The organism is Rhodococcus sp. IEGM 27 (genome assembly GCF_033142305.1).
GTDB classification, from domain to species: domain Bacteria; phylum Actinomycetota; class Actinomycetes; order Mycobacteriales; family Mycobacteriaceae; genus Rhodococcus_F; species Rhodococcus_F oxybenzonivorans.
This window is the reverse complement of sequence record NZ_JAWLSG010000012.1, coordinates 1-57,671: the sequence shown is the minus strand read 5'-3', so window position 1 is coordinate 57,671 and position 57,671 is coordinate 1. Positions and strand designations below refer to the sequence as shown.

Sequence of the window (57,671 nt, the reverse complement as noted above, 5' to 3'; positions counted from 1 at the left end):
AGTTGCGGCGACTCCTGTTCGCACGTTCGGCAGCAGACACCCCATCGATAGTAGTTGCCTTCCCGGCGTCTCCCTGATTGCCGCACCCAACCGAGACGCTTCGTGACGGTCCTGTGGTGATCGAAACTTCGAGGTGACGCCCTCGCATGCATACCCCGCTATTTGCGCACCTCGGTAAGCTTCCTGGACGTGACTGTCCCTTCTCTCGACGACGAGCGCCGTACGCGACTGCTTGCCGGCGCCGCGGTGACGCTGCGCGAGCTGTCCGAAGTCCTGACGCCGCTCGGAGAGAGGTTCGCTGCGGCGGGCCACGAGCTGTACCTGGTGGGCGGGAGTGTCCGGGACGCGATTCTCGGACGCCTCGGCACCGACCTCGACTTCACCACCGATGCCCGGCCCGAGCAGGTGCAGAAATTGCTGTCGGGCTGGGCCGACAACCAGTGGGACACAGGTATCGACTTCGGGACGATCAGCGCCGCGAAGGCGGGGCAGCAGATCGAGATCACCACCTACCGGGCCGACGCGTACGACCGGGTGTCGCGCAACCCCGTCGTCTCGTTCGGGTCGAAGCTCGAGGACGATTTGGTGCGGCGAGACTTCACGGTCAACGCGATGGCGGTGAAGATCGGTGCGGACGGCTCGCAGGACTTCGTCGATCCGCTCGGCGGGATGGATGCGCTTCTGGCGGGTGTGCTGGACACCCCGTCGGCTCCCGAGAATTCCTTCGACGACGACCCGCTGCGCATGCTGCGGGCCGCCCGCTTCGTGTCGCAGCTGGGTTTCACCCTCCACGAGCGCGTACATCGGGCGATCACGGACATGGCACCGCAGATCGAACGCATCACGGCCGAACGGGTGCGCGCCGAACTGGACAAACTGATTCTGGGCGAGTTCCCCAATGACGGCATCAACGTGATGTGTGAGACCGGGCTGGCCGACCACGTGCTGCCCGAGGTGCCGCAGATGAAGCTCGAGATCGACGAACATCATCAGCACAAGGATGTGTACTGGCATTCGTTGACCGTGCTCGCGCAGGCCATCGACCTCGAGGACGGCGACCCCGACCTCGTGTTGCGGTGGGCTGCGTTGCTGCACGACATCGGTAAGCCGGACACCAAGCGCAACGAGCCGGGCGGCGGCGTGAGCTTCCACCACCACGAGGTGGTGGGGGCCAAGTTGGTGCGTAAGCGGATGCGCGCTCTCAAGTACTCCAAGCAGATGGTGGACGACGTCTCTCAGCTGGTGTTCCTTCACCTGCGTTTTCACGGCTACGGCAAGGGTCAGTGGACGGATTCGGCGGTACGTCGCTATGTCACCGACGCCGGACCGCTGCTGCCGCGGTTGCACAAGCTGGTCCGCGCCGACTGCACCACGCGTAACAAGCGGCGGGCGGCGGCGTTGCAGGCCACCTACGACGACATCGAGGAGCGGATCGCGAGGCTGGCGGAGCAGGAGGATCTCGCCCGGGTGCGCCCCGACCTCGACGGCAACGCGATCATGGAACTGCTGGGCATTCCCGCGGGTCCCGACGTGGGAAAGGCATGGCAGTACCTGAAGGAGCTGCGACTCGATCGTGGTCCCCTCACCCGCGACGAAGCGGAGGCCGAACTGCTGTCGTGGTGGGCGTCGCAGCAGGGCTGACCCGCGGCGACGGGTGAGAATTGCTTACCCGACCGGCTCACCTGCGGTGACGCCCGTCACAGGTATTGCTGCCATACCCCTCTCGACTCACCACCCCGCTGCTTCTCGGGTGCGACAGACGTCATCGAACGCTCACGGGGGTTAATCCCGACGAAACACACCAATCGGCACTCTTGATAGGGGCCGAGAACCAGGTGGACATGTCGCGGCCGTGCAGGTGAAGGAGCAGTCGATGCAGCAGCAGAAAGCCGGTACTTCCACAGTGAAGACCGCCTGCTCGTACTGCGGTGTCGGCTGCGGCATGGTCCTCGAAGTCGAAACGAACCCTGAGACGGGTGCGCGCCGCGTTCTGAAGGCGTCCGGCGACAAGGAGCATCCGACCAATTTCGGCCGGTTGTGCACCAAGGGCGCGACGAGCGCCGAGATGCTGGTGGCCGGTGGCCGGATGGAGACCGGCTACCTTCGCGACGAGCGCGGCGAGGCACCGACGGCTGTGCACGTCGACGCCGCGATCAGCGAGACGGCACGCCGGCTGAAGGAGCAGATCGACAAGCACGGACCGGACGCGGTCGCCTTCTACGTCTCCGGCCAGATGTCCATCGAAGCGCAGTACCTCGTGACCAAGCTGGCCAAGGGGTTCGTCGGCACCAACCAGATCGAGTCCAACTCACGCCTCTGTATGGCCAGTGCCGCCACCGGGTACAAGCAGTCGCTGGGCGCCGACGGCCCCCCCGGGTCGTACCAGGACTTCGACAAGGCCGACGTGTTCTTCGTGATCGGCGCCAACATGGCGGACTGCCACCCAATCCTGTTCCTGCGCCTCCTCGAGCGCGTGAAGGCGGGAGCGAAGCTGATCGTCGTGGACCCGCGGCGCAATACGACGGCCGACAAGGCCGATCTCTTTCTGCAGATCACGCCCGGTACCGACCTCGCATTGCTCAACGGCCTCCTGCACCTGCTGGTGAAGAATGGGCACACCGACCCCGCATTCATCGCCGAGTTCACCGAGGGTTGGGAGGTGATGCCGGAATTCCTCGAGGAGTACACGCCCGACAAGGTCGCGGACATCACCGGCATCCCCGAAGCCGACATCCGACAGGCGGCCCAGTGGATCGGCGAGGCCGCCGAATGGATGACGTGCTGGACGATGGGCCTCAACCAGAGCACCCACGGCACCTGGAACACCAACGCGATCTGCAATCTCCACCTCGCCACCGGTGCGATCTGCCGTCCCGGCAGCGGACCGTTCTCTCTCACCGGTCAGCCCAATGCCATGGGTGGCCGCGAAATGGGATACATGGGCCCGGGTCTGCCCGGTCAACGGTCGATCCTCGCGGCCGACGACCGCGCGTTCGTCGAGGACCTGTGGGACCTGCCCGAGGGCACCATCCGCACCGAGGTCGGCACGGGCACCGTCGACATGTTCGAGCAGATGGTCGCGGGCCGGATCAAGGCCTGCTGGATCATCTGCACCAACCCTGTCGCCACCGTGTCGAATCGGCGAACGGTCATCGAGGGACTCGAGGCAGCCGAGCTCGTTATCACACAGGACGTGTTCCTCGACACCGAGACCAACGGTTACGCCGACATTCTGCTGCCGGGCGCGCTGTGGGCCGAGTCGGACTCGGTGATGATCAATTCCGAGCGCAACCTGACGTTGCTGCAGCAGGCCGTCGACCCGGTGGGTCAGGCGTTGCCCGACTGGAAGATCATCGCGCGGGTGGCCTGCGAGATGGGATACGCGGACGCCTTCACCTACGAGACGTCCGAGGACGTGTTCGAAGAGATCAAGCGCACGTGGAACCCGAAGACGGGTTACGACCTTCGCGGCATCACCTACGAGCGGCTCCGTCAGACGCCGGTGCAATGGCCGAGCCCGCCCGGTGACCGCACCGCCCGCAACCCCATCCGTTACGTCAATGACGGGGTGAGTCAGAGGCTGCTGTCGGCTCCCGACGGCTCGCTCCCCCGGCTCGCCTTCGCCACCCCGAGCGGGAAGGCAGCCTTCTTCCCGCGACCGCACATGCTGCCGGCCGAGCTGCCGGACGACGACTACCCGTTCGTCCTCAATACGGGTCGGTTGCAGCACCAGTGGCACACCATGACGAAGACGGGCAAGGTGGCCAAGCTCAACAAGCTGAACTCGGGACCCTTCGTCGAGATCAACCCCGCGGATGCGCGGCGGCTGTCGATCTCCGACGGTGACAAGGTCGAGGTGGCGTCGAGGCGTGGCCGCGCGGTGCTTCCCGCGGTCGTCAGTGACCGGGTGCTTCCCGGTGGCTGTTTCGCGCCTTTCCACTGGAACGACTCGTTCGGCGAGTACCTCAGCATCAACGCCGTCACCAACGATGCCGTCGACCCGATGTCGTTCCAGCCGGAGTTCAAGGCCTGCGCAGTGTCACTGACTCGCGTGGCACCGGTGTCGCAGCCGGCGGTTCCGGAGACCGGCGGATCCCAGCTGCAGCTCGCGAGCGCAGCCGATGAACTGACCCAGCTTCTCGGACTGGATGATTCGGCTCCCCCGAAGTTCGACGAACACGAACGCACTTATCTTTCGGGGCTGTTGTCGGGACTGCGGTCCACCGAGGTCCGTGGCGTGCCGGTCCTTCCCCGGGACGCCCCGATCTCGGGTTCCAAGCGGGTGTGGCTCGACGGGATGCTCGCCGGTCTGTTCTCACGTTCGGGCGACACAGCCGGGGTCGCCGCGCAGAATGGCGGCGCGGCAGGTACTGAATCGGTCCAGCAGCCTGTCGTGGTGGTGTGGGCCTCGCAGACCGGCAACGCCGAGGAGTTCGCCGCCGAATGTGCCGCGCAACTGCAGGCGGCCGGGCACGGAACACATCTGATCAGCATGGATGACTACGACGTCGGAAGCCTGCGCGGTGTCCGTGACCTCCTCATCATCACCAGCACGTTCGGTGACGGAGACGCGCCCGACAACGGCAGCAGCTTCTGGTCGGCGCTCAGCAGTGACGAGGCACCCACACTGACCGAAACCCGATATGCGGTATTGGCTTTCGGCGACTCCAGCTACGACGACTTCTGCGGCCACGGTAAGCGGCTCGATGCTCGGCTCGAGCAGTTGCAGGCGAAGCGTCTCACCGCCCGCGTCGACTGTGAACCCGACTACGAGGAACAAGCACGCGAGTGGCTGGCGCAGGTGCAGAAGCTGGTTCGCGACAGGGAGGCAGTCGAAGGTGTGGCAGTCGCTTCCGTCGCGCCCGCACCCGCGCCGAAGAAGGCAGCGGCCTTCTCGCGTAAGTCACCGTTCGTCACCCGCCTCACGAAGAACGTGCGCCTCAGCGCGGCGGGATCGTCGAAGGACGTGCGACAGTTCGGTTTCGAGGTGAGTGATCCGGAGTTCGTCTACGAGGCGGGTGACGCGCTCGGCGTCTGGCCGACCAACAGCGACGCCGTCGTCGACGAGTGGCTGAAGGTGACGGGGCTGAAGCCCGATGTCCCGGTGACCGTGGCCGACCTGCCGGAGATGCCGCTGCACGAGGCGCTGCGGACCAAATTCGAGATCACCAAGGTGACGCCCGAGCTGCTCCGGTTCGTCCAGAGTCGTACGCAGGACACCGAGCTGGCCCGATTGATGCGACCGCAGAACAAAATTGCCCTTCAGCAGTGGTTGTGGGGCCGGCAGTCGATGGACGTGCTCGGGCAGTACGGCGTTCACGCCGAGGTCGAGGAGTGGCTCGGCGTTCTCAAGCGGCTCCAGCCGCGACTGTATTCCATCTCGTCCAGCCCCAAGATCGATCCCGGCGAGGTGCAGCTGACCGTCTCGGCCGTGCGGTACAACCACGAGGGCAAGGACCGGTCCGGCGTCTGCTCCACGTTCCTCGCGGATCACTGCGACGAGGCCGAGGTGCCGATCTTCGTGCAGAAGTCGGCGCATTTCCGACCGCCGGCGTCGGCGGATGCGCCCATGATCATGGTGGGCCCCGGCACGGGAATCGCCCCGTTCCGCGGATTCCTGCACGAGCGGCGCGAACTCGGGCACACGGGCAAGAACTGGATGTTCTTCGGTGAGCAGCACGAAGCGACTGACTTCTACTACCGCGAGGAGATGGAAGCTATGCACCGCGACGGATTTCTCACCCACCTCGATGCAGCATTCTCCCGCGATCAGCGGCAGAAGATCTATGTGCAGGACCGCATCCGCGAACACGGAGCGAAGTTGTGGAACTGGATGCAGGAGGGCGCGTACCTGTACGTGTGCGGGGATGCCAGCCGGATGGCGAAGGACGTCGACGAGACGATCCGAGAAGTGGTCCGCACGCACGGCAGGCTCGACGAAGAGGACACCGAGCTTTACATGAAGCAGTTGTCCACTGACAAACGGTACGTACGCGACGTGTACTGATCCGCTTCTGCGGGTCGTATCGCTTGATCATTCCGCAAACGCGCGCATACGATGAGCGTTATGACGCATCCGCGGAGTCACGCCTAGATGACGCGCATCCGGGTCCGCCAGGCCGCCGAACTGCTCGGCGTCAGCGACGACACCGTCCGGCGGTGGATCGACAACGGCAGCCTCCTCGCCGAGAAGGACGACTCCGGGCGCATGGCCGTCGACGGCGCGGCACTCGCCGAGTTCGCCCGCGCCCACGCGTCCGCGTCGCCGGATCTCCTCGGATCGGGGTCCTCGGCGCGGAATCGGTTCACCGGGATCGTGACGGCCATCGTCTCCGACACGGTGATGTCGCAGGTGGAGCTGCAATGCGGGCCGTTCCGGGTGGTGTCCCTGATGAGCAGCGAAGCGGTGCGCGACCTCGGGCTCGAACCCGGGACGATCGCGGTGGCCGTCGTGAAGTCCACCACGGTCATTGTCGAAACTCCCGTCGAGACCTCATGAAACGGAACTCGAGCCGAGCAGCCGCCGGCATCGCCCTGGCCGTGCTCATCCTCGGAACTCTGTCCGGGTGTGGCTCCGACGACACCGACTCGGGTGAACGGATCACGGTGTTCGCGGCGGCCTCCCTGAAGTCCACCTTCACCGAACTCGCGGAAAGATTCGAGGCAGAGCATCAGGGATCTCGGGTGGAGTTCAGCTTCGCCGGTTCTTCCGATCTGGCAGCCCAGCTGGATCAGGGTGCTCGCGCCGACGTATTCGCGTCCGCAGACCAGCGCAACATGGCCAAGGTGGTCGATGCGGGACTCACTGCGGGTAGTCCTGTCGACTTCGCCACGAACAGCCTGACCGTCGTCACCGCGCCCGGAAACCCGAAAGGGATTACCACATTCGCCGACCTGGCCCGTCCGGGAACCTTGGTGGTCACCTGCGCGCCGCAGGTGCCGTGCGGCTCCGCGACGCAGATGGTCGAATCGTCGACGGGCGTCGATCTCGCACCGGTCAGCGAAGAGTCGTCGGTGACGGATGTCCTGAACAAGGTGATCGCCGGGCAGGCGGACGCCGGGCTGGTGTACGTCACGGACGCGACCGGAGCGGGTGACGCTGTGACGGCGGTGGCCGTACCCGAGGCCGCGCAGGCGGTGAACACCTATCCCATAGTTACTCTTGCTGATTCAGGCGCGCAGGAAACGGCCCGAGAATTCGTCGAGTTCGTCACCGGACCCGACGGCCGGGCAGTTCTTGCCGATGCAGGATTCGGTGAGCCGTGACCCGTCCGGCGCGTACGGTGGTTCCCTCCGGGCTGCCGCGCTGGCTCTTCGTCCCGGCGGCTGTCGGGGGGTTGTTCGTCGTCCTTCCGTTGACGGCGATGCTGGCAAGCGTCGACTGGCCCCGATTCGTCGAGTTGGTCACCTCCGAGTCCTCGCTCGCCGCGCTGGAGCTGAGTCTGCGTACTGCTGCCGCCAGCACGGTGCTGTGCATCCTCCTCGGTGTACCGATGTCGGCAGTATTGGCGCGCAGTAGCTTTCGGGGTCTTCCCGTGCTGCGGTCGCTGGTGCTGCTGCCGTTGGTGCTCCCACCCGTCGTGGGCGGAATCGCATTGCTCTACACGTTCGGCCGGAAGGGTCTCATCGGACAGCATCTGGAAGTGGCGGGAATTTCCGTCGCGTTCACCACCACGGCGGTCGTGCTCGCACAGACCTTCGTGGCATTGCCGTTCCTGGTAGTCAGTCTCGAAGGGTCGCTCCGTACCGCGGGCAGGCGGTACGAGTCCGCCGCGGCCACACTCGGAGCCGGCCCCACTACGGTCTTCCGCCGCGTGACTCTTCCACTTGTGTTGCCGGGATTGGTATCCGGAGCCGTGTTGTCGTTTGCGCGGGCACTCGGTGAATTCGGCGCCACCCTGACGTTCGCCGGCAGCCTCGAGGGGGTCACTCGCACCCTTCCGCTGGAAATCTATCTCCAGCGGGAAACGGATGCCGATGCGGCAGTGGCGTTATCGCTGGTTCTGGTGATCGTCGCGGTGGTCATCGTCGTGGGGTCGCGTGGCTGGGCGTCGAGAGCGGTGCCGTGAGCGGGCTGAGCCTCGATGCGCGGATACAGGCCCGCGACATCGAGATGGCCGTCGACGTCGCGGAGGGTGAGGTTCTGGCCGTCCTCGGCCCGAACGGCGCCGGCAAGTCGACACTTCTGTCCGTCGCCGCCGGACTGATACGGCCCGACGCCGGCCGGGTCGAATTGAACGGCCGGGTACTCACCGACACCGACGCCGGGATCGCCGTTCCACCGCATCGCCGGGGAATGGCGCTACTCGCGCAGGAGGCGTTGCTGTTTCCGCATCTCACTGTCGCCGCCAACGTGGCCTTCGCCCCCCGCAGCGCCGGACGGAGTCGCAGGGAAGCACGGACCATCGCCCGGCATTGGATGGACGCCGTCGACGCGACGCAGTTCGCCGACCGCAGACCCCACCAGTTGTCGGGTGGGCAGGCTCAACGTGTCGCGGTCGCGCGGGCTCTGGCGGCGGATCCTCAGGCGCTCCTGCTCGACGAACCGATGGCGGCTCTGGATGTGGCTGCGGCTCCCGCGTTGCGGGTTCTGCTCCGAAAAGTCCTGCGCGAGGAGCATCGGACCGCCGTCGTCGTCACTCACGACGTCCTCGACGCACTGGCGCTGGCCGACCGCGTGATCGTGGTGGACGGCGGAAGAATCGTCGAGTCGGGGTCTGTGCGCGATGTGCTTTCCCGGCCCCGCAGCTCGTTCGCGGCGCGGATCGCAGGACTCAACCTCGTGGCCGTCTTCGCTACCCCGTCCGGGTTCGAGACGGAGAACGGTGTCCGGATGCACGGCCTGCCCGACGACGACGTGGGAGGCACCGCTCCGGCCGTCGCAGTGTTCGCGCCGCATTCGGTGGCGGTCCACCGGCGCTCACCGGAAGGCAGTCCGCGCAACGTCTTCGGCGTGACCGTGACCGAAATCGAGGTGCGCGGCCCTATCGTGCGGGTGCGGGCGGTGACTGCCCGTGGTCGGCTGGAACTGAGCGCCGATGTGACAGCAGAATCCGTCGCCGAGCTCGATCTGGTACCCGGACTCGACGTGTTCTTCGTCGTCAAGGCCACCGAGGTGGCAATCCACGCCGTGAGTACTTATTGACATCCCGTGGTTAACAAGTACTCACGGGTGCGTCAGCGCAGGGACGCGTGCATCAGGTAGACGTTGTAGCTGTCCCACTCCGACATCGTGAAGTACAGGTCCTTGTCGGTGGACCACGGATGGATGAAGCCGCCGTACGCCTTCGGGTAGTCGGCCGTGTCGACGAGGGTGGCTCCGCCGGACCAGACGCCCTGGGGGGACGAGGATTGGCGGAGGATTATCCGCCCGCCGATGGGCTCGAGGTAGCTCATCAGCCACGTGCCGGTGCCGGTGTCGTAGCGAACCGACAGCTCGCTGGCCACCCCACCGACGATCGGGGTCGCGAGATGTTCGGAGACCGGCGTCCATGTTCCGTTCGACCAGTACTGGTACGACGTGGTGTTGAGTACCTGATCGACCGGTACCCGGGCCAGGCCGATGGTGCCGATACGCCCGTTCGGAGTGCCGAACATGTACACGTAGTCGCCGTGGGGGACCATGGCCGACACCTGAAACCGGGCGCCGAAAATGTTGTGCCACTTGGCATGCTGATCCTTGGTCCACGTCTGACCGTTGTCGTCCGAGTACGCGATGCCGCCGTAGTTCGTGTACCACATGCCGGGCACCACACTCCACCGTTTCACCGACATGTAGCTCAGGAACTGCCGGTTGCCGATCGTGAACCCCGACGTGGGGATGGTCGTCGTCTCGAAGTTGGGAATGTGCCGGCTGTCGATGATCTCGGCGGCGTGGCAGCGACTGTCCTGCACCATGCTGTCGATGGTCATGCCGTCGGACAGGTCGGTGTCCGTGCTGTGCCCGAGAACGTTGCTGCGCCAGTCTTCCCCGAAGGCGCCGGGCGGATTCCAGTCCTTACCGAAGGTGTCACCGAAGGCGATGGCCACCTCCCCGGGCTTCGTCTCCCAGATAATGCCGAGGTCCGTGCCGTCCACCTGCCAGCGCTTATCGGTCCGATTTTCCGAACCGTGGCCCGTCAGCTGCGACACCAGGCGCACGTCACCGACCGCCGGGGTGCCGAGTGCTTCGGTGAGGGAGCCGCGTTCGGCCGGGTTGATCTGCACCGGGGGTGCGGGCTGCGGCGCGGGACCCGGGCCGCCGGGGACGGGGATCGGAATGGTTTCCGGTCGTGGGTCGATTTCGATCTTCGGAATGTGCAACGCGCTCGACCCGGAGGATCCCGACGAGCCGACCTCCGGCTCGGGTTCCTCGATCTCGTCGGTGAGGTCCGGGCACGGGTCCGCGCACGGGTCGGCGGGTAGGTCTTGTGGCACGCGAGTCTGATTGACGGTAGGGCCGGGGACCGGCACCGGCACGAAGTCGGGGTACGGAATCGGGATGGCGATGGTCGGCGGTATCGGCGGTAGCAGCGGACCACCGGGAGTCGGGGGCTCCTTGGCCGGGTTGAACCCGGTCTCGCCACAGATGTTGACCGGCAACCACGAATTGATCTCCGCCGCAGCGGGACCTGCCGAGAACCCGATCGTTGCCGCGACGACGGCGGCGACGCACAACGGTGCTCCGGCAACAGACCAGGACTTCTCGACCACGGGACCCCTCCAGATCGGTGGTCGGAGTCAGGATGGACCGACCTGCACGTTCAGGGCAAAAGGTAGCACCCGGTGGCGGCGTTCTCGGGTTCGGTGCCCGGCGTGCCCGGTCGCAGTCCGGTCACAGTACGGTGTCACGGTCGCATAGCATTTCGCTGATCGGGGCACCCGGGATGTGGCGAAGCCCCGGATTTTCCGGCTCCAGCGGAACCGGATGCGGTTGCGCTGCGTCGAATCCTTACATGGACCCTCTCGAGTATTCGTTCGGAACCGGCGCAGAAGCCCCCGCGACCTGGAACTCCCCAGCCGACCTCGATCTGGGTCCGCTCGGCGGAATGGACGCGGTGCGGCTCGACTTCGACGGTGACGGGCTTCTCGACGACGCTATGTGGGACGACAACGGCGACGGGACGGCCGACCACTCGGTGCTCGACTACGACGCCGGGGACGAAGCCCGCTACTTCACCGACCCCAGCGGCAGCGGGACGTGGGACCGCGAGGTGCGGGTGGCCGGCGACCACATCGAACCCGCGTACGACCTGCGTCGCCATCCGGATCCGGTGCCCGATCGACGGAATGACGAACCGTCCGACCCGAGCGTGCGCACGGTGGCTTCCGATCGGATTCCCGATGCCGTGACGGTCGGTGCACTTTCTCTCTGGCGGTCGGAGGCGGTACTCGGCCACGGCGGCAGCATTGACGTGGCCCCTGAGATCGGGGAGGGTAAGTTGTGATTTCAAACCCAGTACGGATCAACAAGGAGAATGGACCATGACCGACCTGACCACGTCCGCGGCGAGCGCTTTCGTCGCCGCTGCCGGCCTGGAACTCGATGAGGTATCGGGCACGAAAGTCGTCGGCCACATCGATCTGTCCGCCGAGCACCACACGCCGTGGGGTGTCGTGCACGGTGGCGTCTACACGACGGCAGTCGAGAGCGCCGCGAGTATCGGCGCGAGCACGGCAGTAGCAGACCGCGGCCAGTTCGCGGTCGGTGTGCACAACGGCACCGACTTCATCCGGTCCCGCACCGAAGGTCGCGTCGACGTGGTGGCCTTACCGATTCAGCAGGGCCGTATCCAGCAGTTGTGGTCGGTGGTCATCACCGCGTCCGACACCGGCAAAGAGGTGGCCCGTGGACAGGTCCGTCTGCAGAATGTGCCGCTGCCCGGTTCCGGATAGGAGGAGCGTCCAGGACCGCTCAGGGTCGGGCGCGACGTGTGTTGAGTAGGGCCGCGACGAGTCCCAGGGCGTAAAGGGCCGAACCGGCCAGAACCAGTCCGAGTGATCGGCCGTCGGGGGCGATCACGAGGGCTGCGGCGGCGATCGACGCGATGAACGCCACGTTGAACACCGTGTCCTGGAGCGCGAACACCTGCCCTCGGCGGTCGTCTTCGATGTCGATCTGCATGGCGGCGTCGCCGCTCAGCTTGATCGACTGCCCGGCGAATCCGAGGACCAGTGCACCCCACAGGAGGGAGGCCTGGGTGAGGGTCGCCACGAGCGTCGTCTGCGCCGCAAGGGCGAGGATCAACGCGGTGGTGATGGTGCGGGAGCGACCGATCCGCGGAATGGTGAACGGTGTGGAGATCGCGGCGAGCAGCATTCCCGCCGCGGTCGCGCCGACCGCGACACCGAACCCGGCCAGTCCTCCCGGTAGGGAACCGGCCCTGGACGTGTCTCGCAGCACGAGGACCATGATCAGCGTGTTGGCGCCGAACACGATCCGATGCGTGCCGATGCCGATCATGGCGGTGGTGACGCCCGGGGACTGCCACACGGCCACGGCTCCGTTGCGCAGTCCCGATGCGACGGCACGGATCACCCCGTAATCCGCTCTTTCGTCCGCGTGTGGACCGAGAAGCCGACGATGGAATCGGGACGCCGCGAGAGCGGCGATCGCGGAACCGACCGCGGCGGCGGCGACGGCGATACCGGATCCGCGGTCGCCTGCGCCAGCGACACCGATGATGGCGACGGATGTTGTGGCTCCGAGAGCGGATACGACCGAACCGGTGGTGGTGAGCACGGAGTTGGTGGCGACCAGCCACGATTTGTGGACCACGCGCGGTAGCGCGGCGGAGACGCCGGCGAGTACGAACCTACTGACACCGATGGCGGCGAGGGCGAGGAGAAGGATCGGGAACTCACCGGCCCCGGACCCCAGAAGGGCGGCGGTCACCAGAATCAATACTCCGCGTATGACATTGGCCCACAGCAGCACCGTCCGACGATCCCAGCGGTCGAGGAGTGCCCCCGCGTAGGGTCCGATGACCGAGTAGGGAAGCAGTAATACCGCGAAGCCGGCAGCGATCGCCAGCGGGTCGGTCTCGCGCTCGGGATTGAAAAGGATGGCGCCACCCAGCGCCGCTTGGAACATTCCGTCGCCGAACTGGCTGGCGAATCGCACCGTGGCGAGCCGGGCCAGTCCGGGCGACCGGCGCAGGGTGTGTGCGGTACGGCGCCACGCCTCCCCGCTTCGTCGTCCTCGGGGGTTCCCGAGCTGTTCCGCCATTCACGGGACCTTATCCGGCCTGTGCGAGGGACCTTTCCCGCCACCACTGGACGGTCTGCTCTGCGGCCTCGGGCAGTGGCGTCGGCTTCAGCCCGAGTCGCTGCTCGCTGGCGGTCGAATCCATGACGAACGGGTTTTCGAACTGGTACATCATTTCCGCCAGCTCGCGGGAACCCTCGTGGAGGCGGCCTGCCGCTCGGAAAACCCATCCCGGGAGAGCGCTCACCTTCGGTGCCGGCACCCCCGCTGCGTCGGCGTAAGCCTGGACCATCTGCCGCTGGGTGACCGCGGGGGCCGTCGGCGCGTGCAGCACGGAGTTCCACAGGTCGCGGTCGTGTGCGGCGACGATCATCGCCGCCGCGAGGTCGGGGACGAAGGTGAAGGAATGGGGCGTGTCGGCAGAGCCCAGGACACGCATTGTCTTGCCGGCGAGCACAACCGGGACCATGCGCTCACCGGCGTGAGCGCTGAGCACCTGCGGACCGAAGAAGTCGGAGGCGACGACACTGACGGTGGGGGTCGAGGAGGCGGCGCGAGCGTCGAGCAGCCGGGCACGGATTCCGCGCTTTCCCGTCGTGGCGGACCGCCGCGTGGTCTCGGTCATGGGCTGCTGTTCGGTGTCGTAGGAGTAGAGACTTTCCGGAAACACGACCACCGCACCGACCTCTCCTGCCGCCTCCAGAACGGTGTGCTCGGCCGCGGGGAGGGTGCGCTCCCACGCCTCGGCGGTATAGGCGGCGTGAATGCAGTGGTAGACGGCGGTGGCACCCTCGAAAGCTGCACGTACGGCCGAGGGGTCGGATACGTCGACCGCCCTTCGCTCGATCAGCGGGTGTTCCGGACCGCTTCCGGAGCGGGTGAGCACGCGGACGCGTCGCCCCTGTTCTGCGAGCTGCTGTGCCACTGTCGCGCCGACGGGTCCCGCGCCGGTGACGATTTCGATGTTCGACATTTCCGCTCCTGGTGTGTGGTGTCCAAAGAGAGCACTGCTCTCTGTTTGAAGAATGCGCCCGTATGAGCGCAAAGTCAAGAGCACTGCTCTCGTTTGTTGACACCGCTCTCCGCGATCGGCACCCTGGACCCCATGCCGGCAACACCACGGGAACGTGCCCGAGAGCAGACGTTGCAGGACATCACCCGAATAGGCCGCGAACAGCTGGCGGCCGTCGGCGCCGCGGCGCTGTCGTTGCGAGCGGTGGCCCGGGACCTCGGAGTGGTCTCGTCCGCCGTGTATCGGTATGTGAAGAGCCGTGACGAACTGCTGACCCTGCTCGTCGTCGACGGATATAGCGAGCTCGGGGACGAGGTGGACGCCGCAGTCGCGGCCGCGCAGCATCCGCGGCAGCAGTTCCTGGCCCTCGGCCGCGCGGTGCGGGCGTGGGCTCTGCGTGAGCCGGCGCGCTACGGACTACTGTTCGGCAGCCCGGTTCCCGGCTACGACGCCCCCGGCGAACAGACCACGACGCCCGGGACCCGGGTCATCTACGCGCTGGTCCGCATCTTCGACGGTGCCTACCGCTCGGGCCTCCTCGACGCCGACGCATCCGCCCCCGTCGACGCCGGTCTCGCCGCCGACCTCGACCGGATTCGCGCGGAGCTCGGCCTCACCACTCCCGATCACCTGCTCGCCCGCGGGGTGCTGGTGTGGTCCAGCCTGTTCGGTGCGGTGAACTTCGAGGTCTTCGGTCAATACGGCGCGGATACGTTCACCGATCCGGCTGCCCTGTTCGAACACCATCTCACCGTGCTCGCCGACACTGCCGGGCTCCCGCCCGCCTGAATTCGTGCGAACCGGACGCAGCTCGCGTCCTGGGACACATCACTCTCGCCGCGGTGGGATGATGTTCGGGTGGCGCACGCAGAAGAACCCGAGGATCGAATGGCGTCGACGGAACCGGTGGTCCGCCCGGGGAGCTTGTTGGTCTCGTCCACCGATCTGGTCGAGCCCGCATTCCGTCGTACCGTGATTTATGTGATCGAACACAACGAGGCCGGGAGCCTCGGCGTGGTCATCAACCGCCCCAGCGAGACCTCGGTGCAGGAGGTGCTGCCACAGTGGGCACCGCTCGCCGCCAGCCCCGCCGCGCTCTATGTCGGTGGTCCCGTCAAGCGTGACGCCGCGCTGTGCCTGGCCACCCTGCGGACCGGTGCGCTCATCGACGGGGTCGCGGGACTGCGCCGGGTGCACGGCCGCGTCGTGATGGTCGATCTCGACTCCGACCCCGAGGTCATCGCACCCCTGGTGGAAGGTGTTCGCATCTTCGCCGGTTACTCGGGCTGGACGTTCGGGCAGCTCGACTCGGAGCTGCAGCGTGACGACTGGATGGTGGTGTCCGCGCTGCCGTCGGACGTCGTGGCGCCGGCGCGCATCGACGTCTGGGCCCAGGTCCTGCGACGTCAGCCTCTTCCTCTCGCCCTGTTGGCCACTCACCCGATCGACGTCGAGCGCAACTGAGCCGACACACCTCGAGTACGTCCCGGGGTCTGTCGGAGACGGGTGGTATCAACAGAGCAGGACGAAGTAAGGAGGCAGCAGACGTGAACAGACCATGCGGACGTTGCGAGACGGCACTCGACCACTGCCACGGAACGTTGATCGTGCACAGCCGGCGCGGCATCGAGTGCACCGACGAGTCGTGCGTCGAGCTGTCCGAGGTTCGCCATACGCTGATCATCGACTGCGAGGAACTCGGCGACGGATGCTTCTGCACCGCGGAGTTCACTGCCGAACTGCGTCACGCCTCCTGAGGGATCGGCCCCAGATCCACGCCCACCTCGCGCAGGCGACGGCGTAACCGGGAAAGGTGGCTGCCCGGCCAGTACAGGTGGCCGCAGTTCCGACACCGACTGAAGTCGCGCTCCCGTTCCGCCACTCCGGGCGGCACCTCGTGGCGTGCCTCGTCCCAGGACACCGTGGTCAAGGTCCCATTGCAGCCCGCGCATCGGGTGAACGGCGCGATCCGTGCGTGGAGATCGAAGCGGTCCAGTACTTCCCGTAGCTGGCGGCGTGGATCGGTCTCGTGCAGGAAGGCGCCGTGGGTCACTGCCGCACGCTTGAGGAGGCCGGTGTCGCGGGTGAGGACGATCCGGTGCTCGGACACCGAAATCTCGACCAGTTCGGTGTCGTCGAAGTCGTTGCGGTACCGGGTGTCGAAGCCGAGTAACCGGAGATAGCCGGCGAGCCGGCCGAGATGCACGTCGAGGACGAACGAGGATTCGCGTAACGGTCGCGGTCGCAGTCGAGTGAGACCCGTGATGTCGACGCGTTCGAACACGGGATACACCGTGACCCGTTCGCCCCCGACGAGGCGGTGCGCGAAGTCGACCGAGATCTGGTCGACGAGCACGAGGTCCACTTCGGTGTGCGGCACGCCCAGCGCTTCGATGCGGTCCTTCACCGAGGGTGTGCCGATGAAGTAATGCGCGAATGTGCGCTTCCGCGACTCCGGCGCGAGGAAGTCGTTCAGCTCCTCGTAGAAGCGGAACTCGCACTGGCGAAGCGGTTCAGGCATCAGCATTCACTTCCTGAGGCCACAGTACTGGGCGACTCCTCGCGATCGCGCGTGTGCCGTCACCCTGCAGGCGGTGGACGACGACTGTCGACCCGGGCGCTCACCCCCGCCGTCGGTCGGCGAATGCGTTGAGGACCCCGGCCATGTCCTCGGCTTCCGCGGTGGTGACGGTCAATCGGTCACCGCACGCGGTGGTGACGATCACCGCGGGCCCTGTGCGGGTGACGACGCCGTAGTTTCGCGGCCCCTTCACTTTCAACCCCCACCCACCGAAGTCGTCGAAGGGCTTGACCACGTCGACGCGCGCACCCTCGATCTCGTCGATGCCGTAGTCGAGGGCGGTCATGCCCATGTTGATCACTCGGATGCCGTCCTCGTCCACGATGACACGGAAGCGCAGGAGGCTGACGATCAACAGCCCGACGGGAACGAATACGGCGAGCGGCCACCAGCCGCCGGAAATGCGGCAGACGACGAGGGCGGGGACGACGCCGAGCAGAAGAAGCAGGATTCCGGACCCCGCTGTCCCGAAACCCACGGAGGCTGCCACTGCCGCAGGTGCGGCGGCCCGGGGCAGGGTGACGTCGGGTCGACGCGTGGCCGAGACCCGGCGACGGTAGTCCCGCAGACACGCCGCGCCGATCATTCCGACACCGGCGCCGAGTACGGTCCCGGCGCCGAGGGACCACAGCGGAAGCTCGGTATCGGCCGGATCGGTGACGTCGAGTTGGACGGCAAGTATCACCACGTGCACGGTGCTGACCATGCCGACCACAGACAACCCGACGACGAGCATGGCGCGGCGCATCATGAGCAAGGCCGGCGCGAGGGCGGCAACGCCGGCGCAGCCACCGCCGAAGAGGACCGTCACGAGAGCGAACGTCCAGGCACTGGACATCGGGGTGGCGAAACCGTCCGCCGAGGTGGTGGTCCAATGCGTGGCGATTTCCGCGGGTAGCCGGGGTTCCCACAGCTTGGTCAGGAGCACGCCGGACAACGCGGCTACCACGGGCAGGATCACACCGAAGACGGCTCCGGCGGGGTCGACGATTTTCGAACTGGGCACCGGGTGGGCCGTCTGCAGCCGATCAGGACGGCTGGCAGGCGTCCTTCAGCGAGCAGGCTCCACAGGAGTTGCCGCAGGCACCGGTGTCGGCGGCGGGGACGGCTGCCGCGGCACGGGCACCGAGTGATCCGCCCGTACCCGCGGTGAGCGCGGCAGCGACGACGCTGACCAGGAGGGCGCCGATCCCGATGACTCCACCGACCAGAATTCCGGCGACACCACCGATGATCAGCAGCCCGGCCGCGGCGAGAAGCGTGGGGCCCGCGACCTTGTTCGCCAGGGCGAAGGCGTCGTCGTCGCGCAGTGTCTCGGCGGTCCGGACACCCGCCCACCGGTTGCGCGGCAGACGTTCGGTGAGGCCGGCCAGGGCGACGCCGGCAACGGCGACGGCGAGGACGAACAGCACGACGGAGGCAATCAACACGACACCAGGATACGGCGCACCCGGATGCGCAGGTGAGTCCGGGTGGGGTGAGGCTCTACCCTGGTTGACGGTATTCCTCTCCATCCACGAATGTCAGCCAAGTAGATAGCGACCACAGTGACCGAGCACGCGCAGCCCGCCAACCCGTCCGACGCGACCCCGCAGCACCGCTACACCGCGGAACTCGCCGGCCAGATCGAGCAGCGCTGGCAGGACCGATGGAGCGCGGAGGGCACCTTCGACGCGCCCAACCCGGTCGGCCCGCTGGCAGGCCCGGTTCCCGCCGACAAGCTTTTCGTGCAGGACATGTTCCCGTACCCGTCGGGGACGGGTCTGCATGTGGGGCACCCCCTCGGTTACATCGCCACCGACGTGTTCGCCCGCTACCACCGGATGCAGGGCCACAACGTGCTGCACACGCTCGGGTACGACGCTTTCGGTCTGCCGGCGGAGCAGTACGCGGTGCAGACGGGCACGCATCCGCGGGCCACCACCGAGGCGAACATCATCAACATGAAGCGCCAGCTGCGGCGTCTCGGCCTCGGGCACGACGAGCGGCGCACGTTCGCGACCACCGACGTCGACTTCTACCACTGGACGCAGTGGATCTTCCTGCAGATCCATGACGCCTGGTTCGACAAGAAGGCAGGAAAGGCCCGGCGCATTTCCGAGCTCGAGGCGGAGTTCGCCTCGGGTGAGCGCAGCGTGGAGGACGGGCGGGACTGGCAGTCGTTGTCGGTCTCCGAGAAGGAAGCCGTCCTCGACTCCTACCGGCTCGTGTACCACTCGGATTCGATGGTCAACTGGTGCCCGGGTCTGGGCACTGTCCTGGCCAACGAGGAGGTGACAGCGGACGGCCGCAGCGACCGCGGCAACTTCCCCGTGTTCCGGAAGCACCTGCAGCAGTGGATGATGCGGATCACCGCCTACGCCGACCGTCTCGTCGACGACCTCGAGTACCTGGATTGGCCCGAGAAGGTCAAGGCCATGCAGCGCAACTGGATCGGACGCTCGCACGGTGCGCAGGTGAAGTTCCAGGCCAACAGTCACAAGATCGAGGTGTTCACGACTCGACCGGACACGCTGTTCGGTGCCACCTACGTGACGCTGGCGCCGGAGCACGACCTCGTCGACGAGCTCGTCGCCGCCGAGTGGCCCGAGGGCGTCGATCCGCGATGGACCGGCGCTGCGGCCAATCCGGCCGAAGCCGTTGCGGCGTACCGGAAGTCGATCGCGGCCAAGTCGGATCTGGAACGTCAGGAATACAAGGAGAAGACGGGTGTCTTCCTCGGCACCTACGCGGTGAACCCCGTCAACGGGCGCGAGCTGCCGGTGTTCATCGCCGACTACGTCCTCACCGGATACGGCACGGGCGCCATCATGGCGGTCCCCGGCCATGATCATCGTGACTACGAGTTCGCGACCGAGTTCGGTCTCGACATCGTCGAGGTGATCTCCGGTGGCGACCTCACGAAGGACGCGTACACCGGCGACGGCACCATCGTGAACTCGGACTTCCTGAACGGAATGACCGTCGCCGACGCCAAGAGGGTCATCACCGAGCGTCTCGAGGCGGACGGCACCGGTAAGGGCACCATCCAGTACAAACTGCGCGACTGGCTGTTCGCCCGTCAGCGGTACTGGGGCGAGCCCTTCCCGATCGTGTACGACGCCGACGGCAATGCGCACGCACTGCCGGATTCCATGCTGCCGGTGGAACTTCCGGAGGTCGAGGACTACGCTCCCGTGTCCTTCGATCCCGACGACGCCTCCTCGGAGCCCTCTCCCCCGCTGGCGAAGGCTGTCGACTGGGTCAATGTCGAACTCGATCTCGGGGACGGGCTGCAGACGTACCGCCGCGACACCAACGTGATGCCACAGTGGGCGGGCAGTTCGTGGTACCAGCTGCGCTACATCGACCCGACCAACCAGGACACGTTCTGCGACAAGGAGAACGAGCAGTACTGGACGGGTCCGCGGCCGGAGATCCACGGGCCGAACGATCCCGGCGGCGTCGACCTGTACGTCGGCGGTGTGGAGCACGCTGTGCTGCACCTGCTGTACTCGCGGTTCTGGCACAAGGTGCTGTTCGACCTCGGCTACGTCAGCTCGAGCGAGCCGTACCGCCGCCTGTACAACCAGGGCTACATCCAGGCCTACGCCTACACCGATGCGCGCGGGGTGTACGTGCCGGCCGACGAGGTGGAGGAGAAGGACGGCAAGTTCTTCTATCAGGGCGCGGAGGTCAACCGCGAGTACGGCAAGATGGGGAAGAGCCTCAAGAACTCCGTGTCGCCGGACGAGATCTGTGAGGAGTACGGGGCCGACACCCTCCGGGTGTACGAGATGTCGATGGGCCCGCTGGATACGTCGCGTCCGTGGGCGACCAAGGACGTCGTCGGCGCTCAGCGTTTCCTGCAGCGCGCCTGGCGTGTGGTGGTCGACGAGGAGTCCGGCGCCGTGCGGGTCACGGACGACGCCCCCTCCGAAGACACCCTGCGTGCGCTGAACAAGGCGATCGCCGGGGTGAGCGACGACTACACGGCGCTGCGGGACAACACCGCGGCGGCCAAGCTGATCGAGTACACCAACCATCTCACCAAGGCCTACCCCGGTGGTGCCCCGCGCTCCGCGGTGGAGCCCCTGGTGCTCATGCTCGCGCCGCTGGCCCCGCATCTCGCGGAGGAGCTGTGGTCGCGGCTCGGCCACGAGAAGTCGCTGGCCCACGGTCCCTTCCCGGTGGCCGAGGAGAAGTGGCTGGTGGAGGACACCGTCGAGTACCCGATTCAGGTGAACGGCAAGGTCCGCAGCCGAGTGACGGTGGCGGCCGACGCGTCACGCGAGGAGATCGAGAAGATCGCGCTCGCCGACGAGAAGATCGTGGCACTGCTGGGAGGCAAGGACCCGCGCAAGGTGATCGTCGTACCGGGGAAGATGGTCAATATCGTCCTCTGACGTGCTCCGCACCCGTGAGCACTTCTTAACACTCCGTGGTTGAGAAGTGCTCACGGGTGTCGTGTTTGCGCTACTGTCTCGAATAGAACACGTTCTAGTCGACTTCAGGAGTATTCGCCATGGCACCGTCCGCAGAAGACATCCGCAAGACCGTCGAGAGGTACGTCGAGGTGGTGGCCACGGGCACCGTCGACGACGTGCTGGCGCTCTATGCCGACGGTGCGATCGTGGAAGATCCGGTGGGGACCGACCCGCGGACCACGGTGGAGTCGATTCGCGAGTTCTACGGGGTGATCGAGCCGCTGCAGCAGACCAGCGAACTGCACACGCTGAGGATCGCCGGAAACACAGCGGCCTTCCACTTCTCGCTGGTCACCGAACTGGGCGAGCAGAAACTCGAGGTAGCGCCGATCGATGTGATGACCTTCGACGACGACGGCAAGATCACGACCATGAAGGCGTACTGGTCGCAGGAGGACATGGTTACGCGCTGACACGCGCACGACCACAGCGGGATTACCGCCCGGTCGAGCGGAAACTGTGCTTACGATGTCGGTGTGGCCACCGACGACGCCGGGCCGGCCGCAAGGGGTGCCCGACGCAGAGCAGTCGCACGTGCAGGTACGCGCTTTCGGCGCGCACCGCGTCACTGGCTGGTCGTAGCGGGCGCCGTCGCAGCCGCGGTGATGGTGGCCTGCTCCTCCGGGTCGGAGGTCAGGACCGTCTCCGTCGAGCTCAACGGCGCCATGGACGACGGGTATCCCTGGACGCAGGTGCTGCTGCCGCCGCAGACGCCCACCACCGTTCCGTACGGTCCTGCCGGCACCGAGCTGCCCACCGAGGGCGGCACCGGCGGCATCCGAGTGGTGGGTGACCGCACGGGTCTCTACGGGGGAAGCCCGGACCGGTTGCTGTGCGACCGCCAGAAGCTCGTCGACGACCTCGAACGGGACCCCGCCCGAATGACGGCGTGGTCCGGCGTATTCGACGTCGACGATGTTCGGAGTTACGTACGGACGCTGACGCCGGTTTTGCTTCGCGCGGATACCCGGGTCACCGACCACGGGTTCGAGGGGGGCCGGGCGCAGCCGGTCCAATCGGTTCTCGAGGCCGGGACGATCGTTCTGGTCGACGACCACGGCGTGCCGCGGGTTCGGTGTGTACAAGGCAGCCCTCTCCTGGCCCCCATCCTCGGCGAGAATTCGGAAATGCAGGGTGACCCGTGGCCGAATTTTCAGGAGGATCGGCTCTTGGTAGTGCAGCCGTCGAACCTCGCAATGAACGACATCGCCGTCGTGGACTTGATGACCGGAGGCCTTACTCCCGTTCCGGTCGGTGCGGGACCGGGGCAGCCGGCGGAGCGTCCGAGGCCGCCGGCGCCGGTGATCTCCGAAGCCCCTGTCGTCGATTCGCCGCCGATCGCGGTGCAGCAGGCTGCGCCACGTCCTGCCCCGGCTACGGTTGCGCCGCCGCCACCGCCTCCTCCCCCGCCGCCACCGCCGCCCCCACCCCCGCCGCAGGTCGAATTGCCACCGCCTCCTGCCCCCGCGCCGTTGCCGCAGCCGCAGATCCGGGTGCAGATTCCCGGCATGCCTCTCCTGGTCATTCCCATTCCCTAGGGATCGGAAGTGACGCCACCCTTGATCTATGGTGGAACGTGTTCTAGTTTTGGTACTTCACGTACCGATAGGGAGCCGTATGACCACATCAGGGGACAACCACGCCATCCTCCCCGCGAAGGAATCGGTGGACCAGAGCTTCGACGTGGTCGTGGTCGGATCGGGCGCTGCCGGAATGAGTGCGGCGATCACCGTGGCCGCGCGCGGACTGAAAGTAGTGATCGTCGAGAAGTCGCCGTATTGGGGCGGCTCCACGTCCCGATCCGGTGGCGGAGTATGGATTCCGGGAAACACGGTGCTCCAACGTGACGCTCCCCCCGACGATCTCGAGGCTGCCCGCACGTACGTGCGCAGCATCGTCGGACCGGTCGTCGATCCCGAGCGGATCGACACCTACATCGACAGAGGGCCGGAAGCACTCCAGTTCCTGATCGACCACAGTCCGCTGAAGTTGGAATGGGTGAAGAACTACTCCGACTACTACCCGGAGGCACCGGGTGGGCTGGCCACCGGGCGCTCGTGTGAGCCCGTGCCGTTCGATGCGCGCGCACTCGGCGACGACCTCGACACCCTGCATCCGCCGTACAGCAAGACCCCGCTGAACGTCGTCGTGAAGCAGTCGGATTATCGCTGGCTGAGTACGGGATTCCGGACCTGGCGCGGACCGGTTCGGATGGTGCGGGTCGGACTGCGCAGTATGGTCGCGAAGGCGCGGCGACAGCACCTGATCGGCATGGGTGCGGCCCTGATGGCGGAACTCCTGCTCGGGGTCCGCCAAGCGGGGATCCCCCTGCGGCTGAACACCGAGCTGACCGATCTGGTCACCGAGAACGGCCGCGTGGTCGGGGTGGTCGTGAAGTCGAACGAGCAGACCACGACGTTGCGCGCGGGGCTCGGTGTCGTCCTGGCGTGCGGTGGATTCGACAACAATGCGGAGATGCGACGGAAGTACCAGCGCGAGCCGATCGGTTCCGACTGGACCACCGGGGCACCGTCGAATACGGGCGACGGGATCAATGCGGCGCTGAAACTCGGTGCCGGGGTGAGCTTCATGAGCGACGCGTGGTGGGGTCCGAGCATTCCGCTGCCCAAGGGACCGTGGTTCGCCCTGGCCGAGCGGTCGCTGCCGCGCAGCATCATGGTCAACGACCGCGGCGAGCGTTTCATGAACGAGTCGCTGCCGTATGTCGAGGCGGTACACCGCATGTATGGCGGTGAGTACGGGCAGGGCGACGGCCCGGGCGAGAACATCCCCGCCTGGTTGATCTTCGACCAGACCTACCGGGACCGGTACCTCTTCGCCAGTGTCACGGCGCGTGCCCCACTTCCCAGGAAATGGCTCGACAGCGGGGCGATCGTCAAGGCGTCCACTCTCGAGGGCCTTGCCGAGAAGATCGGCGTTCCCGCGGACCGCTTCACCGCTACTGTCGAACGGTTCAACGGGTTCGCCCGCCGGGGTGTGGATGAGGACTTCCACCGTGGTGAGAGCAAATACGACCACTACTACGGCGACATCAGCAACAAACCCAACCCGAGCCTGGGCGAGTTGACCAAGGGCCCGTTCTACGCGGCCAAGATGGTCCCGGGCGATCTGGGTACGAAGGGCGGCATCAACACCGACACGGCGGGGCGAGCACTTCGCGAAGACGGAACCGTCATCGAGGGACTCTATGCGGCGGGAAACACCAGCGCGCCGGTCATGGGACACACCTACGCGGGACCGGGAGCCACGATCGGGCCTGCGCTGGTCTTCGGCTATCTCGCGGCACTCGACATCGTGGAGAGGGCGCGGTCGATGGCCGGCACGTCCGGAGAGTGATGTCCGAACGCGAGGTCATGGTCGACGGATTCCGTTGGAATATCAGCGATCTGGGCGCAGGACCGCCGGTGGTGATGTGCCACGGATTCCCGGGACTCGGGTTCAGTTATCGCCATCAGAGTCGCGCGCTCGCCGAGTCCGGCTTCCGGGCCCTCGCACCGGACATGCCCGGGTACGGTCGCACGGACACCCCCGTCACCATCGGCGATTACACGAACGATCGCGTGGCCGACCAACTCGTCGGCCTCCTCGACACACTCGGTGAGGATCGAGCGGTATTCGTCGGCCACGACTTCGGCGCCCCGGTCGCGTGGACGCTCGCTCTCCGCCACCCCGAGCGGGTGTCGGGGCTGGTGCTCCTGGCGGTGCCCTATGCGCCCGACCGCTTTCCCGCCCGACCGTCCGAGTTGTATGCGGCGGTGGCGCGCAAGCACTTTCTGCACATCCACTACTTTCAGGAACCCGGTGTCGCGGATCGGGAGCTCGACGCCGACCCTCGCCGATTCCTGCACAGGCTGTTCTACGCGCTCTCGGGCGACTATCACTACCTCGACATCTGGCAGCACCCGTCCGAGGGCAACGGCTACCTCGACGTGTTGCCGCTCGCGCCGCCGTTGCCGTGGTCGTGGTTGTCGCAGGCCGAGTTCGACCATTACGTCGAGGTATTCAGCGCTACCGGGTTCACCGGTGGCCTCGACTGGTATCGGGCGTATGACGCGAACTGGGAACGCAGCGTGGACCTCGATGGCGCCCCCATCGAGGTCCCGACGCTGTTCATCACCGGCGCCCGTGATCCCGTCCTCGCGATGAGCGGTTCGGCGGCATTCGACCGCATGCGGGAAGCCGTTCCCGACCTGCGGGGCGTGCACTTACTGGAGGGCGCCGGGCATTTCGTTCAGCAGGAGCGGCCCACCGAGGTGAACACGCTCCTGCTGCATTTCGTGACCGACCTGGACGTCACCGGGTCGGCAGGCCACTAGTTGCCGGCGGCCTTCTCGTTCTTGCGGTTGGCGGCCTCGGACTCGGCCAAATTCTCCACGCGGTCAGCCCGCGCCCGCTTGTCTGCTGCCTCGCTCTGCTTGTCGGCGGCTTCCTGCAGTTGCTCCTTGGCAGGTGCTGCGGCCTTCTCCTCGGCGGCCTTGATCTTCTCCCGCTCGTTGCGTGCGGCGGCCTCCGCGGCCTGTTTACGCTGAGCCGCCTGCTCGTCGGCCTGCTTCGCCGCGGCTTGCTTGCGCTGTTCGGCCTCCTGAGCGGCGGTACGCTTGCGTTCTTCTTCACGCTTACGGGCTTGCTCGACCTCGCGCTGCTTTGCCTCCTGCGCTTCAACTTGCTGCTCGTTGGCGCGCTGTCGCTCGGCTTCCAACTCGGCGTCTGCCTCCGCCTCTTTGCGACTCGCTTCGGCATCGAGTTCAGCTGCCCGCAGTAGCGCGTCGCTGCGTTTGGTGAGCGCCGCGCCGCGCTGCTCGACCTCCTGATCGCCCAGAACACTGCCGACGGCGCCGTCGAGGACGCCGAGAGTGCGTTCGTACATCACCCGCGCCGGGGCCTCGGTACCCAGCCGGGACATGAACTGGTCCTCGATCAGTTGCAACGGGAACCGCACGATCTTGTATTGCAGGCGTAGGACCGCTATCGGCACACTGACGATATTCATCGAATCTCCCTCGATACGTGGGTGGTGATCAGGACTGTTCGGCGTCGTCGCGCAGGGCCTCGGCTTCGCGACGTGCACGCTCGGCTTCGGCCCGCGCGGCGTCCGCTTCGCGTATCGACTGGCGATGCTCCTCGACGGCCTCTCCGGCGCTCTCCGCCGCGGCAGCGACCTCGGTGCGCGCATTCTCTTCGGCCCGACTGGTTTCGATCCGGGCGTCGACTCCGGCCCGGGCCTGCTCCGTGACCACCTCACGGTGCTGCGCCTCTTCAGCCGCTCGGCGCTGTGCTCGGCGCTGCTCTTCGGCGGCTTGCCGTGCAACATCCGCCTCGTCCCGGACCTCGGCGCGTTCTGCGGCCCCTTCGGCACGCACTTCCTGGAGTTCCTCGGCCGCCTGCTCGGTCTCCGCCCGGGCGATGGCTTCGGCGGTGTTCGCTTCTTTGCGCTGCTGCGCCTCGGCTTGCTGCAATTGTCCCTCGGCGGTCAGCGAGTCGTTCCCGGTCACCGCTCCGGCGACCTCTTTCGCCTTGCCCTTGACGGAGTCCAGCAAACCTTCGCGGGCTTCCCCGGACGTGTCGCGATCACTCATGGATGGTTCTCCTACTGTCGTGGGCTGAACGGGCTGTCGTGTGCTGAAAAGGCCAGGCTTTGCCGTCCCGAACCGACGAGTAACCAGAATGGGCGATCGCGAATCGCCGGATTCTGCCGCAGTCGTCAATTCCGTGGGTTCGCCGGTGTGATCACTTAGCATCGGGGCCATGACCGCGCCGCACACCGATCAGTCGTATACCGCACTGCTCGACGAGGTGGCCGCGTCGCAGCGGGCGCTCGAGTCGACGCTCGAGACCTTGACCGACCAGCAGGCCCGTGAACCCTCCCGGTTACCGGGATGGAGTCGTGGTCATGTGGTGACGCATCTGGCGAGGAACGCGGATGCTCTCAATCGGTTCGCCGTCGGCGTGATTACGGGGGAACCCGCTCCGGAGATGTATCCCGGCGGGCCTGCTGCCCGGGCAGCCGCGATAGAGGAGGGGGCGGGCCGGCCTGTCGAGCTCCTCGCCGCCGACTTCCGATTCGCCGGCCGCCGCGTGATCGATTCGCTTCGGGAGATCACCGCGGACCGGTACGAGACGCCGGTCAACTGGCGTAAGCCGGTGACGGCCTGGGATGTGCCGGTACTGCGGTGGCGTGAACTCGAGATCCATCACGTCGACCTCGGCCTGGACCATGCGGTCGGTGACTGGCCGGAGGCCTTCGTCGACCACACGTTGGCGACTGAGCTACCCGAGTTGAAGGCACTCCATCCCGACGTCACCATTCCGGAACTGCCGCGTCACGAGCTGCTCGCGTGGTTGATCGGGCGTCCCACCCGTACCGGGCTGCCGTCGGTTCCCGCCTGGCCCTTCTGACCGTCAGGCGTATTCGGCGGTGTCGAACGAGCTGGCCTCGTCGAGGCCGGCCCAGATGATGTTGCAGCGCTTGCGGGTCATTTCGTCGGCGTCGGTGAGCAGGGCGTCGAGCAGGGAGCGGGGGGTCTTCTGCCACGACTGCTGCAGGGCTTCCACAGCGTGGGGCGGGAACAGCCCCGAGCGGGCGGCCGCGAGGGTCCACTCGCCGAACTCGCCATCATGGATCCGCTCGACGGCGTCGTAGTCCACGTCGCCGTCGCCGAGATCGAGGGAGAACATCGAAGCGAAGAGATCGCCGCTCACGTCGATGACGGAATCGTTCGGCTTGCGCTGTTCGGTGTTCATCGTGGCGTTACCTCCTGAGCCGACGTGAAAGACCCGACTCGTGCTGGCGAACTGTGCTGACGTGAAGAACTGTAGGGCGGTTGATTGTGAGCAGCTTAAGGGTTTTCTGAAGGACCAAACAGTGATGTATCTCACGCCGGTTTTTTGCCGGGACGCCGCGAAAGTCTCGCTGTCACCGGACGCGCAGGACGACTTCGGTGGGATGTGCGTCGGCCGGCGTCTCGACGGCTTGACGTACGGCAGCGGCGACCGTCGAGGCTCGGAGGTACTTCTCGGGACGGTATTCGTTGCCCTCGCCTGCGACGATGGCGCGTTGCATGTCCGTGTCGATCCGTCCGGGGTGAAGGGAGGTGACCCGCAGGTCCGGCTCCTCGAGCCGCAGGGAGTCCGCGAAGGCGCGGAGGGCGAATTTGCTCGCCGCATAGGATCCCCACCCGGCATTTGCCCGGATTCCCGCACCGGAATTGATGAGCACGACGTGTCCTCCGGCGGCGCGTAGGGCAGGTAGGAGGAGGCGCGTCAGCTCGGCCACGGCGATCACGTTCGCTTCGAGGGTGTGACGCCACTGCTCGACGCTGGACTCGGCGACGGTCGACAGGTCGGCGACCCCGGCGTTGTGTACCAGCACGTCGAGGTGCTCGATCGGCGCGCAGGCCTCGGCCACGGCGTCGTAGTCGGTGAGTTCGACGGGCCAGGGAGTCGCGGCGGGGAGTTCGCCGAGGATGGCGGTCAGCGACGCTGCTGTGCGGGCTCCGAGAAGGAGGTCGTGACTTGGTGCGAGTTCGCGGGCGATGGCGGCTCCGAGGCCGCGGCTGGCTCCGGTGATCAGGGCTGTGGGCACGGACCCGAGGCTAGCGCCCGTGAGCACTTCTCAACGCTCCGGTGTTAAGAAGTACTCACGGCCGACCAGTGATGCCAGCGCAGGGAGCGGACGGTGATCACCGGTCCCTGCGGACGGCGCGCGGCGTACTGCGGGTATTTGGCAGCGAGAGCGTCGATGGCGGCGGTTCCCTCCGCCGTGGTCGCGTCGAGTACCTCGGCCACGCCGTCGACCCGCACCCACCACAGTTGGTCCCAGTCGTCGTCGTAGTGATCGACGAGGATGCTGACGGAGGGATTCGCGGCGATGTTCTTCAGTCGACGTAATGCCGTGGTGCGCTTGGGTTTGAAGTCGACGCACGAGTAGATCGTGTCCTCGGCGAGGGCAAAGACCAACGGTACGAGATGCGGTACTCCGTCGGGTCCAGCGGTAGCCAGCCGGGCGACGCGGGCAGCGGAGAATCGCTGCACGGGATCCATTACGACTCCCTGACGTTCGCGTCCGACAGCAGCTGACTCGATCGCGAGGGCACGCGGCCAAGTATCGGTCGGCCCGGCGAGGCACGTCAACCTCGAATTGACTACGAAACCACCAATGTGATGCCGAGCGTGAGCATCAGGGCGGCGATACCGGCGTCGAGTGCCCGCCAGGCGCCGGGACGGGCGAATACTCGGTGCAGGAATCGGGCGCCGTAGCCGAGGGCGAGGAACCAGCTGACGCTCGCGACGGCCGCTCCGAGGCCGAACAGCCAACGCCCGGGATCTCCTTGATTGTTGGCGACCGATCCGAGCATCAGCACCGTGTCGAGGTAGACGTGCGGATTCAGCCAGGTCAGTGCGAGGCAGGTGAGAATCGCGGTGGCAAGTGTCGCGGACCCGACTTCCTGCGGAGTGTCGAGCGTGCCGGGACGTAGGGCTCGACGGGCCGCGAACGCCGCGTAGGCCAGCAGGAACGCGGCTCCGGCCCACCGGATGACGGTGATTGCGCCAGGCGCGTGGGCGAGGATCGTGGCAATTCCGCTGATCCCGAGTCCGATCAGGATGACGTCGGAGACCGCGCAGAGAGCGACGACGGGAAGGACGTGTCGGCGGACGATGCAATGCCTCAGTACGAAGGCGTTCTGGGCGCCGATCGCGACGATCAGCGACAGACCGGTGCCGAAGCCCGCTGCTGCCGTGAGCACACTGGGTGTGAAGTCCATGGACACCACGCTACGAAGCCGCCACACTTCAGGCCAGCTAATTATCCTTCATTGCCATTAGCATCGCTTCACATGGAGCTGGACCTTGCCGCGCTGCGTACGTTCGCCGCCGTTATCGACGAAGGCACGTTCGAGGCGGCGGCCCGAACCCTGCACATCACACCGTCCGCCGTGAGCCAGCGCATCAAGGCGCTCGAGCAACAGGTGGGACGCGTGCTGGTGCAGCGGGTGAAACCGGCGCGGGCCACGGACTCGGGGCGCGTGGTGCTCACCCTCGCACGGCAAGTGGACCACCTCGAGCAGGAGACGATGTCCTCGCTCAATCCGGATACTGCGCAGACGAGCACGCTGCCCCTCGTCGTGAACGCGGATTCGCTGTCGACGTGGATGATCCCGGCCCTAGCCCGGTTGGCACCGGAACATCGTGTGCTGTTCGACCTGCACCGCGAAGACGAGTACCACTCGACGGCGCTGCTGCGGGAGGGAACGGTGATGGCGGCGGTGACGTCCGTTTCGGAGCCGGTGCAGGGATGCACGGTGGAGACACTCGGATCGATGCGGTACCGCGCGCTGTGCAGCCGTGAGTTCGCCGACCACTGGTTCCCGGACGGGCCGACCGCCGAGGCCCTGGCAGTCGCCCCCATGCTCGACTTCGACCGCAAGGATGAATTGCAGGCCAGATTCCTGCGGGGGTTCACTCGACGGCGAGTGCATCCACCGCGGCACTTCGTTCCGGGCTCCTCGGCATTTTCGGACGCGGTCCACTACGGGCTCGGCTGGGGACTGCTCCCCGAACTGCACACAGGCACCGACCATGGACTGGTCGAGCTCGATCCGGCGCGGCCGATCGATGTGCCGTTGTACTGGCAGCGGTGGAAGTTGGAATCGCCGCTTCTCACGGCTCTCACCAGTGCCGTCCGCGAGGGGGCGCGCGAAGCGTTGCGGTGACGTGGGGTGGGCGCAACACTGGTGGCATGGACGCCGACAGCCCGATGGACCCGGTGCAGGCTCTCCGCGAGACAGCGTTCTGGCTCGAGCGATCCAGGGCGGAGACGCACCGGGTGAAGGCGTATCGGCGCGCCGCGGACGTGGTGGCGGGTTTGTCGGAGGAACAGCGGGACATCCGTCAGCGGACCGACAGCTGGAAGGACCTGCCGGGCATCGGACCGAAGACGGCGACGGTGATCCGTGAGGCACTCGACGGTGTTCCTGCCTACCTCACGGAATTGCGGGAAAAGGCGGAGCCCCTCGGTGGCGGTGCACTCCGCGAAGCGCTGAAGGGTGATCTACACACTCATTCGGACTGGTCCGACGGTGGCAGCCCGATCGACGAGATGATGCGGAGTGCGGCTTCGCTCGGTCACGAATACTGCGCTCTCACAGATCATTCCCCCAGACTGACCGTGGCCAACGGATTGTCCGCCGATCGGCTGCGCGCCCAACTCGAGGTGATCGCCCGCCTCAACGAGGAGCTGGCGCCCTTCCGTATTCTCACCGGCATCGAGGTCGACATTCTCGAAGACGGTTCCCTCGATCAGGATCCGGACCTCCTCGACGAACTCGACATCGTGGTCGCCAGTGTGCATTCGAAGCTTCGGGCCGAGAGTGGTGCGATGACGCGGCGGATGCTGAAAGCCGTGGAGAATCCGCGAGTCGATGTGCTGGGACATTGCACGGGTCGCCTCGTCATGGGAGGCCGCGGCACTCGGCCGGAGTCCACATTCGACGCCGAGAAGGTGTTCACCGCCTGCCGTGACCACGGCACCGCCGTCGAGATCAACAGCCGTCCCGAACGCCGCGACCCCCCGAGCAGGCTGATCGACTTGGCCGTGGACCTCGGGTGTCTGTTCTCGATCGACACCGACGCGCACGCGCCCGGACAGCTTGCGTGGCAGGGGTACGGGTGTGAGCGGGCGATGCGGTGCGGCGTCGAACCCGAACAGGTGATCAATACGTGGCCGGCCGACGACCTGCTGGAGTGGGCAGGTTCCCGGTAAGGGGAGAGGATGCCTGCGCCCAGAAGCGCTTCGGGATACGACCGGCATTTCGTGCGCGGCGTCCGGCTCGAACCGCGTCCGCCATGGCCGCGGCCATGAGCGGCGGATCGAACGAGCGGGTGACGGCGGACGCGAGCAGCACGGCGTCGCACCCCAGTTCCATGGCCAGGGCCGCATCACTAGCGGTGCCAATCCCGGCGTCGAGGATGACCGGGACACCGGCGCGGGCGACGATCATCTCGATGTTGCGGGGGTTGGAGATGCCGAGTCCGGTGCCGATCGGTGAACCGAGTGGCATGACGGCGGCGCAACCGGCGTCCTCGAGCCGCATCGCCAGCACGGGGTCGTCATTGCTGTAGGGCAGCACGACGAAGCCGTCGTCGACGAGTTGCTCTGCTGCCGAGACGAGTTCGACGGCATCGGGAAGAAGGGTCCGCTCGTCCGCCACGACTTCGAGCTTCACCCATTCGGTGCCCAGCGCCTCGCGCGCGAGCCGAGCAGTCAGCACGGCCTCCGCGGCACCTCGGCAACCGGCGGTGTTGGGCAACAGTGCGATGCCGAGTCGGTTCAGCAGTTCGAGCATCCCCGTCTTCCCGGCCGAGTCGACGCGGCGCATCGCGACAGTGGTCAGTTCGGTGCCCGATGCGAGGAGTGACTCCTCGAGAACGGAAAGGTTTGCTGCACCACCGGTTCCCATGATCAGCCGCGAAGAAAATGTGCGGTCTGCGATCGCGAGCGGGTCGACCCGGATCTCCGCCACCCTGCACCTCCTCCGGCCGGAACTTCTTCGTGTACCGCACCCTACGGGCCAGAGAACACGGAGGTGAGAGCCACATGTGCGCTGGGTCATAGGTCCAGATTGGACCCACGGGCGCGCAACTATCTGGATCTTCTGGACCCGTACCAGCCGGCCCAGAATGAGGTGCGAGAGCACACGATGGGAGCCGAGATGACCACGATCACCGGGCACAGGAACCGCACCCGCATACCGAGGGAGGCGGAGTGCCTCGCGGCGGAACTGGAATCCGCCCGTCGCCGCATCATCGAATTGATGGGCCAGCTCGACGAAACCGCGCGCAGCCGGGACGATTTGCGCGACCGGATGCAGGCGATGACGTGGAATGCCCGTTGGGGACGCGAGCAGATCGGGTTCGGCGTGCTGTGATTCGGCTGCGCTACAGCCAGGTGGTCGGGCGGATGAGATTGGCGAGATCCACCAGGGTGTATCGATGCCGACGCTCGGGCGCTTTGCGGGCGAGCGCCCGCAGTGCCGACTCGGCCCCCGTCCGCAGGCCGTGTTCGGTGAACGGGACACCGAGAAGCGTTGCAGTCGCGGGTATTCGACCCGACCGCAACCAGTCCACCGCCACACCGAGCACGAGAACGCGGGTCTGCAGTGCACGTCGTTCGTCGTGGGCGAGGAGCTCGACCCGTTGGGCGGCTTCTAGTAGGTCCCGTTCGCACACGTCCGCGACGGGGCGGTCGTGGACCAGCACGAGCACGCTCGTCAACCGCGCTTCTGCGTAGTGTCGCGAGGTGGGCGGCACCTCGTCGAGTGCCCGGACGGCGCCGTCCCGGTCACCACGGTGATCGAGTTGCCTGGCGAGGCCGAACGCCGCGCTGACGACGCCGTGATCCGTCCGCCACACTGTGCGGTAGAACTTCTCGGCCTCTCGCCGCCACACCTCGCAGTCCTCCCCTTCCCGGTACTCACAGCGCATCTCCGCCGTCGCCGCCAGCGCGAGCTTCGGAGCATCCTCGCCGGGCAGCGCAGTCAACACGGCGTCGAAACGGGCTGGCGCCGCCTCAAAGTCGCCCTCGAGAAGCGCACATATCCCGCTGTACCAGTCGATGCGCCACGCGTCTCCGCGCTCGAGCGGCAGAGAAGACAGGATCTGCCCTGCCTCCCGGGGATGTCCGAGGTCGAGGTGCGCGCGGGCTTCGGCGAGCGGGATCTCGATGCTGGGCCCCGCACCGCCCCCCACCGCTTCCCGCGCCCGGCTCAACGAATCCAGGAGTTCCTTCGGCCTGCTGTGCACCACCGTGAGGTACGGTGCCGCCGGATCATCGGGGTTGACGAGTGGGATAGGAAGCGCCCGAGCAACACCTATCGCACTGACGCGTTCGTTGCGGCGATGCCCGTCCACATACACATCGGTGCGGCTGATGGCGAGGTCCGTGCCGAAGGTGGTGCGCTGCGGGCTGAACAGTCGGGAGAGACCGGGATTCGGACGCCCGGTCTTTTGCGCGACGATCTCCCGGAGCACGCCGTCCAACTGTGTCGACATCTCCTCGGCGGACACGAACCGACGGTCCGGATCGGCATCTGTTGCTCTGAGCAACAGCCGATGGTAGAACTCGTGCTCGGCCAGTAGCGGGGCCTGCTCCGGGGCGGGGAGACCGTCGACGTAGCGTCCCGACTCCGACGGCAGATCGATGGTGAGCGCGGCGAGCGTGCGGCCGACGGTGTAGATGTCCGAAGCCACCGTCGGACCGGTAGTGGCGATCTCCGGCGCCTGATAACCCGGGGTGCCGTAGATGTAGCCGTGGTCGCCGATGCGCGCGACCGCGCCAAGATCGATCAGCTTGAGCTGATCGTGGTCGCCGATCATGATGTTCTCGGGTTTGAGGTCGTTGTACACCAGTCCCATGGAGTGCAGATACGCCATTGCGGGCGTCACCTGGAGGATGTAGCCGATCGCCCGTTCCACCGGAAGCATCGGCCGCGGCGCACCGTCGCGTGTGTCCGCCCCGACCTCCGCCAGTACGTCCCGGAGCGTCTTCCCCCGGATGTACTCCATGACGATGTATCCGATGGGATTGCCGTCCAGCCCCGGGTGTTCGACGAAATTGAAGATCTTGACGATGCTGGGATGCGTGACTTCTGCGAGGAACCGCCGCTCGGCCAGAGCCACCTCCTGCGCCTCAGGATCGCCCGAGTGCAGCAGTCCCTTGAGCACCACCCAGCGATCGTTCACGTTGTGGTCCAGCGCGAGGTAGATCCAGCCCACCCCGCCGTGCGCCAGGCAGCCCAGCACCTCGTACTGCCCGGCGACAAGCTCGCCTGTCTCCAGTTGCGGCGAGAAGGTGAACACGGTGCCGCAGTGCTCGCAGACGCCCTCCGTGGGCCCGGGTTTCCCGCTCGTCGAACGCCCGACCGGGCGACGGCACCGGTCGCAGAACCGTTTGTTCTCCGCCACCACGGGGTTGGTGAGGAGCATCGAAAGTTCCTGTGTTCCAGGTCGGTCCACAGTCGTCGTCGCCGAGTCGGTATCGTCGGCGAACGGGTCGAACCGCACACCGCGTGTGGATTGCGGCTCAACCGGGGGTGTTCGCTGAGTTTCGTCGCTCACGGCCCGACACCTCAATCCCGATAGGTCGGGGCGGGCGGGCCCGGAACGGGGCCGAGTACGGTCAGCCACCTGTCGTAGAGCGCCATCCACGTCCCGTCGGCCCGCATCCGATCGAGGGTGCCGTTCACGAAGCGCACCAGATCCTCATGGCTCTTGTTGACGCCGATGCCGTACGGCTCCGATTCCAATGGGGGGCCGACGATCTCGAGATTCGGATCCTGGGCGGCCAGCCCGGCGAGAATCGAGTCGTCGGTGCTGGCGGCGTCGGCGTGCCGTTGCTGAAGGACCACCAGGCAGTCGTCCCAGTCGGGAACCGCGACAATCGTCGCCTCGGGTTGCACTCGCTGAACGGTGGCGAGCGACGTGGTCTCGGTGGCGGTGCACACTCGCTTGCCCGCAAGGTCCGCCGGTCCCTCGATGCCGGAACCCTTCGGCACCAGCAGTCGCTGGTAGGCCTGGAAGTAGACCGTCGAGAAGGCGACGCGCTCGGCACGTTCACACGTGATCGTGGTGCCCTTGACGACGAGATCCACCTCGTCGTTCTCCAGCGCGTCGAAGCGGCTACCGAAGGTGAGCAGCCGGTACTCGACCTTGGACGGATCGCCGAACAGATCGCGGGCAACCTCCTTCGCGACGTCGACGTCGAATCCCATCAGGGTGCCGGTGGTGGGGTCGCGGAAGCTGAAGAGGTTGGTGTTCTGGTCGAGTCCCACGACCAGGCGTCCACGGGCCAGAATGTCGGCCACCGCAGAATCAGGGGGTCGAGTTCCTGGTGGGACAGCCGGGCCGGGCCGCAGGCTGGCGAGCGCACCACACGTGTCCGGTGTGGGCGGTTCCGCCGGCGCGATGCCCGACGGAGGCAGAATCTGCGCCCCGTCGGACAACGGAAACTCGGCGTAGTCGCCGCCGGGGATCGGCGAGAGCGGTTGCGGGGTGGCGCACCCGGCGAAGAGGACGGTGGCGCACGCGCACACCAGGAGGTGCGGGCGGAAGGCGCGCCGTCTCGTCCGTCTCGGTCGATCCACCGGAATCATCAGTGGTACTCGTTCAGTCTGGGCCAGATCCCCCCACCGACGGCGAACCCGCAGAGGACGCCGATCACTATGCTACCCACCGCAAGCAGCGACAACGACCGATACGCTGCGGCCATTCCGTCCAGTTCCTCGGCGCGAAATCGCTCGATGCCGGTCCGGAGAGATTCGTCCAGGGCGGCGAACCGAGCGGTCGACGCGAGCTCGCCCGAACCGATGGCGAGGGCGCTCGCACCCGAGTAGTCGCCGGCCGCGAGCCTTTGCTGCAGCATGTCGTGGGCGGTCCGCCACCCGTCCAGCGCGGCAAGCGCGTCGGCAACCTCGGGTCGCCCGTCGCTCTGTAACCGTCCGAGGATGTCGGCCACTGCGGAGGAGTGCGCCGCGTAATCGATCTCGGACTGCTCGTCGGAGCCGCGCTGCAACAATGCCAGTGTCTCGTCCGCCCGTGCCTGCTGGGCGAGAATGCGCGATTGTGTGATGGTGGCGAGTGGTTGTGCCCCTTCGCTTCTCGCCCGGTCGATCGCCGATGTGGAGACCAGTGCGGCCGCGGCCAGCCACACCAGGAGGGTTGCGGTGAGAAGTGAGGCAACGACGAGACCGGGGTTGACGCGACGCTTACTCTTGCGCGCCAGGTAGACCTGGGCGAGGACAAGTGCGATCAGCAGTCCCGCGGTGACGACGAATGCGGCCCGCGGCAGCCGGGCACCGTGGGCCTGCGTGTCGGCGACGGACCGCGACTGTTCGATGTACAGACGCTCGGCTGCAGGCAGGATGGTGTCCTGCATCAGCGCGGACGCGTCACCAAGATAGGCGACGCCCACCGGATTGCCCGACCGGTTGTTGGCGCGGGCGGTCGCGACGAGCGTGGTGTACACGGACATGTGCCTCGACACCTCCGACAGCAGGCGCAGCGCCCCGGCGTCCGTCGAAGACACTCCGTTAGACGCAGTCACCAGGGCGTTCGATGCATCGCCGATCGCCTGGTTGTACCGGTTGCGTACCTCGCGGGGTTCGATTCCACCGGAGATGAAGGAGGTCGTGGCTGCGGCGTCGGCGATCGACAGAGAGCTGTACAGAGCTTCCGCGGCGTACGCGAGCGGTTCGGTATGCGTCCGTAGCACGTCGATCCGCTGTTGACGGGCACCGATCGCGGCCGAAGCGATGGCCCCCGTCGCGAGTGCTGCAGTCACCAGTGCGATGCCCAGCACGGAGAGCCGGCCCGGTGTCGAGGCAAGAAATTCGCGCCAGGGCTGCCGTCGGGATTCGGGCTCGACGAGCAGTGACTCGTCCAGCGAGTGCTCTTCGGTGACGGCGTTGTCTCCGCGGTGGAACACGGTGTCCTCCTCCGCCGAGGTGTACTGCCAGTGTGCCCGATTTTCGCCGTATCGTGCCGAAAAGTCGATGTCGGGGGCCGGACACAGAAACGAGGACAGGGACCCGGTTCGGTCCCTGTCCTCGAGTTCGATGCGGGTTCGTCAGAGTTGCTCGCGCGCTGAAACTCCGACGAGTTGCTCCGATTCGGGGTTGGGTGCCGATGCTTCTTCGGCCGCGGGGACGGTGCACTGCGGTTCCGCAGCCGACCGGCTGCGGCGGCGGAATTCGTAACCGATCAGGATGAAGACCAGGGTCACCACACTGAGCCAGAACTGCGAACGGGTGGTGGGCAGAACCGCCATCGCGGCAATCACGGCCCCCATCAAACCGATGGTCGCGTAACTCAGCCACGGGAACAGCCACATCTTCAGGCTGAGGGCCGAGGGGTCCTGCGCTTCGAGCTTCTTCCGCAGGGCGACCTGGGAGAGGGCGATCATGAGGTAGACGAAGAGCGCGACGGCGCCGTAGGAGTTCACCAGGAACGAGAACACCAGGTCCGGGGAGACGAAGGCCGCGACCACGGATGCATACCCGATCACCGTGCCGGCCAGGATCGCGCGCCGTGGCACCCCGCCGCGGGACAGGTGCGTGAACATCCGGGGGGCGTCGCCGTTCCGAGTGAGGGCGAACAGCATTCGGGAGGAGGTGTAGAGCGCCGAGTTCAGGCAGGACAGCACCGCGGTGAGGATGACGATGTTCATGATCGTGGCGACGCCGGGAATGTGCAGGGCCGAGAGGGCTGCTGCATAGGGGCTGACTCCGACGGCCTCGGTGCTCCACGGCACGACCGCGACGACGACGAAGATGGAGCCGACGTAGAACGTGATGATCCGGACCACGATGGAGCGCATCGCCCGGGCGACCGCCTTCTTCGGCTCCGCCGATTCGGCCGCCGCGATGGTCACGATCTCGGCGCCGGTGAAGAAGGCGACACAGGGGACGACCGCCGCCAGCACCGCGCCCCAACCGAGCGGGGCGAACCCGCCGTGGCTGACGAGGTTCGCGACTCCGGGAGTCGAGTCGGGCCACAGTCCGGTGATCCAGAGTGCGCCCAACCCCAGGAAGAGGACGATCGCGATCACCTTGATCGAGGAGAACCAGTACTCGAACTCGCCGAATGAACGCGCAGAGACAAGATTAGTGCAGGTCAGGATGACGAGGAGGCCGAGACTGAGGATCCACAGCGGCGCGGACGGTAGATACAGCTGCAGTATGCGCCCGCCCGCAATGGCCTCGACGGCGACGACGATGACGAAGAAGTACCAGTACATCCACCCGACGGAGAAGCCGGCGCGATTACCGAGCGCTTCCCGGGCGTAGACGTAGAAAGATCCGACGACGGGCTTCGCCACCGCCATTTCCGCGAGCATCCGCATGATCAGGAGGGTGATGACCCCCGCGATCAGGAACGACACGATCGCTGCCGGGCCGGCGTTCTCGATGACGACGCCGCTGCCGACGAACAATCCGGCACCGATCACGCCACCGAGGGCGATGAGGTTCATGTGCCGTTTCTTCAGGCCTTTTCCGAGGCCGGAGTCCTGAGTTCGGACCGGGGGTGGTGTTGAGGTCACGTCTTCCTCCACTGTGCGCTGACCGGGATCGTCAGGTCGCCATCGCGGTCCGGGGCGGACCGTCGGCGGTTCGGAACGGAGAACAGTGCCGGCGGGAGATACGGGAGACGATCTACCGCGAACTGAACTGTTGGTGTGATTCACAACACTGTATGGAGGGTGTGGAGGGGAGCACAGTGCCAGTTCGGGCACACCTCTGAGGTCCAGATCCAGGTGAGGAGGGAAAGGGAGGTACGCGAGAGGGCGGGGACAGTTCGATGCGCCTGCGTGACCAACGCGCAGGCGCATCGAAAGTCCTAGCCTTCGGTGTCACGGGCAGTCGCGCCGCACTCACCGCATGCCTGCATCAGCGCCGCACTGCGCGGGCGCCCGGCACGGGCCGGCAACCGAACCGCGGACCGGAAGCGCGACGCAGGTCGGCCATCGGAGTCGATCGTCGGATGGGTACGGCGACCCGCCCTCCGCGCCGCCGGGAGGAGCGGCGACCAGGGCCAGTGCCGGCCGACGCTGCGCCGCGCCCGCAGGAAGCCGAGGCCGAGTACGAGCCCGAAGATCAGGTGCCCGATCAACGAGAGTGCGAGCGTCGTCGGCGTGAGCGGAAACATGGCTTGCTGCCCGTCCGGCGACAGGGCGACCGTGGCGATGAGGCCGGCCCACACCGGGAACACCGCGAAGGCGACGGAGGTGAGGACGACGGTGCGGCGTGACAAGTGCTGAAGGCCCAAGGCAAGGGCGATGAGGAAGAAACCGATCCCGATTCCGCCTCCGTCACCGATGTAACGCCAGAGATAACCGACGATCGCGCCGGTCCGAGTGTCGGATCCCGCGTGGAGCCAGGTACCCATTTTCGGAATGAAGTCACCCCACAGGTCGAGCAGGTACACGGTATCGAGGCGGAAGATGTCGTAGACCAGACACGCGAACATCCCCCAGCCGAGGCCATGGCCGACGATGCGGTCGATCGGGTGCGGAGCGAATACGCACAACACCGCGAGGGCGGCCGCGAGTGGAATGATCACCAGCGCGCCGGTGGTGTTCATCGGCACGACACCGAACACCTGCGCCGAGATCGCCAGTAGCGGTAAGGCGGCGAGCAGAAGGTACAGGCCTGTCCGGGTAAGGGTCCAGTGGTGGCGGACTCGCTTCGGGCCGGATTCGACGGTGGGCGCGGCGGTTCGCGCCAACTCGTGATCGTGCGCGGCGGGTGCAGTGGTGCCGAGGTTGTGCGACACAGGGGTGAGTTCCTTTCGATGGAGGGAGCTTCTTTCTCTGAGGGTCCCGTTCTGACGTTCTCAGCGTCCGGCAGATGGGCGGGTGTGAACAGTCACCTGAGGGTTAGTAATCGTCACCCTGAACGCCTTTGGATAGCCGAAGTCGTAAAACCGTTTCGACACAGTTGAATACGTCCCGCCTCTCAGAGAACGCCGCATCCATGACTCCGCGGATATTCGAGTCTTGCTCACTGCTCCGGTGTTAACGTGGACGCACAGGGCGACCGGAGAGGTGCTTTCGATGAATGGTTCCATTCGGAGATTGGCCACCGTGGCACTGACACTGGTCGCTGCCGTGTTCATCGTCTCCCCACCGTCGGCGTATGGCTTCGCCGAAGACATCTGCTACGGCCCGGACGGTGCACCGCCACACAACTGCGCGCCTCTTCCGCCCAGCTGTTCGCTCGACGACCCCAACGGCCCGATCTGCGGCCTCGAGGCATTCGCGCGCTACGGGTATACCCTGCGTCAACCGCTCGGTGGACGCAGCCTCGTGCACGCCGACTCCACGTACATCATCGCCCGCACCGTCGGCTTCTCGACGCGCGACGCCTATTGGATCGCGGCATACGACGAAGCGACCGACCTCGGCACCTTCACGCCGCGCGATATCAACGGCCGACTCGTCCCCGACGCGGACGCCTGGACCACCAAGGACATCGGCGGCCTCGTGCGCACCCACTTCGCCACCGGTGGGTTTCTGTTCCACTTTCTGCCGACGATGCGTGGACCGCTCGATCCCGAACCCGACGGCTCGCGACCCGATATCGGTGATCCGCGACACGAGGTCATGCTCACGCACGTGCGGCGCTGGGCCATGGCAGGCCCGGGTAGTAGCACGCCACTGTGCACGGCTGGCTTCACCAATCCGTCCGCGGACGGCGACTATGCCACCGGCACAGGGTGTTACGGAGACGATCGGCCCGCACAGATCAACGGTGTGTACAGCCTCGAGACCCCGGTCGCAATTCCGTTCACCAACGTGACCGGGCAGCAGGTTATTTCGGGGGAAGTCCGATCGTCGCAATTCGATTCCTGGATCGGTAGCGAATCTTCGAACGCGAGAATCGGCATCTACCTGCATGCTCTCGGTGACCGCATTTCGCATCATGTCTGCACCGACGCCGGGACGATCACTGCACCATCGCCGGATCGGCCGGAGTTCCGGATCGATCTGAACAAACCCACGTGTGACCAGGGTCCGCACGCAGTCCGTCACGAGTACGAGACCGGTGTGGATTTCGCCGGGCTCGCGCCCGAGGATCAGACCACAGAGGCGGCGCTGTCGATGGTCTACGACGAACTCGTCGACTTCGCACGAATCCGCGGAACTCTCGATGCCCGGGCCCGGGCACCTGAGACGAAGAATGCACTCCTGCACGACGGCCTTCTGCCTGCGCTGGAAGTCCGGCAGCCGGTCGAGCGTCTGCACGCCGTCACCGAGGTCGGATGCCGATTCGGTGTACCGGCATTCCCCGGAAATCCGGCGTGCCGCGGCTGATCGTTGCGCACTGAGCGGGCCCGCGCAGGAACAGCCTGGATGCTCGTAAAGTTGGTGGTATTCGTGGGTTGGAGGTACGAAAATGGCAACCACCACCGTGCCGACGAGTAGCTCGTTTCTCCCGGTGGGTCCGACTCTGGGGGTGGAGGAGGAGTTCGTCCTCGTCGACCCGAACACCGGACGACCCAGTCTGTACAACACCGAGGTCTGCGAGGCCGGGCACGAGCTGGGCATCGACCTTCAGCGCGAGTTCTGTCGCTGCCAGATCGAAACGTCGACGTCGGTCGGCACCCACATCCGCGATCTGCGCGATCAGTTGTGTGAATCGCGCGCGGTGACCGCCGACGCCGCTGCCCGCACCGGATGCCAGCTGTTGGCAGTCGGAACGCCGATGTACGACCCGCCACCGAATTCGAATTCGATAACCGACACCCCGCGGTATCAGCAGATGGCCGCGCGATTCGGCGCCCTCTCCACGGGCGTGATGTGTGGCTGTCACGTGCACGTCGGCATCGAGGACCGCGAGCAAGCTGTGCAGGTGAGCAACCATCTGCGGCCCTGGTTGCCGGCGCTGCTGGCGCTGACCGCCAATTCCCCCATCGCCGGTGGCCTCGATACCGGTTATGCGAGCTGGCGGTACGTCCTGTTCGGCCGGTGGCCCAGTGCGGGACCGCCACCGTACTTCCAGTCGGCGCAGCATTACGACGACGCGGTGCAGGTGATGCTCGAGACCGGCGCCATCCTCGATACCGGAATGGTCTATTGGGATGTGCGGGTGTCGAATCATCTCCCCACTGTCGAGATCCGGATCAGTGACGTCCCTGCCACCATCAGGGAGACGATGACCCTGACCACCCTGGTGCACGCGTTGGTCATGACCGCGATCCGGGCCATCCACCGCAGTGAGTCGGCGCCAGCCATCGATCAGCAGGTGCTGCGCGGGGCGTGCTGGTTGGCGGCCCGCGACGGGCTCGCCGGGCACGGTCTCGATCCGGTGACCGCGCACCGGATGCCCGCGCACCGCCTGGTGTACCAACTTCTGGCACACGTCAAGCCGGCTCTGGCGGAGCTCGGTGAGTACTGGCAGGTGAATACGTCGCTGGCGTCGGTGCTCGATCAGGGCAACGGGGCTATCCGGCAACGCCAGACCCTTGCCCACCGGGGCAGTGTTGCCGAGGTGATCTCCGAATGCGCACGCCGCACCTTCGAAGGTTGCCTCCCCGAACCGGGCGATGCGCTGCCGCTCTGAAACCGCGGGAGGCCCCCGCGTCCCTGGTCCCTCTCCTTCCCTCAGATCTGGTTCTGGGCGGTCTGTATCTCCGAGTCGTAATGTGAGGTGACTCCCGCAAAGGTGATGTGAGTCACACATACCAGGGCGTTCGATCCGCGCCGCTCACCGGCAGGACAGGCAGGGTGGCGCGGACTTCGCCGCCGCTATTTGGAGGAAACGTGGACAGTACCGTTCCTGAACACACCGACAACTCCGGTTTGGGCAAGGGGCTCAAACGCCGGCACATGAACCTGATCGCCCTCGGTGGCGTGATCGGTGCCGGCCTTTTCGTCGGCAGCGGTGTCGTCATCGGCGGTGCGGGCCCGGCCGCGATCATCTCCTTCCTCATTGCAGGCATCATCACGTTGCTGATCATGCGGATGCTGGCGGAGATGGCGGTAGCCAGGCCGGTGGTCGGGTCGTTCTACGTCTATGCCCGGCAGGCGCTCGGACGTCGCGCCGGGTTCGCGACGGGGTGGATGTACTGGTACTTTTTCGTCATCGTTGTTGCTGTCGAGGCCGTCGCCGGCGGCCGGATCTTGCAGCTCTGGCTGCCGATGATTCCGCTGTGGCTGCTGAGCCTCGGACTGATGCTGCTGCTGACGGCCACCAACATGGTCTCCGCCCGCTCCTACGGTGAGTTCGAATACTGGTTCTCGTCGATCAAGGTCGTAGCGATCGTCCTCTTCCTCGGAATGGGTGCCCTGTGGATCACCGGGCTGTGGCCGGACTCGACGCCGGGGCTGGGCAACCTTGTCGACCATGGTGGGTTCACCCCGCTCGGCTGGGGCGCAGTGCTCGCCGCGGTCGTCCCCTGCGTCGCCTTTTATACCGGCGCCGAGATCGTGACGATTGCGGCTGCGGAGTCGGAGGAGCCGAAGCGGGCAGTGGCCCATGCCATGCGGTCGATCGTAGTGCGCATCGTGACGTTCTACGTCGGCTCCATTCTCGTCGTCGTCGCGATCCAGCCGTGGAACACCGAAAGCGTCGGTGTGAGCCCGTACGCCGCGGTGCTCGAGGTGCTCGGCATTCCCGGCGTCGCCACGATCATGAACTTCATCGTCCTCACCGCGGTACTCTCCTGTCTGAACTCTGCGCTGTACACGACATCCCGAATGTTGTTCGCGCTGACCCGCAACGGCGACGCACCGAAGTTCTTCACCAAGCTCTCCCACAACGGTGTGCCTCGTCGGGCGATCCTGCTCGGCACCACCGTCGGATACGTGTCGGTTGCCTGCACCTACGTGTGGGGTGACATTGTCTTCAGCTTCCTCGTCAACTCGTACGGCGCCGTCGCGCTCTTCGTGTACCTCCTGATCGCCATCTCCCAGGTCGTGCTCCGGCGCAGACTCGAACGCGAAGACCCTGCCGCACTGCAACTCCGGATGTGGTTGTTCCCCTGGCTGAGTTACGCGACGATCGCCCTGATGGCCACCGTCATCCTCGCGATGGCTTTCCTGCCGACAACCCGCTCCCAGTTCCTCATGAGCGGACTGACGCTCATCGCCATCCTGGTCACCTACGAAGTGCGGCGGTGGCTCGGCAAGGGCGGAACCGACGACGACGCGCTGTCCGGTGCTCCCCCTATCGGTTCGCAGGACGAGTCGGTCGCGGAGGCCGAGAAACGCATCGAGGCGATCGAAACGCTGGGCGGCTCGGACCTCGAACTGCTGGCAGCGGCACAACAGGATCCACACACCGATCGTCATCAGAGGAGAGAGTCATGAGCGCATCCACCACCGGCACTGCACGCGTCAAGCGAGGCATGGCCGAGATGCTCAAGGGTGGGGTCATCATGGACGTCGTCACCCCCGATCAGGCGAAGATCGCCGAGGACGCCGGTGCGGTCGCGGTGATGGCGCTCGAGCGGGTTCCCGCGGACATCCGCGCGCAGGGTGGGGTGTCGCGGATGAGTGATCCGGACATGATCGACGGCATCATCTCCGCCGTCTCGATTCCGGTGATGGCCAAGGCCAGGATCGGGCACTTCGTCGAGGCGCAGATCCTGCAGTCCCTGGGGGTCGATTATGTCGACGAGTCCGAGGTTTTGACCCCGGCCGACTACGCGAACCACATCGACAAGTGGAAGTTCACCGTCCCGTTCGTGTGTGGTGCGACCAACCTGGGTGAGGCGTTGCGGCGGATCACCGAGGGTGCGGCGATGATCCGGTCGAAGGGTGAGGCCGGCACCGGCGACGTGTCGAACGCGACGACGCACATGCGGACCATCGGTGGGGAGATTCGCCGGTTGACGTCGCTGAGCGAGGACGAGCTGTATGTGGCGGCGAAGGAGCTGCAGGCGCCGTACGACCTGGTGGTCGAGGTGGCGAAGGCCGGGAAGTTGCCGGTCACCATGTTCACCGCCGGTGGCATCGCGACCCCGGCGGATGCGGCGATGATGATGCAGCTCGGCGCGGAGGGTGTGTTCGTCGGGTCGGGGATCTTCAAGTCGGGTAATCCGGCGGAGCGGGCCGCGGCGATCGTGAAGGCCACCACGTTCTTCGACGACCCGGACGTGCTCGCGAAGGTCTCGCGTGGGCTGGGTGAGGCGATGGTCGGGATCAACGTCGACGACATCCCGGTTCCGCACCGCCTCGCCGAACGCGGCTGGTGACGTACCGAACCCACCGTCGTCGTTCAGCCCAGCAGTCCGGGGATGTCCGCAGCGCTGTCCAGTATGTGCGTGTGGGGCTCCCGGCTCAGCTTCGCCGCGTCGTGCGCGCCCGTCAGGACACCCACAACGTACCGTGCCCCGGCGTTCGTCCCGGCCCGTAGATCATTCGGAGTGTCCCCACCCACCAGCACCTCGTCGACGCTCTGCACTCCGGCGAGTTCCATGGCGTGGAAGATGAGATACGGCGACGGCCTGCTCATCCGCACCTGATCGCTCGTGATCACACCGTCGATGTCCCGGCCGATCTCCCACCCGACCTGCTCCAGTAGTGGTTCCGCGATCTGACGTGAATAGCCGGTCTGGAGAACGACCTTGATGCCGCGCTGCCGCAACGCGCCGAAGGCGTCGTGAACCCCGGGCAGTGCGGTGGGCGGAGTCTTGCGGTACGCAGCCAGAAGCATTGCGGTGAAATCGGATTCGACGGCGTCCAGTACCGTCTTCTCGGACGAGGTGCCGCTCTCCCGCAGCAGGCCCTCGATGGCCTGCCGTTTGCCGGTGCCGTTCCACCTGTCGAACCGATCGTCCGGAATCGGTTTGCCGAGGTGCTTCTCGACGGTGTCGCGCAACGCGACATACACGGCACCGCCTTCGTCGACGCTCGTTCCGGCGATGTCCAGAGTGACCAGGGAAACCCCGTGTTCGGCCATGAGTGTGACTCCTCGCTGTTGAGCCACCGGCAGGTGATGACTGTCAGTGGGCGATCATCGACAGCACTTCGGCAATAGCGTCGCTGTTGATACCGCACGACAGGTCGAGCGTCCGGCAGCGGTCGTAGTACGGGCTCAGGTCCAGCCCGACTCCCAGCCCGTACACTTCGACGGCCCGCTCGTCCTCGTGTCGCTCGACCACGTCCTGCAGGTGGTGGTCCAGGTAGAACTCGTCGTTGGCCAGGGCGGTGGCGCCGTCCAGTGGGCTTCCGTCCGAGATCACGAACAGGAGCCTCCGGCCCTGGCGGTCCCGCATCCGGGAGCACGCCCAGTCGACGGCCTCACCGTCGACGCCCTCTTTGAACAGGTCGTTCTTCAGCAGCCCCGCGATCGCGGGACGGGCTCGGCGCCATGAGGTTTCGGCGTCCTTGAACACCAGCTGCCGCACCTCGTTGAGGCGGCCCGGGTTGCGCGGACGGCCAGACCGGAGCCAGTCTCGGCGTGCCCGTCCCCCGTTCCATGCGGCGGTCGTGAAACCCAGGATCTCGCAGCGGGCGTCGGCCAGTTCGAGTGCCCGGGCGAACACGTCGACCAGGACTGCGACCGGTTCGCCGAACTCTTTCATCGAACCGGAGCAGTCGATGAGGAAGGTCACGGTCGTGTCGGTGTGCGGCTCGGTGCGTTCGGCCCGGAAGAGTCTGCGCTCGGTTGGCGAGGTGACGAGCTGGGCGAGCCGCCGACCGTCGAGGTATCCCTCTTCCCGGCCGCCGTCCCATCCGTCGGGGACCGGTTCCGCGAGCACGGCTTTCAGCTGCCGTCCGAGTTTCCGGACGTTGAGGTGCTGCAGGTCGATGACGAGGTCGAGTCGCCGGCGGTACTCCTGGAGTAACTCCGGCCGGACGAGGGACGCGATCTGCCGGGTCTCGTCGTAGGCGCGGGTGAACACGCGATACCCGTCTCCGCCCTCCCCCAGCGCGCGACTGCGTCCCGATACTGCGGCCTGGAAGGTCTCGTCGTCTTCGGGGTCGAAGTCGAACAGGAGGGAGAACGCCGTCCGGCCGTCGCTCCGGTCGTCGGTCGAGACGTCCGTGTCGGTGGGTGACTCCAGGTGACGGCCGATCAGCTCGGCGACGGCCTGCGCGTGGATCCCGAAGTCGTTTTGCGAGAAGCGGGTTCGACGCAGCCATGGGAGGTGTCCGCCGAGAACGGAGGCGAGAGCGAACCGGGTCGATTCGATCAGGTCCTCGGTGGCCTCGGGTATCGGTTCGGCGGTGATCCGGGCCCGGCACATCTGTGTCACCGTGAACAACAGCATTCCGTGCACCGTCTCGGTCAGACCGGACGTCACGTAGTCCTGCGACCACTGCGTGAAGCGGTGGGAGAGGTTGGCGCGCACGCCGATCCACGCGTCGGCGGCCAGCGACTCGACGCGGAACTGTTCCAGGATCTCGAAGACCAGCCGACGCGCCGTATCATCCGGGCACAGGCTCCGGTGCAGGACGGGATCGGTGTGGAGGAGGCGCGACGCCATGCCGTCCGCCGCACCGCGGAAGGACGCGAAGCCGGCGCCGTCGAACGTCGGGTGGAGGTGCGGGGCGGGCATCGGCACGCGCCGATGTCCGCGGTGGAGTTCCGGTCCGCGGAAGTGCAGTCCACCCTGGCCCGCGAGGGCGCGGATCGAGGCGGCACAGAGTTCGTGAATTTCCTGCTGACGGCGGACCGATGTGGGGCGCACGGACAGTTCTGTCATGACTGCCCGCTCAGGCCGTGCTCGTCGCGAGCATCGCCGACCGCTCCAGTTCCGAGTCGAAGCACCGCTGGAAGTACTCGTAGACGACGGGCCGCTCGGCCTCGTCGCACTTGTTGACGAATGACAGCCGGAATGCGAGCGCCGGGTCGTGGAAGATCTCGATGTTCTCGGCCCAGGTGATCACCGTGCGCGGCGACATCAGCGTCGACAGGTCGCCGACGCGAAATCCGCTCCGGGTCAAATTGGCCACGGCGACCATCGACCCGATGAGCTGACGGCTCAGCGACGGCACTCGTGCGGACACGATCTCGATTTCCTGTTCCGCGGGCAGGTGATCGAGTGTCGCGACGATGTTCCAGCGATCGATCTGCGCGTGATTGAGCCGCTGCACACCGTGATACAACCCGTTGAGATTGCCCAGGCCGACGGTGTTGGCGGTGGCGAACAACCGGAACGCCGGATGCGGAGTCAGGACCCGGTTCTGATCGAGCAGGGTCAGTTTTCCGTCGCGCTCGAGGAGGCGCTGGATGACGAACATGACATCGGGACGGCCGGCGTCGTATTCGTCGAGGATCAGCGCGACGGGCCGCTGCAGTGCCCAGGGCAGAATGCCTTCCTGGAATTGGGTGACCTGCTTGCCTTCTCGGAGGACGACCGCGTCCTTGCCGATCAGGTCCAGCCGGCTGAGATGTCCGTCGAGATTGACCCGCACGCACGGCCAGTTCAGCCGAGCCGCGACCTGCTCGATGTGTGTGGACTTGCCGGTGCCGTGCAGTCCCTGGACCATCACCCGGCGGTTGCGGTCGAACCCGGCGAGCAGGGCGGTCGTCACCGCGTGATCGAACCGGTACGCGGGGTCGATGTCGGGGACGTGGTCGACGGGTTCGCGGAAGGCACGCACCGTCAGGTCGGTGTGGAGTCCGAACAGCTCGCGCGCGGACACCACGTGGCTGGGGGCCGCAGTGGTCATTTCGGGCATGCGCCCTCCTTCAGTTCAGGTCTGTCACTTCGGTCTCCGTGACCTCGTTCTCGATCTCGCCGATGGCGTCGGCCGCCCTCCGCAACGCAGGAAGGAGCTTGAGCGCCTTGTCGGGGGTGAGTCGCATGACCGGGGCCTGGACCGCAATGCAGAGATTGGAATTGCCTGTGGCGCAGGGGACGAGCACCGCGGCGCAGACGAGTCCGGGGAGGAACTCTTCGTCGTCGATGGCGTAGCCGTCGCGGCGCACCTGCTTGAGTTCGTTCTCGATCAGCTCGATGTCGGTGACGGTCTTGTTGGTGTAGCGCTCGAGCGGCATCCGCCCGAGGAGTCGCCGGCGTTGGGCGGGGCTGAGCTGTGACAGGATCATCTTGCCGCTGGCCGAGCAGTGCGCTGGCACCCGCGAACCCGCATGGAGTGTAAACCGCAGGGGCTCGGAGGTTTCCACTCGGTCGAGATACACCACTTCGCTACCCGACAGGGTGGTCACGTTGCAGCTCTCGCCGAGTTCCGCGACGAGGTTTCGGAGGATGGCGTGGCGCGCACCGTGGTGGGTGTCGTTGAGCAGCAGATTCTCGGCGAAGCGGCGCAGGCGCACGCCGGTGCCGTAATGCCTGCCGTTGTTCTGCCGGGTGAGGAGTCCGGCGCCCTCGAGCTGCTGGAGCATCCGGTGCAAGGTCGGCTTGGCCATGCCCGTCTCCTCGACGAGCCCCTGCAACGTGAACAGCTGGTCCTTGGACGCGATCATCTCGAGCAGCGCGAACAGGCGGAGCGTCGGTGTGTCTCCGGGTAGCTCCGTTGTTGGGTGTCCGTTCGACTCGTCGATCCGGTGAATCTCACCCACGGTTCCTCCTAGGCCCAGACGGCGACGCCTTCACGTCGTGTATCGAAAAATCATACATCCCGTTCCAGTTTTAGGAACATTCATTGACGAAGTGTGTGACGTGGCCTACTGTTCGAATACATCACAAAATCACGAACGAAACGTTCCGATTTTTGACATTCTCAGCCGTTTCCGGCGCACCCCTGAAGGAGGATCACGCATGAGCAAGAAGAAGAACGGTGCCGATCGCACCGCTGTCTCCGGCGTACAGAAGATGACACCGTCGGAGGCGTTCGTCGAGACCATGGTCGCGAACGGTGTGACAGACATGTTCGGCATCATGGGTTCGGCCTTCATGGATGCGATGGACATCTTCGCGCCCGCCGGGATCCGGCTCGTCCCGGTGGTGCACGAGCAGGGCGCGGGACACATGGCGGATGGATACGCCCGGGTCAGCGGGCGGCACGGCATGGTGATCGGCCAGAACGGGCCGGGAATCAGCAACTGTGTCACGGCGATCGCCGCCGCATTCTGGGCACACAGCCCCGTCGTCATCGTCACCCCCGAGGCCGGCACCATGGGAACTGGCCTGGGCGGCTTCCAGGAAGCCAACCAGTTGCCGATGTTCCAGGAATTCACGAAGTACCAGGGGCACGTCAACAACCCCAAGCGCATGGCCGAGTTCACCGGCCGGTGCTTCGACCGCGCGATGTCCGAGATGGGTCCGACGCAGCTCAACATCCCGCGCGACTTCTTCTACGGCGAGATCGAGACCGAGATCCCGCAGCCCACCCGGCTCGACCGCGGTCCCGGCGGCGAAAAGAGCCTGAACGAGGCTGCAGAACTGCTCGCCCAGGCCGAATTCCCGGTGATCGTGTCCGGTGGCGGTGTGGTGATGGCCGACGGCGTCGAGGAGTGCAAGGCCCTCGCCGAGCGTCTCGGCGCCCCCGTCGTCAACAGCTACCTGCACAACGACTCGTTTCCCGCCAGCCACCCGCTGTGGACCGGACCGCTGGGCTACCAGGGTTCCAAGGCCGCGATGAAGCTGATCAGCCAGGCCGACGTGGTGCTCGCCCTCGGCACCCGTCTCGGCCCCTTCGGCACGCTGCCGCAGCACGGCATGGACTACTGGCCCAAGAACGCGAAGATCATCCAGATCGATGCGGACCACAAGATGCTCGGCCTGGTGAAGAAGGTGTCGGTCGGAATCTGTGGCGACGCGAAGGCTGCGGCCGTCGCACTCACCGAACGCCTCGAGGGCAAGGCCCTCGCGTGCGACGCCAATCGGGCGGCACGCAGCGAGAAGATCGACGCCGAGAAAGCCGCGTGGGAGAAGGAACTCGACGAGTGGACGCATGAGCGCGATCCGTTCAGCCTCGACATGATCGCCGAACAGGAAGGCGAGGAGGGCAATTGGCTGCACCCCCGCCAGGTGCTGCGTGAGCTGGAGAAGGCGATGCCGGAAGACGTGATGGTCTCCACCGACATCGGCAACATCAACTCCGTCGCCAACAGCTACCTCCGGTTCGAGAAGCCGCGCAGCTTCCTGGCTCCGATGAGCTTCGGTAACTGCGGATACGCGTTGCCCACCATCATCGGCGCGAAGGCGGCGGCACCGGAACGGCCCGCCATCGCATACGCAGGTGACGGCGCCTGGGGGATGAGCCTGGGCGAGGTCATGACCGCGGTCCGGCACGACATCCCGGTCACAGCCGTCGTCTTCCACAACCGGCAGTGGGGTGCGGAGAAGAAGAACCAGGTCGACTTCTACAACCGCCGCTTCGTCGCCGGTGAACTCGAGAGCGAGTCCTTCGCCGGGATCGCACAGGCGATGGGCGCCGAAGGCATCGTCGTCGACAAGCTCGAAGAGGTCGGCCCCGCACTGCAGCGCGCGGTCGCCGCACAGATGAACGAGGGCAAGACGACGGTCATCGAGATCATGTGCACCCGCGAACTCGGCGACCCCTTCCGCCGCGACGCGCTGTCGAAGCCGGTTCGCTTGCTCGACAAGTACAAGGACTACGTGTAGTCCGCTTTTGCGACCACGTAGCCCCCGGCGCCGATGCCGGGGGCTACGTCCCGTGCTCTTCTGGTACTGACGATCGGGCGCCGTCTGGACCTGTCGCTTCGCCGCCGCGACCCCCACACTTCTGACGGGGACAACGGCGAACGGAAGCGGTGCAACAGGGTATGGCGGCAACGGTGTGGGATCTGTCGCTGCCCGCCCTCCTCCTTGCGCTCGGCATCGTGGTGGCCGGCGGCGTAGTCCGCGGTTTCGGTGGCTTCGGTGGTGCGATGGTGTGGGTGGCGGGACTCGTCGTCCTGCTCCCGCCGACGTCGGTGATCCCCACCGTGTTCGTCCTCGAGGTCGTCGCGAGTGCAGCGATGCTGCCCCAGGTGTGGCGGCAGGTGCACTGGAAGTCGTTGCGCTGGTTGTTCGTCGGCACCCTGATCGGCATGCCGCTCGGGATGTGGGCGCTCACACAGCTGTCCGGTGACCTGGTGCGCGTGCTCCTGGGTGTGGCGATCATAGGCTCCGCCGTCGCGATGGCCGCCGTCCCCGACCGCCAGTCACTGCCCGGCCCCGGCGCGACGACCGTGACGGGCGTGGCGTCCGGCCTCCTCAACGGCGGCTTCGCCCTCGGTGGTCCACCCGCCGTCCTGATGTATTTTTCCGCGTCCTCCCACGTGGCGGCCGGGCGTGCCTCGCTCGTCGTGTTCTTTCTCGTCATCGACGCGTTCGGCGCCGCCGGCTCGGCTGCTGGTGGTCTCCTCACGGTTCCCGTCCTGGCGCAGATCGCCTTGTTCACGCCGCTCTGTATGTTCGGCGCAGCCGCGGGAAAATGGTTGTTCGACCGCACCACCGCCCAGCAGGTCCGCCAACGGGTGCTGTGGCTACTCGGCTTCCTCGGCGCCGCCGTCCTCGTGCAGGTGGCGTTGCGCTGAGGCGATTTTCGCCGCGCAGTTACCGGGAGTGGCGGAAACTCGCCTGGCACGCCTGGCCGAGGAGCGCGATACCTTCTTCGATGGAGCGCAGGGGAATGGCACCGTAGCCGATTCGGAAGTTGTTGCGCGGCGGCACGGGCTGTGTGTAGAAGATGTCACCCCGTTCGATGAGGACTCCGCGGGTTTCCGCCTCGCGCACCAGGACCCGGCAATCGAGGTTCTCGGGCCCGGTCATCCACAGGCTGACGCCCCCGGGCGGATACGACTCCTGCGGCCATGGAAGGTACTTGTCGACGGCCGCGCAGAGGCGTTCCCATTTGTGCTTCATCTGGCTGCGGTGGTGTCGTAGTGCACGGTGGTACTCGCCGCTGTCGATCAACATGGCCAGGGCGCGCTGCTGATGGCCGGGTGGGTGGCGCAGCACGTATCGGCGGGCATTGCGCAGTTCGCGGACCAGGTCGGCGGGCCCGACGAGGTAACCGAGGCGCAGTCCGGGTGCCAGGAACTTCGAGAAGGTGCCGAGGTACACGGCGTCGCCGCTGGAGTCGAGCGCCTTGAGTGCCGGGCTGGGACTGCCGTGATAGCGGAATTCGCTGTCGTAGTCGTCCTCGACGATGACGGTGCCGGATTCAGCGGCGAGTTGTAGCAGGTGCTGACGCCGGTCGATTCCGAGAGTGGCATTGGTCGGATGATGGTGACTGGGCGTCAGGTACATCAGATCGGTGCCGCGCAGAGTCTCGGGTGGGCGCAGGCCGCGCTCGTCGACATCGATGCCGTACACCTGGGCGCCGGTGCGCAGAAAGATGTGCCGGGCATCGAGATAGCCCGGGTTCTCGATGGCCACGCGGTGTTCCGGGCCGAGCAGCACCCGCCCGACGAGGTCCAGGCCTTGCTGTGATCCGACGGTGATGAGTACTTCGTCCGCACTCGCCTCGATTCCGCGGGACGGCAGCAGGTGCTGGCGGATCATGTCGATGAGCATCGGGTCGTCCGCTCCGACGCTGTCCTGAAGGCTCGCGTAGGCGTGCGGTTGATACAGCGCGTCACGCAGGCAGCGCACCCACGCGCGGGCGGGAAAGCTCCGGATGTCGATCTGGCCGGCCAGGAAGGGGTAGGGATAACTGTGCCAGTCGAGATTCTTCTCTATGTGCGGAACGTCGACGTCGGCGTAACGCCTTATCCGGGTGGACCAGTCGATGCGTGGGATGGTCGCGCGCGCGTCGGATGCCAGGGTCTCGATCATGTCGGGATTCACGAACATGCCCGACCGCTGATGGCTCTGGACCAGACCCTCCGCGATCAACTCCTGATAGGCGAGATTGATCGTGTTGCGCGAAATCGCCAGGTCGACGGCCAGCTCGCGGGAGCTCGGAAGGCGGTGACGTGGATCGAAGAGTCCGTTGGCGATGCCGTGCTCGATCGCCCGCCGAACCTGACGGTAGAGCGGCTCGGTGGAAGTGCGGTCGACCTCGATCAGTGTTCTCGGCACGCATCGCCTCCTGTACATCAACGGCGGGCTGACGACGAGGCCGGCCCGGCACGCCGAGAAGTTCTCGGGTGAGCACTCCTCAGTATGCCGGGCCGGCGAGTGGAATCAGACGAGGTCGAGCCCTTCTTCCACGTCGATCGACTCGATTCCGAGTGCGACGCCGACGGCATCGTTGGTGAGCCGCCCCGCGACCGTGCTGACGCCCGCGCGGAGAGCGGCGTTCTCCCGCGCGGCGCGCGCGAGTCCCTTCTCGGCGATCTGCAACGTGTAGGGCAGGGTGACGTTGGTCAGCGCATGCGTGGAGGTGTGCGGCACCGCTCCGGGCATGTTCGCCACGCAGTAGAACACCGAGTCGTGGACCCGGAACGTGGGGTCTGCGTGGGTGGTGGGACGCGAATCTTCGAAGCATCCGCCCTGGTCGATGGCGATGTCGACGAGAACGCTGCCTGGCTTCATCCGGGAGACCAGCGAGTTCGAGATGATCTTCGGGGCCTTCGCGCCGGGGACGAGCACGGCACCGATGACGAGGTCGGCCTGCATGACCTCCTGCTCGATGGAGTAGGCGTTGGCGGCGAGGGTGCGGATCCGGCCCTGGTACATCCGATCGGCGGCGCGGAGCTTGTCGACGTTCTTGTCGAACAGGACAACGTCGGCCCAGGTGCCGGCGGCGACCGCGACGGCGTTCATGCCCGACACGCCGGCGCCGATGACGACGACGCGGGCCGGCAGCACCCCGGACACCCCGCCGATGAGTACGCCTCGGCCACCTTCGGGCCGCATGAGTGCCTGTGCGCCGACGAGTGGTGCGAGCCGGCCGGCGACCTCGCTCATCGGGAACAGTAGGGGCAGTGACCCGTCGGGAAGTTGAACGGTCTCGTACGCAACGGAATTGGTTCCCGCAGAGAGCAGGGCGCGGGTGCACTCCTCACCCGCAGCGAGGTGCAGGTAGGTGAACAGTGTGAGGTCCGAACGCATCCGGTGGTATTCCTCCGCGATGGGCTCTTTGACCTTGAGGACCAGTTCGGCGCTCTGCCAGACGGCGTCGGCCGTGTCGAGGATCTTTGCCCCCGCGGCGCCATAGGCGTCGTCTCCGATCGACGATCCTTCTCCCGCACCACGTTCCACGAACACGTCGTGTCCGTGGGTGACGAGTTCGTGCACTCCGGCCGGAGTGGCCGCTACCCGGTACTCGTGGTTCTTGACTTCCTTGGGGATACCGATCCTCATCTGAGACCTCCGTTGGCTGGGCTGATCACTGCTCCGTCCACAAGTCGTGGTGCCGGGGCGATAACGAAGTCTGGATCACCCTGGCATGGGACCAGAAGGACCAGTTTTGCGTCGGCTATCGGGACCAGTCTGGACCCATCGAATACTGCTCTTCTGGCCCTGACCTGGGGTCCACGCCATCCGTATGGTGTGGATCACAGCCATTCGACAACGAAGGAGATGGTCGTGGACGTCACCGAATTGCGAGCACGGGCCCGCCGGCACCTCGGACCTCATTTCACCCGCAAGGACACCTGGGACAGCGACTTCCCGGTGTTCGTTCGTGGCGAGGGCAGCTATTTGATCGACACCGAGGGCGACCGTTTCCTCGACGGTCTGGCAGGCCTGTTCTGCGTGAACATCGGTCACGGCCGTGACGACATCGCCAAGGCGGCGAGCGAGCAGATCGGGACGCTGGCGTACGCCTCGAACTGGGGCAGCGCTCACATTCCCGCGATCGAGGCGTCCGCGCTCATCGCCGACCTCGCGCCCGGCGATCTCGGCACGACCTTCTTCGTCAACTCGGGATCCGAGGCGGTGGAGACGGCCGTCAAGTTCGCCCGGCAGTACCACCGCAGCCAGGGCAACCCTCAGCGAACCAAGATCATCAGCCGCGAGATGGCATACCACGGAACCACTCTCGGCGCGCTCTCGGTGACACAGCTGCCCAAGATCAAAGACCCGTTCGGACCGCTGCTGCCCGGGGTTCGCTCCGTGCCCAACACCCTCGGCTACCTCGGCGACTGCGGCCCGGCGAACGAGCTCGACTGCATCGCCGCGATCGAAGCCGTCATCGAGGAAGAGGGCGCCGAAACCATCGCGGCCGTGTTCGCCGAGCCGGTTCAGAACGGGCGTGGCGCCCTCGTTCCGCCGGACGGGTACTGGCCCGCGCTGCGCGCGCTGTGCGACAAGCACGGGATCCTGCTCGTTTCGGACGAGGTGATCTGCTCGTTCGGCCGCCTCGGACACTGGTTCGGGCACGGGCTCACCGGTGTGGTGCCCGACATGATCACGTTCGCGAAGGGCTCCACCTCCGGATACGCCCCGCTCGGTGGCCTGATCGTCCGCGAGCAGCTGGTGCGCGAGCTGTACGACTCGCCCAAGGGCGGCGTATTCACCCACGGCGCGACGTGGGGCGGACACCCGGTGTCGACGGCGGTGGCGGTCGCCAACATCACCGCGATGCGCGACGAGAACGTGCTGGGCAACGTCACCGCGCGGGGCCCGAAGTTGCGGTCGGCACTCGACTCGCTGATGAACGCGCACCGCTGCGTCAAGGACGTGCGCGGCACCGGCTTCTTCTACGCGATCGAACTGATGGCCGACAGCGACAGCGGCCGCGAGTTCACCGAGCAGGAGTCGCTGACGGTGTTGCGCAAGGTGCTGCCGGAGGCGTTCGCCCGCACCAAGGTCATTCTCCGCGGCGACGACCGTGGTGCCACGATGCTGATGATTTCGCCACCGCTCGTCGCCGACGACGAGGTGCTCTCGGAGCTGCTCCACGGAATCGACAGCATGCTCACCGACATCGAGAAGGCAATTCAGCCGTAGGGAACGACACGTTCCCCGAGTTCCAGCGGGTGGGGGGGGGGGGGGGGGGGGCGCCCCCCCCCCCCCCCCCTGGGGGGGGGTGGGCGGCCCGGGCCCCCCCCCCCCCCCCCGCGCCCGCCCTGTGAAAAGCACCCCCACACCCTTGGG

52 protein-coding genes (1 of these 52 running past the window's edge) are annotated in these 57,671 nt (G+C 66.3%); 27 read left to right on the top strand and 25 right to left on the bottom strand.

What is annotated here, in order from left to right; all coding sequences use genetic code 11:
• Nucleotides 1–40, bottom strand: partial view of an NUDIX hydrolase gene (locus R4P95_RS28615; RefSeq protein ID WP_213575446.1) — the 5' portion only. 536 nt of this gene lie to the left of the window's left edge; only the first 40 of its 576 coding nucleotides appear in the window; its start codon is at nt 38–40; its stop codon lies off the left edge, out of view.
• A 149-nt stretch (nt 41–189) separates the two neighbouring features.
• Between R4P95_RS28615 and R4P95_RS28610 the strand changes: the two genes are divergently transcribed.
• The 6 genes from R4P95_RS28610 (at nt 190) to R4P95_RS28585 (ending at nt 9,145) form a co-directional block, all read left to right on the top strand.
• On the top strand, nt 190–1,641 hold the full coding sequence (locus tag R4P95_RS28610; RefSeq protein WP_317747255.1) for a CCA tRNA nucleotidyltransferase: 1,452 nt from the start codon (nt 190–192) through the stop codon (nt 1,639–1,641).
• A gap of 232 nt (nt 1,642–1,873) precedes the next feature.
• Nucleotides 1,874–6,007, top strand: a complete 4,134-nt coding sequence (locus R4P95_RS28605; protein WP_317747254.1) for a bifunctional nitrate reductase/sulfite reductase flavoprotein subunit alpha — start codon at nt 1,874–1,876, stop codon at nt 6,005–6,007.
• An 87-nt stretch (nt 6,008–6,094) separates the two neighbouring features.
• Entirely contained in the window at nt 6,095–6,499 is a 405-nt protein-coding gene (locus tag R4P95_RS28600) for a molybdopterin-binding protein (RefSeq protein ID WP_317747252.1), read from the top strand.
• Nucleotides 6,496–7,266, top strand: a complete 771-nt coding sequence (modA, locus tag R4P95_RS28595; RefSeq protein WP_317747250.1) for a molybdate ABC transporter substrate-binding protein — start codon at nt 6,496–6,498, stop codon at nt 7,264–7,266. Before R4P95_RS28600 ends, modA begins: the two co-directional genes overlap by 4 nt.
• On the top strand, nt 7,263–8,069 hold the full coding sequence (locus R4P95_RS28590) for an ABC transporter permease (RefSeq protein WP_213575451.1): 807 nt from the start codon (nt 7,263–7,265) through the stop codon (nt 8,067–8,069). Before modA ends, R4P95_RS28590 begins: the two co-directional genes overlap by 4 nt.
• The gene (locus R4P95_RS28585; RefSeq protein WP_317747248.1) at nt 8,066–9,145 is read left to right on the top strand and encodes a sulfate/molybdate ABC transporter ATP-binding protein; all 1,080 of its coding nucleotides are present in this window, start codon (nt 8,066–8,068) and stop codon (nt 9,143–9,145) included. The genes R4P95_RS28590 and R4P95_RS28585 overlap by 4 nt, the downstream gene beginning before the upstream one ends.
• Before the next feature lie 32 nt (nt 9,146–9,177).
• On the opposite strand, the gene R4P95_RS28580 is transcribed toward R4P95_RS28585, so the two are convergent.
• Nucleotides 9,178–10,692, bottom strand: coding sequence for a DUF4185 domain-containing protein (locus tag R4P95_RS28580; protein ID WP_213575453.1), 1,515 nt, complete (start codon nt 10,690–10,692; stop codon nt 9,178–9,180).
• A 242-nt stretch (nt 10,693–10,934) separates the two neighbouring features.
• On the opposite strand from R4P95_RS28580, the gene R4P95_RS28575 reads away from it, so the two are divergent.
• Both R4P95_RS28575 and R4P95_RS28570 read left to right on the top strand, forming a co-directional pair.
• Nucleotides 10,935–11,426 (top strand): hypothetical protein, encoded by a 492-nt coding sequence (locus R4P95_RS28575; RefSeq protein WP_317747247.1) that lies wholly within the window; start codon nt 10,935–10,937, stop codon nt 11,424–11,426.
• Nucleotides 11,427–11,463: 37 nt separating this feature from the next.
• A complete protein-coding gene (locus R4P95_RS28570) occupies nt 11,464–11,874 on the top strand; it encodes a PaaI family thioesterase (protein WP_109334736.1) in 411 nt (136 codons plus the stop codon).
• A 19-nt stretch (nt 11,875–11,893) separates the two neighbouring features.
• On the opposite strand, the gene R4P95_RS28565 is transcribed toward R4P95_RS28570, so the two are convergent.
• Together R4P95_RS28565 and R4P95_RS28560 are read right to left on the bottom strand one after the other, a co-directional pair.
• Nucleotides 11,894–13,207: an MFS transporter gene (locus R4P95_RS28565; protein WP_213575454.1), complete on the bottom strand. Its 1,314-nt coding sequence runs from the start codon at nt 13,205–13,207 to the stop codon at nt 11,894–11,896.
• A 10-nt stretch (nt 13,208–13,217) separates the two neighbouring features.
• A complete protein-coding gene (locus R4P95_RS28560) occupies nt 13,218–14,159 on the bottom strand; it encodes an NAD-dependent epimerase/dehydratase family protein (protein WP_317747246.1) in 942 nt (313 codons plus the stop codon).
• A gap of 132 nt (nt 14,160–14,291) precedes the next feature.
• Here R4P95_RS28560 and R4P95_RS28555 point away from each other — a divergent pair, with 132 nt between their 5' ends.
• The 3 genes from R4P95_RS28555 (at nt 14,292) to R4P95_RS28545 (ending at nt 15,955) form a co-directional block, all read left to right on the top strand.
• Nucleotides 14,292–14,987 (top strand): TetR/AcrR family transcriptional regulator, encoded by a 696-nt coding sequence (locus R4P95_RS28555; RefSeq protein WP_213575456.1) that lies wholly within the window; start codon nt 14,292–14,294, stop codon nt 14,985–14,987.
• A 69-nt stretch (nt 14,988–15,056) separates the two neighbouring features.
• Complete coding sequence (locus R4P95_RS28550; RefSeq protein ID WP_317747244.1) at nt 15,057–15,662, top strand: YqgE/AlgH family protein; 606 nt, start codon at nt 15,057–15,059, stop codon at nt 15,660–15,662.
• Nucleotides 15,663–15,745: 83 nt separating this feature from the next.
• The gene (locus tag R4P95_RS28545; RefSeq protein WP_109334731.1) at nt 15,746–15,955 is read left to right on the top strand and encodes a hypothetical protein; all 210 of its coding nucleotides are present in this window, start codon (nt 15,746–15,748) and stop codon (nt 15,953–15,955) included.
• On the opposite strand, the gene R4P95_RS28540 is transcribed toward R4P95_RS28545, so the two are convergent.
• From R4P95_RS28540 to R4P95_RS28530, 3 genes are all read right to left on the bottom strand, one after another.
• Complete coding sequence (locus R4P95_RS28540; protein WP_317747242.1) at nt 15,943–16,725, bottom strand: Mut7-C RNAse domain-containing protein; 783 nt, start codon at nt 16,723–16,725, stop codon at nt 15,943–15,945. The genes R4P95_RS28545 and R4P95_RS28540 overlap by 13 nt on opposite strands.
• Nucleotides 16,726–16,819: 94 nt before the next feature.
• Nucleotides 16,820–17,785 carry a DUF1648 domain-containing protein gene (locus tag R4P95_RS28535; RefSeq protein WP_317747241.1) on the bottom strand — a complete coding sequence of 322 codons (966 nt, stop codon included), beginning with the start codon at nt 17,783–17,785 and terminating at the stop codon, nt 16,820–16,822.
• Between the two features lie 22 nt (nt 17,786–17,807).
• Entirely contained in the window at nt 17,808–18,209 is a 402-nt protein-coding gene (locus R4P95_RS28530; RefSeq protein WP_159926703.1) for an SdpI family protein, read from the bottom strand.
• Nucleotides 18,210–18,326: 117 nt separating this feature from the next.
• Here R4P95_RS28530 and leuS point away from each other — a divergent pair, with 117 nt between their 5' ends.
• The 5 genes from leuS to R4P95_RS28505 all read left to right on the top strand — a co-directional run bounded on the left by leuS (nt 18,327) and on the right by R4P95_RS28505 (nt 25,582).
• Nucleotides 18,327–21,164 (top strand): leucine--tRNA ligase, encoded by a 2,838-nt coding sequence (gene leuS, locus R4P95_RS28525; protein ID WP_317747239.1) that lies wholly within the window; start codon nt 18,327–18,329, stop codon nt 21,162–21,164.
• Nucleotides 21,165–21,283: 119 nt separating this feature from the next.
• Nucleotides 21,284–21,658, top strand: a complete 375-nt coding sequence (locus R4P95_RS28520; RefSeq protein WP_317747237.1) for a nuclear transport factor 2 family protein — start codon at nt 21,284–21,286, stop codon at nt 21,656–21,658.
• Between the two features lie 63 nt (nt 21,659–21,721).
• Complete coding sequence (locus R4P95_RS28515; RefSeq protein WP_317747236.1) at nt 21,722–22,783, top strand: DUF6777 domain-containing protein; 1,062 nt, start codon at nt 21,722–21,724, stop codon at nt 22,781–22,783.
• 79 nt (nt 22,784–22,862) lie between these two features.
• Nucleotides 22,863–24,602 carry a 3-oxosteroid 1-dehydrogenase gene (gene kstD, locus R4P95_RS28510; RefSeq protein ID WP_317747234.1) on the top strand — a complete coding sequence of 580 codons (1,740 nt, stop codon included), beginning with the start codon at nt 22,863–22,865 and terminating at the stop codon, nt 24,600–24,602.
• The gene (locus R4P95_RS28505) at nt 24,602–25,582 is read left to right on the top strand and encodes an alpha/beta hydrolase (protein WP_317747232.1); all 981 of its coding nucleotides are present in this window, start codon (nt 24,602–24,604) and stop codon (nt 25,580–25,582) included. The genes kstD and R4P95_RS28505 overlap by 1 nt, the downstream gene beginning before the upstream one ends.
• Here R4P95_RS28505 and R4P95_RS28500 read toward each other — a convergent pair.
• Nucleotides 25,579–26,256, bottom strand: a complete 678-nt coding sequence (locus R4P95_RS28500; RefSeq protein ID WP_317747231.1) for an IF2 family translation initiation factor — start codon at nt 26,254–26,256, stop codon at nt 25,579–25,581. The two genes, R4P95_RS28505 and R4P95_RS28500, sit on opposite strands and share 4 nt — an antisense overlap.
• 28 nt (nt 26,257–26,284) lie before the next feature.
• Nucleotides 26,285–26,842, bottom strand: a complete 558-nt coding sequence (locus R4P95_RS28495) for a CsbD family protein (RefSeq protein ID WP_317747229.1) — start codon at nt 26,840–26,842, stop codon at nt 26,285–26,287.
• A gap of 169 nt (nt 26,843–27,011) precedes the next feature.
• Between R4P95_RS28495 and R4P95_RS28490 the strand changes: the two genes are divergently transcribed.
• Nucleotides 27,012–27,662, top strand: a complete 651-nt coding sequence (locus R4P95_RS28490; RefSeq protein WP_317747228.1) for a maleylpyruvate isomerase N-terminal domain-containing protein — start codon at nt 27,012–27,014, stop codon at nt 27,660–27,662.
• Nucleotides 27,663–27,665: 3 nt separating this feature from the next.
• Here R4P95_RS28490 and R4P95_RS28485 read toward each other — a convergent pair whose 3' ends face one another.
• The 4 genes from R4P95_RS28485 to R4P95_RS28470 form a co-directional block, all read right to left on the bottom strand.
• Complete coding sequence (locus R4P95_RS28485; protein ID WP_213575467.1) at nt 27,666–28,007, bottom strand: hypothetical protein; 342 nt, start codon at nt 28,005–28,007, stop codon at nt 27,666–27,668.
• A 172-nt stretch (nt 28,008–28,179) separates the two neighbouring features.
• On the bottom strand, nt 28,180–28,848 hold the full coding sequence (locus R4P95_RS28480; protein WP_317747226.1) for an SDR family oxidoreductase: 669 nt from the start codon (nt 28,846–28,848) through the stop codon (nt 28,180–28,182).
• A 44-nt stretch (nt 28,849–28,892) separates the two neighbouring features.
• Nucleotides 28,893–29,306, bottom strand: coding sequence for a TIGR03668 family PPOX class F420-dependent oxidoreductase (locus R4P95_RS28475; RefSeq protein ID WP_213575469.1), 414 nt, complete (start codon nt 29,304–29,306; stop codon nt 28,893–28,895).
• 101 nt (nt 29,307–29,407) lie between these two features.
• The gene (locus R4P95_RS28470; protein ID WP_317747224.1) at nt 29,408–30,028 is read right to left on the bottom strand and encodes a LysE/ArgO family amino acid transporter; all 621 of its coding nucleotides are present in this window, start codon (nt 30,026–30,028) and stop codon (nt 29,408–29,410) included.
• 72 nt (nt 30,029–30,100) lie between these two features.
• On the opposite strand from R4P95_RS28470, the gene R4P95_RS28465 reads away from it, so the two are divergent.
• Both R4P95_RS28465 and R4P95_RS28460 read left to right on the top strand, forming a co-directional pair.
• Nucleotides 30,101–30,976, top strand: coding sequence for a LysR family transcriptional regulator ArgP (locus R4P95_RS28465; RefSeq protein WP_317747222.1), 876 nt, complete (start codon nt 30,101–30,103; stop codon nt 30,974–30,976).
• A 44-nt stretch (nt 30,977–31,020) separates the two neighbouring features.
• Nucleotides 31,021–32,025 carry a PHP domain-containing protein gene (locus R4P95_RS28460; RefSeq protein ID WP_317747302.1) on the top strand — a complete coding sequence of 335 codons (1,005 nt, stop codon included), beginning with the start codon at nt 31,021–31,023 and terminating at the stop codon, nt 32,023–32,025.
• On the opposite strand, the gene R4P95_RS28455 is transcribed toward R4P95_RS28460, so the two are convergent.
• On the bottom strand, nt 31,976–32,776 hold the full coding sequence (locus R4P95_RS28455; RefSeq protein WP_397517769.1) for a thiazole synthase: 801 nt from the start codon (nt 32,774–32,776) through the stop codon (nt 31,976–31,978). The two genes, R4P95_RS28460 and R4P95_RS28455, sit on opposite strands and share 50 nt — an antisense overlap.
• A 198-nt stretch (nt 32,777–32,974) precedes the next feature.
• On the opposite strand from R4P95_RS28455, the gene R4P95_RS28450 reads away from it, so the two are divergent.
• Nucleotides 32,975–33,190: a hypothetical protein gene (locus R4P95_RS28450; RefSeq protein ID WP_213575473.1), complete on the top strand. Its 216-nt coding sequence runs from the start codon at nt 32,975–32,977 to the stop codon at nt 33,188–33,190.
• 10 nt (nt 33,191–33,200) lie between these two features.
• On the opposite strand, the gene R4P95_RS28445 is transcribed toward R4P95_RS28450, so the two are convergent.
• From R4P95_RS28445 to R4P95_RS28425, 5 genes are all read right to left on the bottom strand, one after another.
• A complete protein-coding gene (locus R4P95_RS28445; protein ID WP_213575474.1) occupies nt 33,201–35,378 on the bottom strand; it encodes a serine/threonine-protein kinase in 2,178 nt (725 codons plus the stop codon).
• Nucleotides 35,379–35,389: 11 nt separating this feature from the next.
• Nucleotides 35,390–36,412: a glutamate ABC transporter substrate-binding protein gene (locus tag R4P95_RS28440; protein WP_317747219.1), complete on the bottom strand. Its 1,023-nt coding sequence runs from the start codon at nt 36,410–36,412 to the stop codon at nt 35,390–35,392.
• The gene (locus R4P95_RS28435) at nt 36,412–37,743 is read right to left on the bottom strand and encodes a hypothetical protein (RefSeq protein ID WP_213575476.1); all 1,332 of its coding nucleotides are present in this window, start codon (nt 37,741–37,743) and stop codon (nt 36,412–36,414) included. The genes R4P95_RS28440 and R4P95_RS28435 overlap by 1 nt, the downstream gene beginning before the upstream one ends.
• A gap of 141 nt (nt 37,744–37,884) precedes the next feature.
• Nucleotides 37,885–39,288 carry an amino acid permease gene (locus R4P95_RS28430; RefSeq protein WP_249354553.1) on the bottom strand — a complete coding sequence of 468 codons (1,404 nt, stop codon included), beginning with the start codon at nt 39,286–39,288 and terminating at the stop codon, nt 37,885–37,887.
• Between the two features lie 365 nt (nt 39,289–39,653).
• Nucleotides 39,654–40,589, bottom strand: coding sequence for a hypothetical protein (locus R4P95_RS28425; RefSeq protein WP_213575478.1), 936 nt, complete (start codon nt 40,587–40,589; stop codon nt 39,654–39,656).
• A gap of 280 nt (nt 40,590–40,869) precedes the next feature.
• Between R4P95_RS28425 and R4P95_RS28420 the strand changes: the two genes are divergently transcribed.
• From R4P95_RS28420 to pdxS, 4 genes are all read left to right on the top strand, one after another.
• Nucleotides 40,870–42,129, top strand: a complete 1,260-nt coding sequence (locus R4P95_RS28420; RefSeq protein ID WP_317747217.1) for a hypothetical protein — start codon at nt 40,870–40,872, stop codon at nt 42,127–42,129.
• Nucleotides 42,130–42,211: 82 nt separating this feature from the next.
• On the top strand, nt 42,212–43,378 hold the full coding sequence (locus R4P95_RS28415; RefSeq protein ID WP_317747216.1) for a glutamate--cysteine ligase: 1,167 nt from the start codon (nt 42,212–42,214) through the stop codon (nt 43,376–43,378).
• 200 nt (nt 43,379–43,578) lie between these two features.
• Nucleotides 43,579–45,126, top strand: a complete 1,548-nt coding sequence (locus R4P95_RS28410; RefSeq protein WP_317747214.1) for an amino acid permease — start codon at nt 43,579–43,581, stop codon at nt 45,124–45,126.
• The gene (gene pdxS, locus R4P95_RS28405) at nt 45,123–46,013 is read left to right on the top strand and encodes a pyridoxal 5'-phosphate synthase lyase subunit PdxS (protein ID WP_109334706.1); all 891 of its coding nucleotides are present in this window, start codon (nt 45,123–45,125) and stop codon (nt 46,011–46,013) included. Before R4P95_RS28410 ends, pdxS begins: the two co-directional genes overlap by 4 nt.
• 23 nt (nt 46,014–46,036) lie before the next feature.
• Here the strand turns inward: pdxS and R4P95_RS28400 are convergent, their stop codons facing one another.
• From R4P95_RS28400 to R4P95_RS28385, 4 genes are read right to left on the bottom strand one after another with little or no spacing between them, the layout of a single operon-like run.
• The gene (locus tag R4P95_RS28400) at nt 46,037–46,720 is read right to left on the bottom strand and encodes a phosphonatase-like hydrolase (protein ID WP_317747213.1); all 684 of its coding nucleotides are present in this window, start codon (nt 46,718–46,720) and stop codon (nt 46,037–46,039) included.
• Nucleotides 46,721–46,763: 43 nt separating this feature from the next.
• On the bottom strand, nt 46,764–48,470 hold the full coding sequence (locus R4P95_RS28395; protein WP_317747211.1) for a cobaltochelatase CobT-related protein: 1,707 nt from the start codon (nt 48,468–48,470) through the stop codon (nt 46,764–46,766).
• Nucleotides 48,471–48,480: 10 nt separating this feature from the next.
• Complete coding sequence (locus tag R4P95_RS28390; RefSeq protein WP_213575484.1) at nt 48,481–49,449, bottom strand: AAA family ATPase; 969 nt, start codon at nt 49,447–49,449, stop codon at nt 48,481–48,483.
• A gap of 10 nt (nt 49,450–49,459) precedes the next feature.
• On the bottom strand, nt 49,460–50,293 hold the full coding sequence (locus tag R4P95_RS28385; RefSeq protein WP_213575485.1) for an IclR family transcriptional regulator: 834 nt from the start codon (nt 50,291–50,293) through the stop codon (nt 49,460–49,462).
• Between the two features lie 199 nt (nt 50,294–50,492).
• Here R4P95_RS28385 and xsc point away from each other — a divergent pair, with 199 nt between their 5' ends.
• Together xsc and R4P95_RS28375 are read left to right on the top strand one after the other, a co-directional pair.
• Nucleotides 50,493–52,301, top strand: a complete 1,809-nt coding sequence (gene xsc / locus R4P95_RS28380) for a sulfoacetaldehyde acetyltransferase (RefSeq protein WP_109334701.1) — start codon at nt 50,493–50,495, stop codon at nt 52,299–52,301.
• Nucleotides 52,302–52,462: 161 nt separating this feature from the next.
• The gene (locus tag R4P95_RS28375) at nt 52,463–53,218 is read left to right on the top strand and encodes a sulfite exporter TauE/SafE family protein (protein ID WP_213575486.1); all 756 of its coding nucleotides are present in this window, start codon (nt 52,463–52,465) and stop codon (nt 53,216–53,218) included.
• 19 nt (nt 53,219–53,237) lie between these two features.
• Here R4P95_RS28375 and R4P95_RS28370 read toward each other — a convergent pair whose 3' ends face one another.
• On the bottom strand, nt 53,238–54,707 hold the full coding sequence (locus R4P95_RS28370; protein WP_317747209.1) for a PLP-dependent aminotransferase family protein: 1,470 nt from the start codon (nt 54,705–54,707) through the stop codon (nt 53,238–53,240).
• A 105-nt stretch (nt 54,708–54,812) separates the two neighbouring features.
• A complete protein-coding gene (gene ald / locus R4P95_RS28365) occupies nt 54,813–55,934 on the bottom strand; it encodes an alanine dehydrogenase (protein WP_213575492.1) in 1,122 nt (373 codons plus the stop codon).
• Nucleotides 55,935–56,153: 219 nt separating this feature from the next.
• Here ald and R4P95_RS28360 point away from each other — a divergent pair, with 219 nt between their 5' ends.
• The gene (locus R4P95_RS28360) at nt 56,154–57,524 is read left to right on the top strand and encodes an aspartate aminotransferase family protein (protein ID WP_204164849.1); all 1,371 of its coding nucleotides are present in this window, start codon (nt 56,154–56,156) and stop codon (nt 57,522–57,524) included.
• Nucleotides 57,525–57,671 lie beyond the last annotated feature (147 nt).

Bases quoted from the DNA above. Each gene is read 5' to 3' on its own strand.
- R4P95_RS28500 (WP_317747231.1), bottom strand. From the start codon at position 26,256: ATGAATATCGTCAGTGTGCCGATAGCGGTCCTACGCCTGCAATACAAG.
- R4P95_RS28475 (WP_213575469.1), bottom strand. From the start codon at position 29,306: ATGGATCCCGTGCAGCGATTCTCCGCTGCCCGCGTCGCCCGGCTGGCT.
- ald (WP_213575492.1), bottom strand. From the start codon at position 55,934: ATGAGGATCGGTATCCCCAAGGAAGTCAAGAACCACGAGTACCGGGTA.
- R4P95_RS28400 (WP_317747213.1), bottom strand. From the start codon at position 46,720: ATGGCCGAACACGGGGTTTCCCTGGTCACTCTGGACATCGCCGGAACG.
- R4P95_RS28450 (WP_213575473.1), top strand. From the start codon at position 32,975: ATGACCACGATCACCGGGCACAGGAACCGCACCCGCATACCGAGGGAG.
- R4P95_RS28395 (WP_317747211.1), bottom strand. From the start codon at position 48,470: ATGACAGAACTGTCCGTGCGCCCCACATCGGTCCGCCGTCAGCAGGAA.
- modA (WP_317747250.1), top strand. From the start codon at position 6,496: ATGAAACGGAACTCGAGCCGAGCAGCCGCCGGCATCGCCCTGGCCGTG.
- R4P95_RS28575 (WP_317747247.1), top strand. From the start codon at position 10,935: ATGGACCCTCTCGAGTATTCGTTCGGAACCGGCGCAGAAGCCCCCGCG.
- R4P95_RS28360 (WP_204164849.1), top strand. From the start codon at position 56,154: ATGGTCGTGGACGTCACCGAATTGCGAGCACGGGCCCGCCGGCACCTC.
- R4P95_RS28605 (WP_317747254.1), top strand. From the start codon at position 1,874: ATGCAGCAGCAGAAAGCCGGTACTTCCACAGTGAAGACCGCCTGCTCG.
- R4P95_RS28555 (WP_213575456.1), top strand. From the start codon at position 14,292: ATGCCGGCAACACCACGGGAACGTGCCCGAGAGCAGACGTTGCAGGAC.
- R4P95_RS28485 (WP_213575467.1), bottom strand. From the start codon at position 28,007: ATGAACACCGAACAGCGCAAGCCGAACGATTCCGTCATCGACGTGAGC.
- R4P95_RS28390 (WP_213575484.1), bottom strand. From the start codon at position 49,449: ATGCCCGAAATGACCACTGCGGCCCCCAGCCACGTGGTGTCCGCGCGC.
- R4P95_RS28430 (WP_249354553.1), bottom strand. From the start codon at position 39,288: ATGAACCTCATCGCCCTCGGTGGCGTGATCGGTGCCGGATTGTTCGTC.
- R4P95_RS28560 (WP_317747246.1), bottom strand. From the start codon at position 14,159: ATGTCGAACATCGAAATCGTCACCGGCGCGGGACCCGTCGGCGCGACA.
- R4P95_RS28570 (WP_109334736.1), top strand. From the start codon at position 11,464: ATGACCGACCTGACCACGTCCGCGGCGAGCGCTTTCGTCGCCGCTGCC.
- R4P95_RS28420 (WP_317747217.1), top strand. From the start codon at position 40,870: ATGAATGGTTCCATTCGGAGATTGGCCACCGTGGCACTGACACTGGTC.
- R4P95_RS28440 (WP_317747219.1), bottom strand. From the start codon at position 36,412: ATGATTCCGGTGGATCGACCGAGACGGACGAGACGGCGCGCCTTCCGC.
- R4P95_RS28460 (WP_317747302.1), top strand. From the start codon at position 31,021: ATGGACCCGGTGCAGGCTCTCCGCGAGACAGCGTTCTGGCTCGAGCGA.
- R4P95_RS28415 (WP_317747216.1), top strand. From the start codon at position 42,212: ATGGCAACCACCACCGTGCCGACGAGTAGCTCGTTTCTCCCGGTGGGT.
- R4P95_RS28375 (WP_213575486.1), top strand. From the start codon at position 52,463: ATGGCGGCAACGGTGTGGGATCTGTCGCTGCCCGCCCTCCTCCTTGCG.
- R4P95_RS28495 (WP_317747229.1), bottom strand. From the start codon at position 26,842: ATGAGTGATCGCGACACGTCCGGGGAAGCCCGCGAAGGTTTGCTGGAC.
- xsc (WP_109334701.1), top strand. From the start codon at position 50,493: ATGAGCAAGAAGAAGAACGGTGCCGATCGCACCGCTGTCTCCGGCGTA.
- R4P95_RS28465 (WP_317747222.1), top strand. From the start codon at position 30,101: ATGGAGCTGGACCTTGCCGCGCTGCGTACGTTCGCCGCCGTTATCGAC.
- R4P95_RS28520 (WP_317747237.1), top strand. From the start codon at position 21,284: ATGGCACCGTCCGCAGAAGACATCCGCAAGACCGTCGAGAGGTACGTC.
- R4P95_RS28470 (WP_317747224.1), bottom strand. From the start codon at position 30,028: ATGGACTTCACACCCAGTGTGCTCACGGCAGCAGCGGGCTTCGGCACC.
- R4P95_RS28565 (WP_213575454.1), bottom strand. From the start codon at position 13,207: ATGGCGGAACAGCTCGGGAACCCCCGAGGACGACGAAGCGGGGAGGCG.
- R4P95_RS28505 (WP_317747232.1), top strand. From the start codon at position 24,602: ATGTCCGAACGCGAGGTCATGGTCGACGGATTCCGTTGGAATATCAGC.
- pdxS (WP_109334706.1), top strand. From the start codon at position 45,123: ATGAGCGCATCCACCACCGGCACTGCACGCGTCAAGCGAGGCATGGCC.
- kstD (WP_317747234.1), top strand. From the start codon at position 22,863: ATGACCACATCAGGGGACAACCACGCCATCCTCCCCGCGAAGGAATCG.
- R4P95_RS28600 (WP_317747252.1), top strand. From the start codon at position 6,095: ATGACGCGCATCCGGGTCCGCCAGGCCGCCGAACTGCTCGGCGTCAGC.
- R4P95_RS28490 (WP_317747228.1), top strand. From the start codon at position 27,012: ATGACCGCGCCGCACACCGATCAGTCGTATACCGCACTGCTCGACGAG.
- R4P95_RS28540 (WP_317747242.1), bottom strand. From the start codon at position 16,725: ATGCTGATGCCTGAACCGCTTCGCCAGTGCGAGTTCCGCTTCTACGAG.